This window comes from Methanococcus maripaludis (assembly GCF_013760955.1).
GTDB lineage: Archaea > AGJL01 > Methanococci > Methanococcales > Methanococcaceae > Methanococcus > Methanococcus maripaludis_A.
In genome coordinates this window covers 179303-235770 of record NZ_JACDUL010000003.1, presented here as the reverse complement: position 1 = coordinate 235770, position 56468 = coordinate 179303, and the positions used below count along the sequence as shown (strand labels likewise).

General features: G+C 33.2%; 66 protein-coding genes (1 of these 66 cut by a window edge). 31 read left to right on the top strand and 35 right to left on the bottom strand.

Annotated features, from left to right (window positions below; all coding sequences use genetic code 11):
* The 3 genes in view from glyS to HNP90_RS06560 are tightly spaced (at most 11 nt apart) and all read right to left on the bottom strand, a layout consistent with a single transcriptional unit that may run on beyond the window.
* Positions 1 to 485: the start of a glycine--tRNA ligase gene (glyS, locus tag HNP90_RS06570; RefSeq protein ID WP_011977587.1), read on the bottom strand. It extends 1240 nt beyond the left edge of the window; the window shows 485 of its 1725 coding nt (coding positions 1-485); its start codon is at positions 483 to 485; its stop codon lies beyond the left edge, outside the window.
* Positions 486 to 496: 11 nt separating this feature from the next.
* Positions 497 to 1378, bottom strand: coding sequence for a triphosphoribosyl-dephospho-CoA synthase (locus tag HNP90_RS06565; RefSeq protein WP_011977588.1), 882 nt, complete (start codon positions 1376 to 1378; stop codon positions 497 to 499).
* A gap of 8 nt (positions 1379 to 1386) precedes the next feature.
* On the bottom strand, positions 1387 to 1941 hold the full coding sequence (locus HNP90_RS06560) for an XTP/dITP diphosphatase (RefSeq protein WP_011977589.1): 555 nt from the start codon (positions 1939 to 1941) through the stop codon (positions 1387 to 1389).
* Between the two features lie 112 nt (positions 1942 to 2053).
* On the opposite strand from HNP90_RS06560, the gene HNP90_RS06555 reads away from it, so the two are divergent.
* The 8 genes from HNP90_RS06555 (at position 2054) to hemL (ending at position 9819) form a co-directional block, all read left to right on the top strand.
* Positions 2054 to 2464 carry a winged helix-turn-helix domain-containing protein gene (locus HNP90_RS06555; protein WP_011977590.1) on the top strand — a complete coding sequence of 137 codons (411 nt, stop codon included), beginning with the start codon at positions 2054 to 2056 and terminating at the stop codon, positions 2462 to 2464.
* A gap of 138 nt (positions 2465 to 2602) precedes the next feature.
* On the top strand, positions 2603 to 3340 hold the full coding sequence (locus HNP90_RS06550) for a hypothetical protein (protein ID WP_011977591.1): 738 nt from the start codon (positions 2603 to 2605) through the stop codon (positions 3338 to 3340).
* Positions 3341 to 3708: 368 nt separating this feature from the next.
* Positions 3709 to 4632: a manganese-dependent inorganic pyrophosphatase gene (locus HNP90_RS06545; protein WP_048060448.1), complete on the top strand. Its 924-nt coding sequence runs from the start codon at positions 3709 to 3711 to the stop codon at positions 4630 to 4632.
* A gap of 158 nt (positions 4633 to 4790) precedes the next feature.
* On the top strand, positions 4791 to 6260 hold the full coding sequence (locus tag HNP90_RS06540; RefSeq protein ID WP_011977593.1) for a sodium:solute symporter family protein: 1470 nt from the start codon (positions 4791 to 4793) through the stop codon (positions 6258 to 6260).
* Positions 6261 to 6455: 195 nt separating this feature from the next.
* Positions 6456 to 7934, top strand: a complete 1479-nt coding sequence (gene putP / locus HNP90_RS06535; RefSeq protein ID WP_011977594.1) for a sodium/proline symporter PutP — start codon at positions 6456 to 6458, stop codon at positions 7932 to 7934.
* Between the two features lie 67 nt (positions 7935 to 8001).
* Positions 8002 to 8241, top strand: a complete 240-nt coding sequence (locus HNP90_RS06530; protein ID WP_011977595.1) for a hypothetical protein — start codon at positions 8002 to 8004, stop codon at positions 8239 to 8241.
* Positions 8242 to 8250: 9 nt separating this feature from the next.
* Positions 8251 to 8526 carry an EMC6-like membrane protein gene (locus tag HNP90_RS06525; protein WP_011977596.1) on the top strand — a complete coding sequence of 92 codons (276 nt, stop codon included), beginning with the start codon at positions 8251 to 8253 and terminating at the stop codon, positions 8524 to 8526.
* 9 nt (positions 8527 to 8535) lie between these two features.
* Positions 8536 to 9819, top strand: coding sequence for a glutamate-1-semialdehyde 2,1-aminomutase (gene hemL, locus HNP90_RS06520; protein WP_011977597.1), 1284 nt, complete (start codon positions 8536 to 8538; stop codon positions 9817 to 9819).
* Between the two features lie 47 nt (positions 9820 to 9866).
* On the opposite strand, the gene HNP90_RS06515 is transcribed toward hemL, so the two are convergent.
* From HNP90_RS06515 to nrdD, 3 genes are all read right to left on the bottom strand, one after another.
* The gene (locus HNP90_RS06515; protein ID WP_011977598.1) at positions 9867 to 10871 is read right to left on the bottom strand and encodes an iron-containing alcohol dehydrogenase; all 1005 of its coding nucleotides are present in this window, start codon (positions 10869 to 10871) and stop codon (positions 9867 to 9869) included.
* A gap of 7 nt (positions 10872 to 10878) precedes the next feature.
* The gene (gene queC, locus HNP90_RS06510; protein ID WP_011977599.1) at positions 10879 to 11580 is read right to left on the bottom strand and encodes a 7-cyano-7-deazaguanine synthase QueC; all 702 of its coding nucleotides are present in this window, start codon (positions 11578 to 11580) and stop codon (positions 10879 to 10881) included.
* Between the two features lie 125 nt (positions 11581 to 11705).
* Positions 11706 to 14018 (bottom strand): anaerobic ribonucleoside-triphosphate reductase, encoded by a 2313-nt coding sequence (gene nrdD / locus HNP90_RS06505; protein ID WP_048060449.1) that lies wholly within the window; start codon positions 14016 to 14018, stop codon positions 11706 to 11708.
* A gap of 233 nt (positions 14019 to 14251) precedes the next feature.
* Here nrdD and HNP90_RS06500 point away from each other — a divergent pair, with 233 nt between their 5' ends.
* Complete coding sequence (locus HNP90_RS06500) at positions 14252 to 15373, top strand: tRNA (guanine(10)-N(2))-dimethyltransferase (protein ID WP_011977601.1); 1122 nt, start codon at positions 14252 to 14254, stop codon at positions 15371 to 15373.
* 16 nt (positions 15374 to 15389) lie between these two features.
* On the opposite strand, the gene HNP90_RS06495 is transcribed toward HNP90_RS06500, so the two are convergent.
* The 4 genes from HNP90_RS06495 to HNP90_RS06480 form a co-directional block, all read right to left on the bottom strand.
* A complete protein-coding gene (locus tag HNP90_RS06495; protein ID WP_011977602.1) occupies positions 15390 to 16121 on the bottom strand; it encodes an amino acid ABC transporter ATP-binding protein in 732 nt (243 codons plus the stop codon).
* Entirely contained in the window at positions 16105 to 16785 is a 681-nt protein-coding gene (locus HNP90_RS06490; RefSeq protein WP_011977603.1) for an amino acid ABC transporter permease, read from the bottom strand. Before HNP90_RS06490 ends, HNP90_RS06495 begins: the two co-directional genes overlap by 17 nt.
* Positions 16786 to 16871: 86 nt before the next feature.
* A complete protein-coding gene (locus HNP90_RS06485; RefSeq protein ID WP_011977604.1) occupies positions 16872 to 17654 on the bottom strand; it encodes a basic amino acid ABC transporter substrate-binding protein in 783 nt (260 codons plus the stop codon).
* 115 nt (positions 17655 to 17769) lie between these two features.
* Complete coding sequence (locus tag HNP90_RS06480) at positions 17770 to 18456, bottom strand: HDIG domain-containing metalloprotein (protein WP_011977605.1); 687 nt, start codon at positions 18454 to 18456, stop codon at positions 17770 to 17772.
* 81 nt (positions 18457 to 18537) lie between these two features.
* Between HNP90_RS06480 and HNP90_RS06475 the strand changes: the two genes are divergently transcribed.
* The 11 genes from HNP90_RS06475 (at position 18538) to HNP90_RS06425 (ending at position 27158) form a co-directional block, all read left to right on the top strand.
* Positions 18538 to 18906: a cysteine-rich small domain-containing protein gene (locus HNP90_RS06475; protein WP_011977606.1), complete on the top strand. Its 369-nt coding sequence runs from the start codon at positions 18538 to 18540 to the stop codon at positions 18904 to 18906.
* Positions 18907 to 18920: 14 nt separating this feature from the next.
* Entirely contained in the window at positions 18921 to 19961 is a 1041-nt protein-coding gene (locus tag HNP90_RS06470; protein WP_011977607.1) for an A24 family peptidase C-terminal domain-containing protein, read from the top strand.
* A gap of 1 nt (position 19962) precedes the next feature.
* A complete protein-coding gene (locus HNP90_RS06465; protein WP_011977608.1) occupies positions 19963 to 20358 on the top strand; it encodes a class III signal peptide-containing protein in 396 nt (131 codons plus the stop codon).
* A gap of 131 nt (positions 20359 to 20489) precedes the next feature.
* Complete coding sequence (locus tag HNP90_RS06460; RefSeq protein ID WP_011977609.1) at positions 20490 to 21638, top strand: DUF515 domain-containing protein; 1149 nt, start codon at positions 20490 to 20492, stop codon at positions 21636 to 21638.
* Positions 21638 to 22519, top strand: a complete 882-nt coding sequence (locus tag HNP90_RS06455; RefSeq protein ID WP_012067769.1) for a hypothetical protein — start codon at positions 21638 to 21640, stop codon at positions 22517 to 22519. The genes HNP90_RS06460 and HNP90_RS06455 overlap by 1 nt, the downstream gene beginning before the upstream one ends.
* 32 nt (positions 22520 to 22551) lie before the next feature.
* Positions 22552 to 22950 carry a class III signal peptide-containing protein gene (locus HNP90_RS06450; protein ID WP_012067770.1) on the top strand — a complete coding sequence of 133 codons (399 nt, stop codon included), beginning with the start codon at positions 22552 to 22554 and terminating at the stop codon, positions 22948 to 22950.
* On the top strand, positions 22928 to 23380 hold the full coding sequence (locus HNP90_RS06445) for a hypothetical protein (RefSeq protein WP_012067771.1): 453 nt from the start codon (positions 22928 to 22930) through the stop codon (positions 23378 to 23380). The genes HNP90_RS06450 and HNP90_RS06445 overlap by 23 nt, the downstream gene beginning before the upstream one ends.
* 90 nt (positions 23381 to 23470) lie before the next feature.
* On the top strand, positions 23471 to 23977 hold the full coding sequence (locus tag HNP90_RS06440) for a hypothetical protein (RefSeq protein WP_012067772.1): 507 nt from the start codon (positions 23471 to 23473) through the stop codon (positions 23975 to 23977).
* Positions 23978 to 23981: 4 nt separating this feature from the next.
* Positions 23982 to 24830: a hypothetical protein gene (locus HNP90_RS06435; RefSeq protein WP_012067773.1), complete on the top strand. Its 849-nt coding sequence runs from the start codon at positions 23982 to 23984 to the stop codon at positions 24828 to 24830.
* 10 nt (positions 24831 to 24840) lie between these two features.
* Positions 24841 to 25374, top strand: coding sequence for a hypothetical protein (locus HNP90_RS06430; RefSeq protein WP_012067774.1), 534 nt, complete (start codon positions 24841 to 24843; stop codon positions 25372 to 25374).
* Positions 25375 to 25376: 2 nt separating this feature from the next.
* On the top strand, positions 25377 to 27158 hold the full coding sequence (locus HNP90_RS06425) for a DUF2341 domain-containing protein (protein ID WP_012067775.1): 1782 nt from the start codon (positions 25377 to 25379) through the stop codon (positions 27156 to 27158).
* Here the strand turns inward: HNP90_RS06425 and HNP90_RS06420 are convergent, their stop codons facing one another.
* The 10 genes from HNP90_RS06420 to psmA form a co-directional block, all read right to left on the bottom strand.
* On the bottom strand, positions 27159 to 27428 hold the full coding sequence (locus HNP90_RS06420) for a hypothetical protein (protein WP_012067776.1): 270 nt from the start codon (positions 27426 to 27428) through the stop codon (positions 27159 to 27161).
* Positions 27429 to 27439: 11 nt separating this feature from the next.
* Complete coding sequence (locus HNP90_RS06415) at positions 27440 to 27814, bottom strand: dihydroneopterin aldolase family protein (RefSeq protein ID WP_012067777.1); 375 nt, start codon at positions 27812 to 27814, stop codon at positions 27440 to 27442.
* Between the two features lies 1 nt (position 27815).
* Complete coding sequence (locus HNP90_RS06410; RefSeq protein ID WP_012067778.1) at positions 27816 to 28823, bottom strand: DHH family phosphoesterase; 1008 nt, start codon at positions 28821 to 28823, stop codon at positions 27816 to 27818.
* A gap of 39 nt (positions 28824 to 28862) precedes the next feature.
* Positions 28863 to 29204, bottom strand: a complete 342-nt coding sequence (locus HNP90_RS06405) for a prefoldin subunit beta (protein ID WP_012067779.1) — start codon at positions 29202 to 29204, stop codon at positions 28863 to 28865.
* 58 nt (positions 29205 to 29262) lie between these two features.
* A complete protein-coding gene (locus tag HNP90_RS06400; protein WP_012067780.1) occupies positions 29263 to 29514 on the bottom strand; it encodes a KEOPS complex subunit Pcc1 in 252 nt (83 codons plus the stop codon).
* Between the two features lie 7 nt (positions 29515 to 29521).
* Complete coding sequence (locus HNP90_RS06395) at positions 29522 to 30016, bottom strand: rRNA maturation protein (protein ID WP_012067781.1); 495 nt, start codon at positions 30014 to 30016, stop codon at positions 29522 to 29524.
* A complete protein-coding gene (locus HNP90_RS06390) occupies positions 30016 to 30156 on the bottom strand; it encodes a DNA-directed RNA polymerase subunit P (RefSeq protein ID WP_011869173.1) in 141 nt (46 codons plus the stop codon). The genes HNP90_RS06395 and HNP90_RS06390 overlap by 1 nt, the downstream gene beginning before the upstream one ends.
* 54 nt (positions 30157 to 30210) lie before the next feature.
* Entirely contained in the window at positions 30211 to 30501 is a 291-nt protein-coding gene (rpl37A, locus tag HNP90_RS06385; protein WP_012067782.1) for a 50S ribosomal protein L37Ae, read from the bottom strand.
* Between the two features lie 29 nt (positions 30502 to 30530).
* Complete coding sequence (locus HNP90_RS06380; protein WP_012067783.1) at positions 30531 to 31235, bottom strand: ribosome assembly factor SBDS; 705 nt, start codon at positions 31233 to 31235, stop codon at positions 30531 to 30533.
* A 98-nt stretch (positions 31236 to 31333) separates the two neighbouring features.
* Entirely contained in the window at positions 31334 to 32113 is a 780-nt protein-coding gene (gene psmA, locus HNP90_RS06375; protein ID WP_012067784.1) for an archaeal proteasome endopeptidase complex subunit alpha, read from the bottom strand.
* A gap of 172 nt (positions 32114 to 32285) precedes the next feature.
* Between psmA and HNP90_RS09480 the strand changes: the two genes are divergently transcribed.
* Complete coding sequence (locus HNP90_RS09480) at positions 32286 to 32582, top strand: iron-sulfur cluster biosynthesis family protein (RefSeq protein WP_309500993.1); 297 nt, start codon at positions 32286 to 32288, stop codon at positions 32580 to 32582.
* A 45-nt stretch (positions 32583 to 32627) separates the two neighbouring features.
* Here the strand turns inward: HNP90_RS09480 and HNP90_RS06370 are convergent, their stop codons facing one another.
* A complete protein-coding gene (locus HNP90_RS06370) occupies positions 32628 to 34739 on the bottom strand; it encodes an acetate--CoA ligase family protein (protein ID WP_012067786.1) in 2112 nt (703 codons plus the stop codon).
* Between the two features lie 142 nt (positions 34740 to 34881).
* On the opposite strand from HNP90_RS06370, the gene HNP90_RS06365 reads away from it, so the two are divergent.
* A complete protein-coding gene (locus tag HNP90_RS06365) occupies positions 34882 to 36396 on the top strand; it encodes a bifunctional ADP-dependent NAD(P)H-hydrate dehydratase/NAD(P)H-hydrate epimerase (protein ID WP_012067787.1) in 1515 nt (504 codons plus the stop codon).
* A 24-nt stretch (positions 36397 to 36420) separates the two neighbouring features.
* On the top strand, positions 36421 to 37320 hold the full coding sequence (locus HNP90_RS06360; RefSeq protein WP_012067788.1) for a PHP-associated domain-containing protein: 900 nt from the start codon (positions 36421 to 36423) through the stop codon (positions 37318 to 37320).
* A gap of 28 nt (positions 37321 to 37348) precedes the next feature.
* Here HNP90_RS06360 and hisH read toward each other — a convergent pair whose 3' ends face one another.
* From hisH to HNP90_RS06325, 7 genes are all read right to left on the bottom strand, one after another.
* Positions 37349 to 37960, bottom strand: a complete 612-nt coding sequence (gene hisH, locus HNP90_RS06355; protein WP_012067789.1) for an imidazole glycerol phosphate synthase subunit HisH — start codon at positions 37958 to 37960, stop codon at positions 37349 to 37351.
* A gap of 11 nt (positions 37961 to 37971) precedes the next feature.
* Positions 37972 to 38517 carry a TATA-box-binding protein gene (locus HNP90_RS06350; protein WP_012067790.1) on the bottom strand — a complete coding sequence of 182 codons (546 nt, stop codon included), beginning with the start codon at positions 38515 to 38517 and terminating at the stop codon, positions 37972 to 37974.
* A 132-nt stretch (positions 38518 to 38649) separates the two neighbouring features.
* Positions 38650 to 38949, bottom strand: a complete 300-nt coding sequence (rpl12p, locus tag HNP90_RS06345; protein ID WP_012067791.1) for a 50S ribosomal protein P1 — start codon at positions 38947 to 38949, stop codon at positions 38650 to 38652.
* 84 nt (positions 38950 to 39033) lie between these two features.
* On the bottom strand, positions 39034 to 40041 hold the full coding sequence (locus HNP90_RS06340) for a 50S ribosomal protein L10 (protein ID WP_012067792.1): 1008 nt from the start codon (positions 40039 to 40041) through the stop codon (positions 39034 to 39036).
* Between the two features lie 13 nt (positions 40042 to 40054).
* On the bottom strand, positions 40055 to 40696 hold the full coding sequence (locus HNP90_RS06335; RefSeq protein WP_012067793.1) for a 50S ribosomal protein L1: 642 nt from the start codon (positions 40694 to 40696) through the stop codon (positions 40055 to 40057).
* 175 nt (positions 40697 to 40871) lie between these two features.
* Positions 40872 to 41162 (bottom strand): DNA-directed RNA polymerase subunit L, encoded by a 291-nt coding sequence (locus HNP90_RS06330; RefSeq protein WP_012067794.1) that lies wholly within the window; start codon positions 41160 to 41162, stop codon positions 40872 to 40874.
* Positions 41159 to 41776: a DUF2067 family protein gene (locus HNP90_RS06325; protein WP_012067795.1), complete on the bottom strand. Its 618-nt coding sequence runs from the start codon at positions 41774 to 41776 to the stop codon at positions 41159 to 41161. The genes HNP90_RS06330 and HNP90_RS06325 overlap by 4 nt, the downstream gene beginning before the upstream one ends.
* Before the next feature lie 617 nt (positions 41777 to 42393).
* On the opposite strand from HNP90_RS06325, the gene HNP90_RS06320 reads away from it, so the two are divergent.
* From HNP90_RS06320 to HNP90_RS06300, 5 genes are all read left to right on the top strand, one after another.
* Positions 42394 to 42591 (top strand): hypothetical protein, encoded by a 198-nt coding sequence (locus HNP90_RS06320; protein WP_048060450.1) that lies wholly within the window; start codon positions 42394 to 42396, stop codon positions 42589 to 42591.
* A gap of 198 nt (positions 42592 to 42789) precedes the next feature.
* Positions 42790 to 43719, top strand: coding sequence for a tyrosine--tRNA ligase (locus tag HNP90_RS06315; protein ID WP_012067796.1), 930 nt, complete (start codon positions 42790 to 42792; stop codon positions 43717 to 43719).
* A gap of 17 nt (positions 43720 to 43736) precedes the next feature.
* The gene (locus HNP90_RS06310; RefSeq protein ID WP_012067797.1) at positions 43737 to 44792 is read left to right on the top strand and encodes a mechanosensitive ion channel family protein; all 1056 of its coding nucleotides are present in this window, start codon (positions 43737 to 43739) and stop codon (positions 44790 to 44792) included.
* A 33-nt stretch (positions 44793 to 44825) separates the two neighbouring features.
* Positions 44826 to 45269: a DMT family transporter gene (locus HNP90_RS06305; protein WP_012067798.1), complete on the top strand. Its 444-nt coding sequence runs from the start codon at positions 44826 to 44828 to the stop codon at positions 45267 to 45269.
* A gap of 261 nt (positions 45270 to 45530) precedes the next feature.
* A complete protein-coding gene (locus HNP90_RS06300) occupies positions 45531 to 46157 on the top strand; it encodes a HoxN/HupN/NixA family nickel/cobalt transporter (RefSeq protein WP_012067799.1) in 627 nt (208 codons plus the stop codon).
* A 73-nt stretch (positions 46158 to 46230) separates the two neighbouring features.
* On the opposite strand, the gene HNP90_RS06295 is transcribed toward HNP90_RS06300, so the two are convergent.
* From HNP90_RS06295 to HNP90_RS06285, 3 genes are read right to left on the bottom strand one after another with little or no spacing between them, the layout of a single operon-like run.
* Positions 46231 to 46872: a MarC family protein gene (locus HNP90_RS06295; RefSeq protein ID WP_012067800.1), complete on the bottom strand. Its 642-nt coding sequence runs from the start codon at positions 46870 to 46872 to the stop codon at positions 46231 to 46233.
* Positions 46873 to 46902: 30 nt separating this feature from the next.
* Positions 46903 to 47619: a hypothetical protein gene (locus HNP90_RS06290; RefSeq protein ID WP_012067801.1), complete on the bottom strand. Its 717-nt coding sequence runs from the start codon at positions 47617 to 47619 to the stop codon at positions 46903 to 46905.
* 12 nt (positions 47620 to 47631) lie between these two features.
* Positions 47632 to 48420, bottom strand: a complete 789-nt coding sequence (locus HNP90_RS06285; protein ID WP_012067802.1) for a pseudouridine synthase family protein — start codon at positions 48418 to 48420, stop codon at positions 47632 to 47634.
* 249 nt (positions 48421 to 48669) lie between these two features.
* On the opposite strand from HNP90_RS06285, the gene larC reads away from it, so the two are divergent.
* Positions 48670 to 49887, top strand: coding sequence for a nickel pincer cofactor biosynthesis protein LarC (larC, locus tag HNP90_RS06280; RefSeq protein WP_012067803.1), 1218 nt, complete (start codon positions 48670 to 48672; stop codon positions 49885 to 49887).
* A gap of 12 nt (positions 49888 to 49899) precedes the next feature.
* Here the strand turns inward: larC and HNP90_RS06275 are convergent, their stop codons facing one another.
* From HNP90_RS06275 to comA, 4 genes are read right to left on the bottom strand one after another with little or no spacing between them, the layout of a single operon-like run.
* Positions 49900 to 50559: a (Fe-S)-binding protein gene (locus tag HNP90_RS06275; protein ID WP_012067804.1), complete on the bottom strand. Its 660-nt coding sequence runs from the start codon at positions 50557 to 50559 to the stop codon at positions 49900 to 49902.
* 1 nt (position 50560) lies between these two features.
* On the bottom strand, positions 50561 to 51259 hold the full coding sequence (locus tag HNP90_RS06270; RefSeq protein ID WP_012067805.1) for a GTP-binding protein: 699 nt from the start codon (positions 51257 to 51259) through the stop codon (positions 50561 to 50563).
* 25 nt (positions 51260 to 51284) lie between these two features.
* Positions 51285 to 52076, bottom strand: a complete 792-nt coding sequence (locus tag HNP90_RS06265) for an ATP-binding cassette domain-containing protein (protein ID WP_012067806.1) — start codon at positions 52074 to 52076, stop codon at positions 51285 to 51287.
* 18 nt (positions 52077 to 52094) lie between these two features.
* The gene (comA, locus tag HNP90_RS06260) at positions 52095 to 52850 is read right to left on the bottom strand and encodes a phosphosulfolactate synthase (RefSeq protein WP_012067807.1); all 756 of its coding nucleotides are present in this window, start codon (positions 52848 to 52850) and stop codon (positions 52095 to 52097) included.
* A 211-nt stretch (positions 52851 to 53061) separates the two neighbouring features.
* Between comA and hypE the strand changes: the two genes are divergently transcribed.
* Both hypE and HNP90_RS06250 read left to right on the top strand, forming a co-directional pair.
* Positions 53062 to 54066: a hydrogenase expression/formation protein HypE gene (gene hypE, locus HNP90_RS06255; protein WP_012067808.1), complete on the top strand. Its 1005-nt coding sequence runs from the start codon at positions 53062 to 53064 to the stop codon at positions 54064 to 54066.
* Between the two features lie 240 nt (positions 54067 to 54306).
* The coding region (locus HNP90_RS06250; protein WP_181486644.1) for a NosD domain-containing protein at positions 54307 to 56468 on the top strand (2162 nt) is incomplete at its 3' end.

Genomic DNA, 56468 nt, shown 5'->3' with positions numbered 1-56468 from the left:
TCAGGTCTCATGAATGCAGCTCTTTTTCCACCGGGGCCAATTGAAGTTGCAAACATCAAGTTAAATGTGCTAACTTCTTTAAATTCTCCACCACATTTTGGACATTTGATGTTATTTTTTTCAATCATTTCCTGAAGTTCTTGTAAGGTTTTTCCTTCAGTATCAACATCAACGTTTTCTTCAATGATGTGGTCAGCTCTAAATGACTCAAGACATTCTTTACATTCAACGAGCGGGTCAGTAAAGTTTTCCACGTGTCCAGATGCTTTTAAAACTTCGTAAGGAGTTACTGTTGGGCTATCAATTTCGTAAAATCCTTCATTTACGATGTAATGTTTTCTCCAAGTGTTTATGACGTTGTTTTTTAAAATTGCACCGAGTGGCCCGTAGTCAAAAAATCCTGCGATACCACCGTATATTTCAAAAGAATTCCACAAGAATCCTCTTCTTTTAGTTAAATCAATTATTTTATCGTATTTATCCATAAAATCACCTTTTAATAAAGTATCGTTTTTTCGTTGCTGATTCTATCGAGTAAAAATATTAACAGTGAAGATGCTATCAAATCTGCCGTAGTTCCGGGATTTAACTTATTGCCATCTTTTGATAAAAATTTATCGAATTCTAAAACAGTTTCCTCATTGAAGTTATTTAAAACTTCTTTGGCTTTTTCTGAAACCATTTTTGCATCATCGATACTTTTTTTCCTTGCAATTAACGTGTCCGGATAGATTGAAAGTAGATTGATAAACGTTTTTGTAACTGCAATATTGATGTTATTGTATTCTTCATAATATTCATTTATTAAATTATAGCCTTTGTAGGATATCTTAAAATTTTCGGTCCATTCGTTTGAGATACTGTCCCAGGTGGAAGAAATTTTAAAAACATCATATAGAGTAAGATTTTTTTGAATAAGCTCATCTTTCGCATCTTTACTTTTTAAATCAGGCCCATTTTCAGGAGCATTAACAAAAGCAAGTGCAATCGCAATTGCTTCGTAAACATCAATTGCATCTTGAACCGTCGTGTTTTTAATGATTTTTTCTGTTTCTTTTTTCAGCGCATTTTCGCTAAATTTATCTAAATTCGATGCAGCAATCGCAATTGGTATGTGGAGCATTATTATTCCAAGATTTGCATTCGTTGGAGACCATTTTTTTGATTCAATTACTCCTTTTTTAATAAAATTTCCAATATTATTTTTTTCAAGGCAGGCTTCGTATATTACATCTCCAAATGCAATTCCGGAACTTACAAAGTGGTGATATTTTATATCGTCGTAGTCTCTATTTTTATGAACGTTTCCAGGTTTAAAGCTTCCAACCTCAAAGCAACAGGCGATCTGGGAAGCTTTCATAATGTCAAATGCTTTCATTTTTTTCACTATTGCCGATTTTCTAAATAATTTTTAAGTTCGTAAAATGCTCTTTTTCTGTGTGATATTTTGCTTTTTTCTTCGGTTGTCATTTCTCCGAAAGTTTTAGTTTTTCCTTCTGGAATAAAAATACTATCGTATGCAAAACCAAATCCCCCGTCTTTTATCTCTGTTGAAACAACTCCTTTTACAATTCCGGTAAAGAGTTTGATGTTGTCACCATCATAGTAGCCGATAACTGTTTTAAAATATGCATTTCTATTACTTTCATTTTCTAAAAGTTTCAATATCCCTTCGTTTCCAAGAGTTTCCTGAACGAACTTTGAATAAGTTCCTGGAAAATCGTTTAATTTTTCAATGAAAAATCCACTGTCTTCAACGATAACAGGCCTATTGAATTTTTCAAAAACTTCTAAAACCCCAAATGCAGAAACTTCTTCAAGTTTTCCCTGAACTTCAGCATAAGGAATTTCAATCTGTTCTATTTCACAATCAACTTCTTTTAATATAATTTTTGCTTCATCAACCTTGTTCTGATTCCCTGTTGCAAAATAAATTTTCATAAAATCACCAGAATGCAAACTGCCTAATTTTAATACTATCTTTAAATCGGGCTTGCACATATTTATAGCCTTACAAAAAATAATTTTATTGTAAACTATCCGAGGGGATATGATGGTTAAACCTGAAACTGGGGAATTAAATAGATTTCAGTTGAACCTTCTTTCAGCATTTGAGGGGAATGTGCTGTCATTAGATGAAATTGAAAAGTTGTACATTGAACACAAATTAAAACATTATGGGGAAGATAGGGAATCAGTAAAAGAATTAATATTCGATCTGGAAAAAGGATTTTTTAAATTAAATGACGAAGTTATCAAAGAATACGTTGAAACTTTATATAATGTATATAATAGCCCATGCAAAGAATCAATAGATAGATATGAAATGATTTTAGAAGACATCGGCTTTAAAAAGGTCGAAAAATACCTGAAAGACTTGGAAAACTCAGCATATATTTCTAAACTTGGGGATGGTTATAATATAACTGAAAAAGGTTCGGAAATGCTAAAACATAAAAAATAGTATTTTTTTATTTTAATAACTTCTAATGAAGTTATTCTTTTTTGAAATGTTAAAAATCGTGTTGATATTATTTTTTATATTCGTATATTGAAAATTAACAACTAGTATATAATATAAAACTCAATTCAAGCGATAATTATGAAAACAAAACAGCACAAAATTTTCTGGATTTCTGCATTGGTTGCATCGATATTAATGTATATCGTCCAGTATGCAGTATTTAATGATTATTTGGGAATAATAAATTCGTTTTTTGGAAAATTGGCGTTTGTACCAATCCAGGTATTCTTAATAACAGTCGTAATTTCTGGAATTTTAAGCGATATGGAAAAATCTGCGAGACTTGAAAAGTTAAATATTCTTATTGGTACATTTTTTAGTGAAACCGGAACCAAAACTCTAAATTATTTTTCGAAAATTGATCCAGATATCAATGCTATTGGGGGCAAATTGAAAGTAACCGATACTTGGTCAGATGAAGACTTTAAAAATGCGCTGACTTACGCTAAAAATAGGGATTATACTTTAAATGCTTCAAAAGAAGATATTTTGAAAATTTATGAATTTTTATCAAAAAACAAAGAGTTTTTAATGAGACTTTTAGAAAATCCAAACTTGATGGAGCACGAACACTTCACGGAACTTTTAAGGGCGGTATTTCACCTTTTAGAAGAGCTCGAAAGTCGTGAAAATTTGCACGAAAGTTCAGAAAATGACATAGAACATTTAAACGGAGATATGATTCGATCATACCGATTAATAACAATAGAATGGGTAAATTACATGAAATATTTAAAAAACAATTATCCTTATCTGTTTTCTCTTGCAATGAGGAGAAATCCATTTGATAAAACTGCTAAAACATCGTTAAAATAGTATTCCGTAATTTTTATTTCTATTTTCTTTTTTTTAATTTTTGAAAAAGTGTCCCTCGACATTAACACTAACTTTCATCCTTGGAAAATACCATGTCGGTCAGATAACCCTATGTCGAGAGTAAATGTACGAATTTTTGCTGTATTGTGATCACAGTAAGGATCCTACCAACTCTTACAACTCGCCCAAAAATTCGATTAAAGTCTTGTTACTCCAATTTCGAACCCGCTATCACAGCGAGAGTATTCACAAGCTCCATGTAGGTCGGTTAATTGGAGATGTTTTTAATAAGTATCATTATGTATTTATAGTCTTTCCCGGCTTAGATAATATAAAAATCATTAAATTTTCAATTTTTGGTGATATAGATGATGTACGTTGTAGGCCACAAAAATCCTGATTCAGATAGCATCTGTTCTGCAATAGCACTTGCATATTTCTTAGATGCGTTTCCTGCAAGACTTGGTGAATTAAATCCTGAATCGCAGTTTATTTTAAAGAGATTTGGATTAATGGAACCAGAATTAATTAAAACAGCAGAAGGAAAAGAATTGTTTTTGGTAGACCACGCAGAAAAATCACAAAACCTCGATGATTTCGATAAAGGAAAATTAATTGGAATTATCGACCACCACAAAATTGGTATTTCAACATCTGAACCTATTATCTACCTCTCAAAACCTGTAGGATCAACTGCAACGGTTATTTCTGAGCTTTACTTTAGAGGAATACTCGATATTATCGGTGGAAAAAATAAGGAATTAAAAGCAGACATTGCAGGGGTATTGCTCTCAGCAATCCTTTCAGATACTTTACTCTTTAAATCACCTACTGCAACAACCCTAGATAAGGAACTTGCTGAAAAATTGGCAGAAATTGCAAAAATTTCGGATATTAAATCGTACGGAATGGAAATGCTGACCGCAAAATCAACAGTCGGTAAAATGACTCCAAAAGAAATTTTAAACATCGATTACAAGGAATTTAACATGAACGGTAAAAAGGTCGGTATCGGACAGGCTGAGGTAATCGATATATCTGAAGTTGCATCAAAAAAAGAAGCAATTCAAAATTTAATCGATGAGATGGCTGAAAAAGAAGGATACGACATGGTATTATTCCTTGTAACTGACATAATGAGAGAAGGAAGCGAAGTTTTAGTTGCAGGAAACAAATCAGCTTTTGAAAGAATATTTGAACTTAAATTGGATGAAAACAGTGTATTTATTGATGGAATGATGTCAAGAAAGAAACAGGTAGTTCCCCCTCTTGAAAAATACTATTCAAATTAATTATTTTAAATATCTTAAAAATTTAACTATTTTTAATCTTTTTTCTAAATTTTTTAAAAATTAGATAAATATAAATTATAAATGCCTGAGATTATTATGTATATTGTTGAATTTTAAGGATTTAATTTCGATCGTTATCAAAGTTTTTGAGGTTAATTATGTGGCATTATTTGTTTTTGACGGTTTATGTTGCTATGATTATAGGAATAGCCACTGTAACGAAAAAAAAGATAAAAGGGGTTTCTGACTTTTTACTTGGGGGAAGAAACGTAAATCCTTGGATGTCTGCGTTTTCATACGGTACGGCTTACTTTTCAGCAGTTATTTTTATTGGATTTGCAGGAAAAATGGGATGGAGCTTTGGAATTCCGACAATGTGGATAGTTGTTGGAAATACAATTGTTGGAAGTTTTTTAGCGTGGCAGGTTCTCGGTAAAAAAACAAGAGAAATGACACAGAGACTCGGTGCTTCAACAATGCCAAGTTTTTTGGAAAAAAGGTATAAAAGCAAGAATTTGGAGTCATTAACTGCATTTATCATCTTTTTCTTCTTAGTTCCGTATTCTGCATCGATATATAAAGGTTTAAACTTCCTCTTCGAAGGATTTGGAATATCTCCAATGAATGCTTATATCTTAATGGCGGCACTAACTGCAATATATCTCTATTTCGGAGGATTTATCGCGGCAACACTCGCAGACTTTGTTCAGGGTTGTATTATGGTAATAGGGGTACTTTTGATGGTATTCTTTTTAAGTAGCAACCCTGAAGTTGGAGGGTTTTCCGGAATGCTATCAACGTTAAGTTCAATAGATCCAATGCTGGTAACTCCAATAAATGAAGCAAGTTTTATTCCAATAATGGGTCTTGCGCTGCTCACAAGTATTGGTAGTTGGGGTCTTCCGCAGATGATACACAAGTTTTACACGATAAAAAGTGAAAAAGCAGCAGTTTCTGCAAAATGGGTTTCAACAGCATTTGCATTTATCATCACATTTGGTGCGGCATATATTGGAACCGTAAGTAGGGTATTTTACCCAGATAGCGCTTCAAAAGTTGCGGCTGGATTAACAAGCCCAGATATGATAGTTCCAAAAATAATGGAGATTGCACTTCCCGACTGGGTTGCGGCATTAATTCTCGTACTCGTAATTTCAGCTTCAATGTCTACTTTAGCATCACTCGTGCTTGCTTCAAGTTCTGTAGTTTCAATAGACTTTGTAAAAGGTAGATTAAAGCCAAATATGTCTGATAAAAACACAATGATATTGATGAGGATTTTGTGTGTTGTATTTGTTGCATTATCATTCATACTTGCAATAGTTCCAAACAGCTATGTTCTCTCATTAATGGCCCTTTCGTGGGGTTTGGTATCAGGATGTCTTTTAGCTCCGTACTTTTTGGGATTGTACTGGAAAAGAACTACAAAACAAGGAGTTTGGGCAGGAATCACTTCTGCACTGGCGATCATGCTTGGTGGGGCATACTACTTTGGAATAAACAGCGTTTATATGCCTGCAGTTGGTTCTTTAGCAATGATTGCACCGATATTTGTTGTAATGGCAGTAAGTCTTCTTACAAAGCCGTTTGAAAGTGAACATATCGATTATATATTCAATAAAAAATAATTTTTTTACCTATTTTTAATAATTTTTGCAAATTTTAGAGATTTTTGAATGATTTTTCTTAAGTTTTTAATCAGTTTTAGTCGCCAACTAAAAAAACGTTTCAAAATTTGTATATATCATAATCGAGATATTTGGGTAAGTATTACCAAATAGGATTTTCACATTGCGGTGTGTTTTTCCAATGGAGTTGAGGTTATGATATCAGATAATTTGAGTATCGTTTTGATATTCATGCTCTATTTGCTCGTGGTAATGGGCGTAGGTATGTATTTCTACAGGCGAAACGAAACGATAAGCGATTATGTGCTTGGTGGCAGAAAATTAAATAGCTGGGTTGCAGCGTTAAGTGCACAAGCCTCAGACATGAGCGGTTGGCTTTTAATGGGTCTTCCAGGAGTTGCATATCTTTCTGGAATGAGTGAAATATGGATTGGCGTAGGTCTTGCAATAGGAACTTACCTAAACTGGAAGTTCGTTGCAGAACGGCTTAGAAGATACACAGAAATTGCAAAAGATTCTATTACAATACCTGTTTACTTGGAAAACAGATTTAGAGATCAGTCTAAATTATTAAGAATTGTTTCAGCGTTTTTTATTATGCTATTTTTCTTACTGTACACGTCTTCAGGATTAGTCGCAGGCGGAAAGTTGTTCAACTTAGTTTTTGGAGTAGATTATACTCTTGCAGTTACTATCGGGGCGTTAGTAATTATTGGTTATACATTCCTTGGTGGTTTCCTTGCAGTTAGCTGGACAGACTTTATACAAGGCTCTCTTATGTTTATTGCAATATTCTTAATTCCTATCATGGGAATTGTTCACATGGGCGGAATTGATGCTACAATGAATGCATGGAATGTAATAAGTCCAGATTACATAAATCCATTTACCGACCTTGATGGAGAAGCTCTCGGTGTAATGGGGCTTGCATCAGCTCTTGCATGGGGTTTAGGGTACTTTGGAATGCCTCACATCCTTGTAAGATTCATGGCAATTAAATCAGCTGATAAAATTCCAAAAGCAAGAAAAATTGCAACTACTTGGGTTGTAATCAGCCTTTTCATGGCAGTTCTTGTTGGAATGGTTGGTGCAGTGGCTCTTGGAGCTCCACTGGACGATCCAGAGCACGTATTCATGGCAATGGCAAAAGGATTATTCCCAAGTCTTATTGCAGGTGTATTTTTAGCTGGGGTTCTAGCAGCTATCATGAGTACTGCAGATTCACAGCTTTTAGTTACTGCTTCAGCAATTACTGAAGATATTTATGCATTATTAAACAAAAATGCAAGTCAAAAAGAGCTTTTATGGATAAGCAGGTTTGCAGTAATTGCTGTGGCGGCAATAGCGTACTACTTTGCAATAGTTCCTGGAAGTAGCGTTATGGGACTTGTTTCATATGCGTGGGCAGGATTTGGTGGTGCATTTGGGCCTGTAATCTTACTTTCATTATACTGGAAGAGAATGACAAGAAATGGTGCTCTTGCAGGTCTGCTTTCTGGTGGATTCATGGTAATTCTCTGGAAAAACTTGAGCGGTGGAATATTTGATTTATACGAAATCGTTCCAGCATTTTTGCTCGCATCAATAATGATTACAGTTGTAAGTTTACTTGACAAAGAACCTTCATTAGAAATTCAGGAAGAGTTCGACAGAGCAATCTCTGAAATGAAGTAGAAAAACTAAGAAATAAATATGATAAGTACCAATCATATTTAAAATAATTTTTTATTTTTGGGGTACTATGCATTATTCGAAGATTAAACCTGTTTTCAAAGAAGAAGAGTTGTTAATTGACAAAGGATCGCTAAAAACAAAGCGAAAATTTGCGTTTTTACTTGAGATTAATGACCGAGTACTTACTAACCGCAATTTTTATGTAAATGATGAAGTAGATGTAATTTTAGACTATACATATACAGATAGTAAAAGACCAAAAGAAACGATTAAATCTTACGTTTTACTCGATATATCAAAAGAATAGGTGTAATTTATGCAATTAGACGCAAAAGTTTCAATTTTTCACGCAATATTTGGTGCAGCATTCGGATACCTTACAAACTACGTATACACATATGGTTTAGGGGCATTTAGTGGCATTGCGTCATTTGGATTCATGTTACTAACATTAATCATTACTGGAAATTTAGCTTCAATGATATTTGGAAGAGAAAGTATGAACCAGAAAGAATGGATGGGAAGTGGAGTAGTTCCATTTTTCTTTATATGGTTAGTATTTTGGGTAATGACTTATAATGGAGTATTTTAAGGTGGTTTTGTGGAATTGAACATCAAAATGGATAGATCAAGAGAACTATTTGAAGAATCAAGAAAATACCTTGTTGGGGGAGTAAATAGCCCGGTAAGGTCATTTAAGCCATTTCCATTTTTTGTAAAATCTGCAAAAGACTGTTTCTTGTACGACGAAGACGGAAACGAATTTATTGACTACTGTTTAGCATACGGGCCAATGGTTTTGGGCCATGCAAACGAAAACATATTAAATGCCGTAAAATCTCAAATGGATTTAGGAACTGCTTATGGAGTTCCAAGTGAAAAGGAAATTATTCTCGCAAAAGAAGTAATAAACAGGATCCCTTGTGCAGAGATGGTTAGATTTGTAAATTCCGGAACAGAAGCTACCATGGGCGCAATAAGGCTTGCAAGAGGCGTTACTAAAAGAAACAAAATTATCAAATTTGAAGGTGCATTTCACGGCGCTCACGATTATGTGCTCGTAAAAACAGGTAGTGGTGCTTTAACACACGGAGCTCCAAATTCCCCCGGAATTCCCGAAGACACTACGAAAAACACACTTTTAATTCCATTTAACGATGAAGATGCAGTAAAAAAAGTAATTTCTGAGAATAAAGACGAAATTGCATGTATCATTCTCGAACCTGTAATGGGAAATGTTGGATGTATATTGCCAAAAGACGGATACTTACAATTCTTAAGGGAAATTACCGAAGAAAACGGAATAATCTTAATATTTGATGAAGTTATTACGGGTTTCAGGCTTTCAAAAGGTGGAGCTCAAGAATACTACGGAATAAAATCAGATCTTGCAACAGTGGGTAAAATTCTCGGTGGGGGATTTCCAATTGGTGCAATAACTGGTAAAAAAGAATATATGGAACAGTTTTCACCAAACGGCCAGATTTATCAGGCAGGTACATTTAACGGAAACCCAGTTTCAGTTACTGCAGGAATTGAAACGCTTAAAAATCTTGATGATAAATTTTACAAGGAAACAACTAAAAAGGCAGACATTTTGTCCAGTTTTTTGAGAGAAACTGCTGAAAAATACAATGTTCCTGCAAAAGTTTACAATGTAGCTTCAATATTCCAGATATACTTTAACGATAAAGAAATCGTAACGTATGAAGATGCAAAATCAAGTGATACAGAAAAATTCATGAGATATTTCTACACACTTCTCGAAAATGGTGTATTTATAGCTCCATCTCAATTTGAATGCTGTTTTACATCTATAAAACACAACGATGAAGTTTTAGAAAAAACAATGAATGCAATAGATATTGCAATGAAAAAATTGTAAAATTTTATTCTTTTTTAATTTTAAAAATATCAAATAATTAAAATAAATTAAATGATTTCAGATTTTTCAAGAATTTCTCTTGCTTTTTCTTTTGAAAGTCCATTTCTTAAAATTGTATGCCTGTTTCTAAGGGAATGAGCTGAAGAAAGCGCTTCACTTAAAATTTCTTCATCAAAACCAAGCTGTTTTGCAGTAACTGGTGCATCAACTGCTTTCAATGAATTTTTAATCATTTCAACCGTTTCAACTTCGATTTTTCCTTCTTCAAGGTAGATTTGGGCAATTGCAAGAGTTCCAACTCCGCACTGTTCCCCATGTAGTGAATTCGTATCTATGCCATATTTTTCTTTCATATTGTCAAGAGCATGCGAAAACAGATGTTCGCTTCCTGATGCAGGTCTTGATGAGTGGGCAATTGCAATAGAAATTCCACTTCCAATAAGTGCCTTTACAAGTTTTTTTGGATATTCTTCCAGATCTGAATTTAAAACATAATCCATAAGTTCAATAGCAATTGTTTTGGAAAAAATTCCTGAACTATCGCTGTATTTTTCCAATTTTTCAATTTTTCCAAGTTCCCAATCTAAAACTGCGGTAATATTTGATACAATGTCACCCATACCTGCGGAAAGGAGTTTTTTTGGAGATTTTTTAATTATTTCCGTATCCGCAATTATTGCAATTGGTGCTTCCGTCATGTAAGAAGGTTGGGTTAATGAAACGATAGGGGATGCAATCCCGTCATTTGATGCAGTTGTTGGAACGCTCAAGAAAGGTTTTTTTGATTTGTGTGCAATCAATTTTCCAATATCTATTGGCCGTCCACCACCAATTCCTATGACGGAATCATAATCTTTCGTATAATTTTTTAGATTTTCCAAATCTGAAGTTTCAATCTCGTCGTAGTAAATAAAATCGAAATCTTTATTGTATTTTTGAGTATTTTTACCCGTAATTACGAGGGGATTTTTTAAATTAAGGTTATCAAGGATTTCAGGTATTCTAATCGAAGCTTTTTCTTTAATTATTGTGTATCTTGGAATTACGATCATTTTTTCACTATTCAACGAGATATTTTGTTGGATCAACTATTCCTGCTTCTTTAAATGCTCTTTTTCTTCTCATACAGCTTTCACAAGTTCCACAGTGTAAATAATCTTCCCCATTATCCCTGTAACATGAATAACTGTACTTTAAAACTTCTAAATCAAGTTTTACTTCAAGTTCTTTTCCTAATTTTGCAATTTCGGGTTTATTTAATTCATATAATGGTGCAACCATCTTAACTTTATTTAATGTACCATATTCAAGGCTTTTATTAAATCTTTCAATGAATTCCGGGGTGTTGTCTGGAAAAGTTACTCCTTCTTCTTTATTTAACCCTGAAAATATCTTTTCTGCACCAATTCCTTCTGCAAATCCCGATGCAATGGAAAACATGATCATGTTTCTTGCAGGAACCCAGACAGCTTTCATGGTTTTTTCAGATTTTTCAAAATCGTCAAGGTCTTCTTTTTCAGGTTCAGGGATCTCTCCAGTATTTAATCCACTTTTACTGAACTCTTTTACAAAATTAATATCTATTACATGATGATCAGCGTTTAAAATCTCAGATATTTTTTTAGCAGATTTTATTTCCTGATTTAATGCCATCTGCCCGTAATTAAATGTAACGGTAGTAATATCGTAGTTTTCGAATTTTGCAGCTAGTGAAGTTACCGCAGAATCAAGTCCTCCACTGAGTACACAGATAGCTCTCATTAAAACACCTTTATTATCTTAAATTAGTCTGGAATATATCTTCAAAAGTATTTAAAATTTTATAAAAACCACAAACGAAATCTAAAAAATAGAAAATTTGAAAAATAAAAATATTTAAAAAAAAGTTAAACTCTTCTTCCAGGAAGTGTGCTTTTTCTATCGATTAATTCTCTTTGTTTTGATTTGTTCCAGTTTGAAACGTTTTGCAGGTATCCAGTAATTCTTGAGAATTTTTCTACGTTTTCACTTCCGCAGTTAGTACAGTTGTCTTTTAAACCACTCATTGCAAGGCTACATTTTTCACAGATACTTAAATTTTTCGTGTATGTCCAGAATCCGATATCTGTTTTTGTCATTTTTCTGGTTATATCCATTAAAACTTCAGGGTTTGCGTAAGCTTCAGCATTCCAGAAGTGTCCGATGTGTCCACCGTTACAGAGTTCGTGGAATTTTTCTTCAATGCTTACTTTTTCACCCAAAGTGACTTCCGCATTTACCCTTACGTGTGAAGAATTGGTGTAGTAGATACTGTTTACATCGCTTAAATCGCCATTTACTACGGATTTTGTTTCTTCAGGGTAGTATCTGTGGTCGAATTTTGCAAATCTTCCAGCAGTACTTTCAGCAGGAGTTTGGGTTACGGTCCATCTAAGTCCTGTTTCTTTTTTCAGGTCATCTGCATATTTCCTGATATGTGAAATTACTTTTATACCAAAGGCGAGTGCTTCTGGTGACTCGTGAAGTTCACTTCCAACATGGTACTTTAACAGTTCGTTTAAACCAACGAATCCAAAAGTTTTCGTTGTGCTATCGTATCGGTAATACTGTTCTCCATCGAACTTCTGTGTTAAGAATGGTAAAACGTTATCGTGGTAGAGTCTTCTTTTTGAAATATCATGTTTTATCTCTAAAGCATGTTTTGCGAGACTTAATTTTTCGTCAAGTATCTCAAATAATCTTCCGTCATCACCATCAGCTTCATAAGCAATTCTTGGGAGGTTTAATGTATACCACTGCATATTTCCAGTTCTAAGTGAACTTTCTTCAATCGAATTGCCCCATTCACCGCTCAATCTAGTTCTGCATCCCATTGCATTGGTATTTCCATATTGATAGTCTGCAAGCATGTTTATAAAGTAGGGTAATCCCCATTTAGCACTTAATTCATGTATTTTCACGAGTAAATCTTTATTTTCATCTTTAAATGCATTTTCTCTTAATTTAAAAATGACGTTAGGAAATAAAAATGGTTTTCCGTATGCATCACCATCCATTAAAACATCTACAAGTGCCTCTGCAATCAATTTAACTTCGTAATCGTATTCTTCGTAAGCTCCAACAACAGCGCCTGCTTTTATTGCATCTTCGCCTTTTAAAAATTCCGGAACTTCTAATTCGAGGTTAATTGAACTGAATACGACCTGACCACCTCTTGCAGCATATATCTGGTTCATTTCGTAAATGAATAACTGCATGAGTTGCCTTACTTCTTCATAGTCGAGTCCTCTCATGTATGGTGCAAGCCAGATGTTAAATTCATCTATAGACTGTCCCCCAGACATTTCACATTGAGCAGCACTCAAAACCTTTGCAGCATGTTGTAATGCAACGTCAGGGTGTTTTGCAGGTTTTGAAACACTTGTATGTCTTCCAGTACCATCTACTTTTAATCCGTGTTTGAAGAAGTTTCTAAGGTCGTGCTGGCAGCAAACAGTTCTAACTGCAGCATATTCTAAATCGTGGAGGTGGATATCTCCTTTCATGTGAGAATCTGCAATATATTTTGGAAATACGTTCAAAAGTGCAAACTGCTTCATCGTTTCGTCAGCAACCCATTTGTGAATACTTTCCGGGTTGTGCATGAGGTTTGCGTTGTCTTTAGATCCTCTTTCGATTAATTTAACGATATCGTAAACCGGAATACCAAGTCTCGTGTGTTTGTGTCTGAATTCTTCCAGGCCATGTTCAATAAGCTTCGTATTTACAATTTCACGAATCATTGGAGCAGTTAAATAATTTACAGTTAAATTTTTAACTTCTGCTTCTACTTCTACCGCTATTCTTTCAGCAGTTTTTAAATCAGCGCCAGCTTCTTGAATCAGCGCTTTTACAATCTTTTCTTTATTAAATGGTTCAAATTCTTTTTCTGAAGTTCTGATTTTTAAACAGTTTTCAGACATGTATTTTTTAGAGTAACTTTTACCCGTTTTTTTGTCATATTCCTTCAAAGTTTTGTAAAGAATTGATTTTAAGTCGTCTGTAGACATTCCATTGTAAACTTTACCGTAGATTTCTGATAATATCGCATCTATATTTTCATAATCTACTCCTGAATTTAAAAGGGATTTTACAAGTTTGTTGACGTTGAATGTTTCTTCGTTGCCACTCCTTTTGACAACATTTATTTTGAAATCAGCATATTTCGAATTAGCTATCATTGAACCACCTAAAAAGAGAGTAAGCCAAATAATTAATAAAATGGTTAATATTGCGATACCCAAATACCGCCCAAATCACAATATTAACAGGGTATTTATAACTAGAATTTATATTATGTCTTTATCATAGGATTAGTACGATTAGTATATATCATTATCGATACGAATTTCGAGCTTTAATTATATAAATAAGCTTAAAAACGGATATTTATTGAGATTTACTGGTGACGTGAATGAAAATAATTAGTGAAGGCGAGACAAAATTAATGGTTCCAGAGGAATCAACTTTATCAAAAAAAGATACTGTATTTTACAATCCGGTGATGGAAACCAACCGTGATATTTCTGTTTCGGTTGTACAATCATTTTTGGATAATTTTAAAAGAGACGAATTTCTAATGTGCGATCCTCTTGGCGGTAGTGGTGCAAGGGGAATTAGATACGCAAATGAATTGAAATTTAACGGAGAATTAAAGGTTTCAATTGGAGATATCAATCCAAGTGCCGTAAAAATGATAAAAGAAAATTTAAAATTAAATGAACTCGAAAATGTTGAAGTATTTCACGAAGATGCAAATGTACTCCTTTCAAAAAACTTTAAGATATTTAATGTAGTTGATCTTGATCCCTTTGGTTCTCCAGTTCCCTATTTGGACAGTGGAATCAGGGCAAGCCTTACAAAAGGCGGGCTTTTATGTATGACTGCAACAGACACTGCTGTTTTGTGCGGGGCATACCGAAAAACGTGCATTCGAAAATATAATGCAATACCTTTAAAAGGGGATAAGGAACTTGCAGTACGTTTAATGATTGGATATGCCGTAAAGATGGCTTCAAAATATGATATCGGGCTAAAACCGATATTTTCACACGTTACGGACCACTATGCAAGAACTTTCATGGTTACAGAACGCGGAGCTGGAAAAGCAGATTCTGCAATTGAAAATTTAGGATACATCAGACAGGATAGTGAGCAGAAATCTTTTAAAACGTTTGAAGAAGGGTATGAAAAAGGATATGCTGGCCCATTCTATTTGGGTGAAATTTCAGATAAAAATATAGTTCAAAATTCGCTTGAAACTGCAAAAAACAGAAATTATTCAAAACGAGCAATAGATATTTTAGAACTGATTTCAAAAGAATCAAAAATTGAACAGGTAGGATGTTTCGACATACACGAACTATGTAGTTTTATAAAAAAACTGGTTCCTCCAGTAAATGATATAATGGAAAACTTAAAAGAAAATGGATTTAAAGTTTCAAGAGTTCACTATAATCCTTATGGTTTGAAAACAGATGCAGAACTTTCAGATCTGGTCGTTTTAATATCAGAATACCATTCAAAAAAATATTAATTTTATTTTTAAGTTTTTAATTATGTGAAAGGATTTTTCCAAAGAAGTTTTTTGTTCTTTCATGTTTTGGATTGCTAAATATCTCTGCAGGATCTCCATCTTCTAAAATCTGACCGTTGTCGATAAAAATAAGCCTGTCACCAACTTCTTTTGCAAAACCCATTTCGTGAGTTACAACAACCATGGTCATTCCTTCATATGCGAGCTGTTTCATCACATCAAGTACTTCTTTTACGAGTTCAGGGTCAAGTGCAGAAGTAGGTTCATCAAACAACATTGCATCAGGCTTCATTGCAAGAGCACGTGCAATTGCAACTCTTTGCTGTTGGCCTCCTGAAAGTTGTATGGGATATTGATTTTCCTTTCCTTCCAAGCCAACTTTTTTCAAGAGCTCTCTTGCAAGGGTTTCAGCTTCAGTTTTTGAAACTTTCAAAACCTTTCTTGGAGCAAATGTGATGTTGTCTAAAACTGTTAAATGTGGAAATAAATTAAATTGCTGGAATACCATTCCGATTTTTTGTCTTATCTTATTGATATTGACTTTTTTATCGGTTATATCTTCTCCTTCAAAGTACATATGGCCGTCAGTAATTTTTTCAAGCCCGTTAATGCACCTAAGTAGTGTGGATTTTCCGCTACCACTTGGACCGACAATTACTAAGACTTCTCCTTTAGCTACTTTTAAATCGACCCCTTTTAAAACATGGGCCTCTTTGAATTTTTTGTGGATATTAACCATTTCTATCAATTTTCCACCTGTTTTCGATATGTTGTACTAATTTGCTTAATGGAAGTGTCATAATTAAGTAGAATAAAGCAACTCCCAAGAGCGGAGTCCAAGCATTGTACGTACTGCTGTATATTTGCTTCCCAACTCTTGTTAATTCCACAATGGCAATTACTGATAAAAGTGACGAATCTTTTAAAAGTAAAATGAATTCGTTTCCAATTGCTGGAAGAACGTTTCTAAATGCCTGCGGTAGTATTATATATCTCATGGCTTGCGCATAATTCATTCCAAGGCTTCTTGCAGCTTCCATCTGCCCAACATGAACGGACAAGATCCCTGCTTTTATAATTTCTCCGACATAAGCGCCACTGTTTAAACCGAGGGCCAAAATACCCGCAGTATATGCGCTTAAATTTATTCCAAAGGACGGAAGCCCGAAATAAATTATCATAATCTGCACTAAAAGAGGAGTTCCCCTTACAAATTCGATATAAAACGAAGAAAAATACCTATAAAGAATATTGTATGAAATTCTACCCATTCCAAGAATCGTTCCCAAAAATAATCCGATAATTATTGAAAAAACAGTTATTTTAATGGTCAATATGGATCCATCGATTAATTGTGGAATTATTTTAATAAATAGCTCTAAATTAAACTGCGACAAAATTGACTGAACCATATATGTTCACCTTAACATTATACAAAATTAAAAACTTTATATCTTATTTAAATTTTATTAACCTGAAATAAAAGAGAAAAAATGGTTTAGTTATCAAACCATTCTGCGTAGATTTCATCGTATGTGCCATCTTCTTTTACTTCTGATAATGCAGCATTAAGTGCATCGATTAATTCTTGGTTATCCAAGTTTGCTGCAAGACCGTAGCTTTCAGCAGTCATTGGTTCTCCAACAACTTTGTAAAAGCCTGGTTTTGTATCGAGGAATCTTTGAGCAACACCATCATCTGTAACTACAGCATCAACTCTTCCATTTTCCATGTCGATAAATGCATCAGCCATTACTTCGTATGATTTTATTTCAAATCCTAATTCTTCAGCGTAGTGCTGTGCTTCATATTCTCCAGTTGTTCCAAGCTGTGCTGCAACAACTTTTCCAGCTAAATCATCTACACTTTGAACACTCTCATCATCAACTAAAACTGCGATAACTTGTGCCGCATCAAAGTATGAATTTGTAAAAGCAACTTCTTTTGCTCTATCATCAGTAATTGTAACTGCGGAGATAATACAGTCGAATTTTTCTGCTTTTAATGCAGGAATAATACCATCAAAAGGCTGTTCAACAAACTGTATTTCTAAGCCCATTTTTTCTCCAAGGGCTTTCATCAAGTCAATGTCAAAACCTACAAGTTCTCCATCAGCGTTTTTTTCTTCAAATGGAGGGAATGTTGGGTCTGTTCCAACAACCAAAATGCCTTCTTTCATAGTCATTGAACTTTCAGCAGAAGCTTGGTCTTCGGTGCAACCTGAAAATGCAACCAAACTTACTACTAATCCGAGTAAAATTAGCTTTTTAACGTCAAACATGCTGTTAACCACCATATCATTATTTTAATGACCCAAACTCATATCTAAAAAATAATATATATTTGTTTTTGTTTGAATCGGACGATCTAAAAAAGTCAGTAATAAAATAAATTAATTATTCATCCTTTATTTCCAATTTTTCCTTTAAAAATTCTTTTACTTTATCTTTTCCCAATTTTTTGCGCATTTCATATAATTTTAATGGATTAACAATTTTATAAATTTGTGAATCATCGATTCCAAACTCTCTTGCTCTTGCTTGACATATTCTAATTCCTATATCATTAATTGCAGCATCTACATTGTCAGCGTGATGAATTAACCAAGCTTCGATTGAATCTGGACTTACCGGTCCGTGATCTCCGTGATGGCTTGCTACGACCTTTATAACTTCGAGTGGAAAGTCTCTTCTGTAAAGCTCCGCAATTCCAAGTGTTAAGTGATCGAGGTGAAAATCAGAAAGGTGGTCGAATTTTCCGTCTTTTAACTGGTAATTTTGGGGTTTCATGAGGTCGTGAAGTATTCCGCCTGAAATTAGTAAATCTCTATTTAATTCAATTCCGTATGTTTCTTCCAAGGCTTCAGCCATTTTTACAGCCATCTTTGTAACTGCAACGGTATGTTCTATTAATCCTCCCGGGTATTTGTGATGTCGTTTGGCACTTGCTGGTGATTTTTCAAGGGTAATTCCCGTACTTTTAATTTCAGGATGTTTTGGGATCGGATCGTTTATAAATTCGATAACCAGTTTTTTTAATTTTTCATCCTTAATTTCCTCTGCAAGAGTGATCAGATCTTTCATTAATTCACCTCGGGCACATATAAAACAATAAATAGATTAAATTACTATATATTTCATTCGATAAGTGAAAATGGTGATTATATGATAGATTTAGCAAAAGACCACTTAAAAAAAGTTCTTTCACTTTGTGGGGCAAATCGGGATTGCGAGTACTATCCTTGTCACTATGAAAATCAGTCATGCCTATGGTGTTACTGCCCATTTTATCCTTGTGAGGATGAAGATTTGGGAGAATTTATAAAAAGAAAAGACGGATCTTTAATCTGGAGTTGTATGAATTGCAAATGGATTCATAAACCAGAAATCGCAGCAGAAGTCTTAAGGGAGATTACAGAAATTACTAAAGACAAAGAAATAAATGATTCAATCGAATTTATCGACAAACAGGACATTTTAATGGGGATTAAAAAAAGAGTCGAAGAAAAACTTGGAAAGGATAATTCAGTTTAAAGGCGGAAAAAATCATGTTTGGGTTTGATAATTTAATTTTAGGAGTTTATTTACTCAATTTTTTACTCATACTAACTGCAACATTTACAGATATTAAAGAGCGAATCATTCCTCATTTTGTAATTATTTTGATGTTAATTGTTAATCTGCCAATCGGGTATTATTTTTTCGGGTTTGATGCGATAATTTCGTTTTTTGCAACATTAATTTTATGTTTAATTCTTGGAGTCGGCATGGGTGGTGGAGACGTTAAAATGTTTACGGCAATATCCCCAATTTTCGCAGCAGAAACTATATATTTCGTTCCGAAAGATATTTTAATATTAATTGGTTTAAGCGCATTATTTGCAGCAATTTTTCCAATGACTAAAATATTAAAAAATTACTGGAAGGATATTATCCCTTCGTCTGCATACCTTGCAATGGTTATTGGAATAATAGTTTCAATTACCGAAATATATTCTATTGGGAATACAAAGATAATACTCTGGATTTATGTGATTTTATCGATAATTATCTCAAGAAAAATCCCAAAATATCGGGTTATATCCAATAAACTCGGATATTTCACGCCAATTTATTTAATTGGATTTTATTTAATTAATCCTTCGTATTTTGTATCTGAGAATGTATTTGTTTTATTTTTCGTATACATTGGACAGCTTTCATTAATTTCGCTGGTAATATATGCCTTAACGGGTGCTGAAATCTCTTCAAAAAAGCAAATCGATGAATTAAAAGAAGGAGATATAATTCGAGATATTGTAACTATAAAAGACAACGGCGAAGTAACTGTTGAGAATGCAAATATTTTGAAACGATTTAAACACATGGTTTATGGCGAAATGGGAAAAACCGAAGGAAAATCGTTAATGACTGATGGGGAAGGTCTTTCAGATGAAAATTTGGAACTATTACATAAATTACAAAGTGAAGGGAAAATTATTGGAGAATTAAATGTTTTAACAACGTACCCGTTTGTTCCATTTGTTCTTGTAGCCTACTGTGTAATTATTGCACTAAACTTGGGATTTATAACTTATTTGGTGGGATAAAATGTTGAAAAGTTCTAAAAGGGGCCAGATATCTTTTGAATTTTCAATAATCGTTCTTTCGATACTTTTGATATCTACAATAACAATTACCTATTTTTTAACGTCCTCATTTGACGAAGGAACAAGAACTCTCGATAAAATAGATCTGGGTGCAAAAACTGCGGTTTCTCTTGTAAATTCAGGATATAATGGAACAGAACTTGATGGAACAATTATATATGCAGGAATGACTTGGGACAAGGCCGGTAATACCTATGCAAATATAACGGTTTACATTACAAATACAACGCCTGTTCCAAGTAGTACTGGGGCGTTTATAAAAAATTATGTTGTGGATTCCCAAAATATCGATACAACAAAGTATGATTTTAATATATCTTGGGCAGGTTTAAATTAGAAACTATTTTTAAATTTTTAACAATAAATCATCTTAGAAACAATAGAAAATATATTTAAAACATCTCGACAATATATTCAATATCCACATTTATTAATTTCATTGTTATGATTTCTGGAAGGAGGGAGTTTATGCCTGCTGAAGAGTATAGTGGTAAATTGAAGAGTTTGAAAAGCAAATCAAAAAAATCTTCTAGGATACCTCCGAAACAACTTAGGATGGCACTTGTTATTGTGGTTTCGGTTATTGTGATTTTTGAGGTTTATAATATTTATTTCACTGCAAAAAACAGGGAAGTCGAGGAATTAGAAAATAATAGGGCGGTTGCAATTGATACAATCGATAAATTATTTTTTGAATATCCAAGCGACCCTCAAAAGATAGCATACGTTATAAAAATACAGCAAAGTCAGGACGAAAAGGATATAGAGCGTATTTTGGATGATGCACAATCTTATCTGGAAATAAAGCAGTATAAGACGTTGGCCATAAGTCAGATTAAGGACATGTATGGGGAATATTACGAAAGTAGCGTAAATGCAAATGAGCTCGAGAGGAAAATAAACAGCGCAAATTCAACTGCTGAAGTCGATGGATTATTTAAGCAAGCAAATGTAGAGGATGAAGTAAAAGCCATTCTCGAAAAGTCACTCGAAAAAACGATAACTTCAGGAGATGCTTATTTCTATGTTGAGATGTCCGGTCAAGAATACTTCATGACCAAAGAGGATGTTTTGGACATCACTGAGTCGATGGGAATAATGCAACTCAAAGAATTTAGTGTAACTCCGATATCAAACCTAAATAAACTTACAGTTGTTGTATCTTCAAGACAGTGTGGTAAAATACCCCTTTCTGGAGATTCAATATTGGTATACGACAAAAACACGCCTGAAGCACCAATTGCTTATGCAGTAATTGATTCTTCTTATGTGGTTCTTCCAGACATAGGATACAGTGAAGAAAGATCAGTATCAAACGTTGTAAATGATGAAGGAAGTGAATCGACAGTTGAAAGTACTTCATCAATATCATACAGTCTTAACAATTTGCCAGGAGTTCTTCACGCAACTGCTGCTGATAAATTAGATATGGCAACAGTTATTGAGAAATTTGGGAGCTATGGTGAAAGACTTAATAAAATTGAAGATAATACTCAAATATTTGATGAAAATGTAAACTACCTTTTAATAGTTGCAGTTCCATCCGAAAAAGTTTCAAACTTGGTTGCAGTAAACAGTGAGAACTTATTCATTGTAAAAGCAGCAGGTGGTAACTGATGAAAATAATCAATATAAAATATCTAACTATTTTTTTACTTTTAATATCAATAATTCCAAATGTCCATTCTGAAACCAATGTTGCTAACATGGACATATATTGGAGTTTAACTGGGGAAATTACAAACATGCGTCCTTATTCTATATTTATAACGATCCCTGAAGAAATTGAGTATATCGATAAAGATTTAAAAACATCAAAAAACTTCATGACTTTAACAAATGGGGAAGACGATGAAGAATCATCTACGGACGAAGTTACTGTGGTGATTACCCCACGGTCTAACTTAAATGGCCAGGAAGGTTTTTGGCTACCGCCCTATACAACTGCAAAAATAAAGATGTATTCTACAAGTACTGATATATTAACGACAACAGAGGATGATGATGAGGACGATGATGGGGTAGTTCGAACAATGGAAATAGTAGGTCCTGCAGCATATCCGAAGACAAAACTTATCGACTTAAGCGAAATAATTCCTGCATCCAAACAACAGGGAATAGAACTCGATAATTTCAAGCTTTATGTAAGGGGTTCTGTAGAAAAAAAAGATATTGGTGTAATGAGTATATTGGTACCTGCACCAATAGTTTTAAAAGATTACAGCAAATGTGATAAAGTTATCAGCAAATATTCCGTAAATACCTGGGTAGATTCATACTCTGAGTGGGTAAATGACCACAACGAATTAAGCAGTTATGGATCGACGTTACTTGATAGTACACTCGTTCCAGCATTTGATTTAAGTCCAGGATTTTACAAAACATTTGATGTTCCCGCTCTCGTATATACCACTTCATCAGATCAGGAGCTGAGTTTTTCTTACAGCATGTACTGGTATGCTGAAGAAGAGGACACACAAGATATCTGGATGCTTTAAATACCTATTTTTAATTTTTGAGGAATGTTAAAATGTCAAAAGGACAGGTTTCAGTAGAATTTATCGTATTATTTTTAGCACTTCTTGTGGCCATTGTTGTATCTACAATGACCCCCGGAATTTTTGGATTGAACAAATCTGTAGAGTTATCTTCGGCAAGTTTGGCCCATGCTGCACTTTCAAAAGTTAAATCAAATATTGAACTACTTTCTGTTTCTGGCAGTGGGTCGTATAAAATGGTTTATGTAAAATCTCCCCCTTCAAACTGGGAATTTGGAAACAGAACTATTCGAATTACGGGAAATGGATTTAATATTTCTACAAATACCTCAATAGACCTAAATACTGGAACTTATACTGTAGAATCATTAAAAATACTGAGTGTTAATTTAACAAGGAATGATAACAATGTTAAGATTACCATCAGCTAAAAAAGGACAGGTTTCTTTTGATTTTATACTTGCAATGCTCTTTCTTTTATTGATTTTTGCATTAATGGGTCAAAATGTATTAAACATGGCAAAATCATTTAAAGATTCAGAAACTGCTGAAAGAGGGCATGCAATACTTGATAGTTTTGAAAATTATGCAATTACTGCATATTCAAAAGACGTTACTGTGAATGCAACATTTGAACCGATTGGTAACCTAAATTATACAATAGTACTTTCAAATAAATCTATACATGTAAATAGCACCACTTATATTACATTCAAGCCCGAATCAGATTCGAACGGCGATTTTGTAAATATTACTTGTAACGGAATGGATAATTCGGTAAATACTATTCCTTCAAATATCGTGAATATGTCTTTTGGGAATTTTTACGTTTCAAAAGAATTAATTGTCACTATTAAATAACCTTTTTAATTTTTAAATTCAAATGACTAGCTTTATGATTTAATTTATCAATATAAATTATATATGCGAAAAACATTTTTCGGGTAAAAAATGTTTCAAAAAAAATTTATATTAAAGAAAGTTTTAGTGTTATTTATATTGATGCTCATGTTTTCTTCGGTAAATGCTACAAATGTTGGGGATTTAACCGTAAGCTCAACTAAAAATACCGTAACAAAATCATTTGATATCGATAAACTAGAAAACTACAGTTATATTCTAAGATATACCCATTATGGTAATATTGGCAGTAATCCAGTATACAAGATTACATTCTATTTAAACAATGAGCAAATTGAAACGTATTCAAAAGAAAATGGTATATGGTTTGGCCTAAAAAATAAGCCTGTTGCAAGTTATGATATTACTTCAAAACTTCAAAATGGAAAAAATATAATCGAAATTCGTTCTAATTTAAATGAAACAAGATATTACTCATTTAAAGATATTTGTATATCTGAAACACCGTCTAAATCGTTACTGAGTCTTCCAGTTACTTTAGAAATGAATTTTTTATCAATATTTGCGATTTTAGTAATTTTAAAAAAGTTCAAGTGATAATATGACCTTAAAATCAAAATTATGCTCCAAAAAAGGATATATTTTTACATATGAAGCTGTTGCAGTTGTAATTTTGTTTGTAGCCGTATTTTACATGGGATATTTTACGTATACGCATGTAAATTTGACTAACCAGGAGCAAAAACGAGATTTAGAAAGATTTGAAAAAGCAAATTTAATTTCAGACATGATTTTTAAAGATTATCTTTTTCCTTCTGAATACTACACGCATGATTACCATGAATTTTTAGAAGACGTCGCAGTTCGCCATTATGGTTTTAAAAAGATACCTGGAAGTTACGATCCTTTAATTGTTTATACTAAAACAGAAACTTTAAGTTATTATATTGATGTTGAAGAATATAATAGTTCTGGAATTGGACTAGGCGATGTTACTGACGACATTCCAAATCCGGATCCAGAATATTCCCTTCGAAATATTTATGTGAAGGAAAAAAATCTTTATGTTCCAACACTTTTGGGCTATTTTGAAGCAGATCAAACATCCCAAAACGTTTCAGAAGGAGAAATATTGTATTTTGCAATAAACGGTTCTTCAAAAATTGATTCAATAAATGTGTCTTCAAGTTTGGATACAAATGTAACCTTTTTGGTAAATGGCGTGCCCTATAAATCAAGTGTAACTTCAACAGAAAAAAATTCAGAATTTGAAAAAGTTTTGAACACATATAATGAATCTTCATATAAGTCAAATGAAATAAAAGTTCTGGATATTCAAGAAAATTTAGGAAATGTGACTATAAATATTTACTGCAACGATACATCCACATTTTATATTTTAAAATTAAAACCATACAATGTAACGTTAAAAGTCGATATGGCACAATAATGGTGGTTTGATGATATTTGACAGCGACATGGCAATTGCAATAGTGATTCTCACTGTGGGAATGGCATTTTACACATCCTCTCTCGCAGAACACGGGGGAGTTTATAGTGATACCATCAAAACCAATATTTTTCACGACAAGGTTTCTTCCCAGTTAAAGGAACTGGTAACCGACGGAACTATTGAAACAGCGCTACTTCTTAAAAATAATAATGAACCCGTTGCAGCAGAGAACCTAATTAAAAATAAGGTAATTTTGGATAATTATGAACTCCATATTGGAAATTGGACCATAGATGAGTCTAACCCCACGGATGAATTTGTTTTAGTTTCAACTATTGTGATTATTAATCGAAGCGAAGGCTGGTATGGTTTTTACTGGAACGAAACAATAAGTCAAAATATAACACCTACTGGACCATATATCGATGAAAATATTGCATACATTGCACTTGGAACGTACGATTCAGAATATAACAAAACAATTTATTATTACAACAACAGTGAATCAATAGACGTTTCTCTAAAAGTATATGGTGAATAATTATGTATCTTTCACACACCACTGTAACGCTGGTTCTTTTGATGATGTTAACCGCAACTATGATCTATACAACAATAGATCTTCAAAAAGACCAGATTATAACAGAAACCATTGCAACATCAGTCGACTTGAAATCTTCTTCTTTAGAACATGTTGTGGAAACATCGATTCCAATTGCATTTAACAAGGTTTTAAATGACATGGAATTGGAAGTAATTCAGTCGGGTGATTTTTATAAAAACGAATCATGTGTTTTAGGAAATTTAACATATTTACTCGAATCTGAAATAAATGGAAATCTTGAAAGCATCAAAAACGAGTCCTCGGAATATGGTATGGATTACGATTTTGAAGTTACGAATATAACCATGATTGATGGATTTACGTTTAAAGTAGACTATGATTTGGAATATTACCTTGCAAAAGAAAATGTATATGATTCCAAAAATGTTTCAGAATCTCAGAAAATTACGGTAAAAACTATCGTTAGTGCATACCACTACGTAAAAACGACTAAAAATTTAATTGAAATAAATTCTTCTTCGGATTTAACTGATTACCAGTTCAAAGTAGTTTTAACCGATAATAACTTTGATTTTTCAGAAAATAACAATGGTAGTGGAATTAAATTTATTGATGAAGATGGTGATTCCATTCCTTACTGGGTAGAATACTGGAGTTATACTGATGATGATTTGAGGGATCAAAAAGCAATAATCTGGTTAAAAGGAAATTTAACAACGGGGATTAATTATATTAACATAACTCCAACAGGAACCGGAGTTTCCAATGGCGATGATGTGTTTGAACTATTTGAAGGTTTTGAAGATTTAGAAAGTGATTTTGATTCGGAAACGATATTTCACACAACAAATGTTTCAGGAACTTGGGAAAATGATAGTTTGGATAGTGTATTAAATTCAGCATATAATGAAAAAATGGTAAAATGTGAAAATGCACCCATATTTGCTAAAGTAATATCCGACAATGATATGACTCATTATGGTCTATCGGAATACATTGTGGAAGTCAATGCAAAAGGTAATAATTCTGATGGGGAAAGTTCTCCAAATGTCATGACTGGATTTTTTGTAGATCCTAATGCTGAACCTACATATGCATACCACCCCGAAAGTTTTTACACCGCAGATCTTGGGGGAATTTATGATGATAATAAAAACGTTTATGTATATTCAAAGTCGGGTTTTGAATCTGATATTGACGGCTTTTCATCAAACTTCTGGATTTCGCAAGAATATGCATCCAGTAGTACAGACGTTGATCGTCTTGAATTGGTAGATTCATCATTACCCGTTCAGGAAAATACTTGGTACTATTTAAAATTGAAAATAAACGAAACACCTGCTGCAACCGTTAGTGTAAGTTTTATAAATTTAGATTATTATTTAGATGGCGTAGAATTTACAAACGAAATAAGATATACACTAAAAAAGATTTTCTCTGATAACTATTTACTATTGGGTACTTCTGTAGGATCTTATGAATACGCAACATTCGACTATACTCAAAACATATACTTCGATAACTTCCGGGTCAGAAAATACGTTCAAGATGAACCTGAACAGATAATAAGATATTCTGGACTTTATTACATATCCCCTCCGAGGGAGTATGGAACAGCTTATGGAACTGGAGACTCTGAAAATTTATACTTTGTAGAAAATAACACGGAACCTTCAATAATTGACATGCTCGCAGGTAAGGGCACTAGTGAAGGGCCGTACTGGGCTGACGGATACGGAATAAAATTAGTAGAAAATTAATTATTCTATTTTTTCTAAATTTCCTTCGATAAATTCTAAAATGCAAACGTCAACATCGTTCTTTTCACAGAAATAACTTTCCATTTTTCCGTTAAATTTTTCGTTTTTATTTAAAATAATTGCACTTGGTTTTTCTTTTAGCATTTCTTCAAGAGTTAAAAGAGTTTTTGTATCAACAACTTCTTTTTCTTCGATTTTAAATATTAAAAAATATTTTGCAGATTCAACTTCTGAAATGGTATCCATGTCCATTGGAACTACAACTTTCATAATATTCACCTTTAAATTTTTTCAACGTACATTAGTGGATAATCGAGTTCTTTAATGTATTGTAATCTTAAAATAGCGTTATTTTCTTTTGTTTTTACACTTAATAATACATCGAGCATTTCACCAGTCAATGAAACATATTTTCCATCTTCAATTTCGCCAACAATTGATACAGAAACATCTTCAATAAATGGCTGGTTTTTCAAAGATTCAGACATTGCAAGTTCTAAACTTTTTTTAGTTTTTTCACTAACTGGCGTTCCAACAAACTGGTGGAAAAGCGCTCCAAGAGAAATTCCACCTTCAAAAACAGCTCTTTCTCTATCACTTAAATTTTTAAAGTATGAATCAAAAATTTCACTTTTTTCAAGGCTTTTTTCAGACATTTTATACACCTATTAATTCTTCTTCAAGAGATTTGATACAGACAGAAAGAACAGAATCAATTGCTTCTTCTTTTGTTTTTTCTTTATCCCATGGAGCATTTAGGCCAGCAGCTTCAGCATGTCCACCACCCTGCCCATCTAAAATTTTTGCAACTCTTTCCATTAGGGCGCCCATGTGGACTTTTTTTGAAATGGATTTTCTTGATCTTACACTTATTCTAATTTCCCTATCCCGTTTTCTTGCAGCAACAACGAATGCAATATCTGCCCCAATACTAACAATTGTTTTTGCACAAGAGGCTTCATGAGAACTCGCATTTGATATTGCAATAGTGTACCCATCAAGTTCCATCAATTCCATTCTACTGCACGCTTTCAAATGTGCAATTCTTTTGCTCGGGTCACTTTCCTGGCTTAAAAGATAAAGAACTTTTTGAAAAGAAACGTCTTTCATTAACCATGAGATTATATTGAATGTCGATTCTTTTGCAATTTTCAAATGTTTAGTATCATATAAAATACCGCAAAGAAGTCCTACTCGAATATTTTTTGGAGGGTAGATTTTCATTTCCCTAAACAAATTTGCAACGATTTCGCAAGTTGAAGTTGAATTTTCATCAACAATGTAGAATTTGCAAAAATCTATGAGGTCAGTTTTTTTGTGATGGTCTATTAAAATAACATCTGAATTGGATAATTCTTCAGAGTTTACCGTCACCTGATTTATCGAAGAAGTATCAACTAAAAAAACAGTTTTTGGCAGTTTTGGATACTCAACGATTTCAACATTTTCATTTAATTCATTTAAAATCGATCTTGAAAGTTTGCTCACTGAATCTGCAGATATTTTTAAATTTTTTTCTTTTGATTTTTTCTTAGAAAAGCTATTTGCAAGCTGTTTTAAACCGATAGCAGCACCAACTGCATCAGGATCCGCGTTATGGTGACATAGAAATAAAATATCATCATTTTTCAGATAATCTTTTAATATTTCAATTTTTTTTTTCATAAGCAGACCTAAAAAAAAGTTATAAAAAAGTTGATTAATTTATTGGCCTTGACCCATTGCTTTTTGGAGGTTTTCTTGTAATTCAGTGTATCTTTTCTGCATTTTTTCTTCTTGTTTTTCAAAGGTAGTTACTCTTAACTGGAGTGTTTCTACTCTTTCGCTTAATTCTTCCTTTACTTCGGCCTTGTTTCTTTTAATGAGGATTCCTCCAGCCATTTTGAACACTTCGTCGGATCCGGATTTTTCCATTTCTTCGATAGCTTTTTCCATTTCTTTTAATTGTGTTTCAAACTGCTGTTTTTGGTACATTATCATCTGTAACTGTTGCTGGAGTTGTTGGAATTGCATTAACTGATTTTGAACATTTGCTGGTAATTCCATGATTTCAATCCTCTTTTAGTTTTAATTTATTTTTTAAACTCATTTTATATATCAATTATTATTCATCTTCTGTTAGTTTATATATACTTTCTGCAACTTTTATCCAACGAAGATACGAGTAAATCGATGCTTTTAGGATACTCAATTCGTCAGAAACACAAGATATAACAATTGAATTTTCAAAAAGATCCATTTCACATTTTGATCGAACTTGTGATGCGACATGTTCTGGAAAAACAGATTCGTAAATAATTCTGGCTTTTTTTGGAGTTTCAAAAGTTAGTTTTAGGGTAAATTTAGGAAATGCCATATTAACACTATTCAATATCGAGTATCTTTACGGTCTTTATCTTTAAACTTGGACCTAAATTTTCTGAGTCTTTGTGAACTTCAATGTAGAATGTGGACTCATCAACCGTTTTAAAAGTAAGCACTACATCAGAACTCTCTTCTTCATAATTACTCAATTTTTTGAATAAATATTCGAAAAACAGTTCTTTTAAATTTTCAGTATTTCTATCAAACTTCGAACTCAACTTTCCAGAGTTTTTAAAAACTTTTCCTGAAACTTCTCTTTGAAGTTTTAAGGATAGGTTCATTGAAAGAATTTTATTATTTTCAAAATTAAATATTTTGAGTCTTCCAGGGTTGCCTTTTAGTTCTTCTACAATTATCATATCGGCCTTATTTTCGATTAGCTCAGAAAGAGGGATTTTTCCCCGGTTTAATATTTCAAAATTAAAAACCCTTGCTAAATCGTTTACAAGGCTTCTGGTTCTTTGAGAAGGTTTTCTGGAAGTAGTAATTATCATTATCTTGCCTGAACTTTTTTAACTATTTTAGGCCTTAATTTTATCAAAACTCTGTTACTGCAGTGAGGACATTTAGCTTTTAATCCTATTTCATCAAGAGTTACAATTTTTCCACAGTTGGAACATCTGTACTCTGCCATAATATCACCTAAAAAAGCTTAAAATGAAAAATAAATGGTTTAAAAATAATTAAATTAGATTTCTCTACTTTTACTTTCGATAACTCTTCTGATAGCTTTTGTAACAACTTTACCAGCACCAGTTTCTGGGGTGTATGCTCCACCAGCAATTTTTGCACCGCATTTGTCACATACCCAGATTGAGGTTCCTACTCTTTTTAATTTAGGGAATGCACAAACAGGACATTTGTATTCTTTTTTCTGTTTAATTTCAACGTCTCTTAATCTTACTCTGATTTTTCTACCGTATCTTGATCCAAATCTTCCTGCTGAACCAATTTTTTTAGTGTGGCTAAATTCTACCATTATTTCACCTGTTTCTATCCGTAAAATGATTAGTCATATCTTTTAAGTACTTTAGTTTGAACAGTTCCTTTTGTAAGTTTGTTCAAATGCATGTAAAATTCGCTTTCAATACCACTTGGAATTTCGATTACAAGAACAAGCGAGCCATCGCCCATCCACTCTTCCTGCTTGGTTGCGCCGTATTCATGAAGTGTATGGTATGCATTTGCAGCAAATTCTCCGGGAATTTTAACTGCAACATCTCTTTTTTCAAACTTAATGGGTAAAAGTTTCCTCAATTCCTTAATAATTTTAGGAATTTGTTCTTCAGCGCTTTTATAAATATCAACACTGATTCTAGCTTCTTCCATAGCGTTTTCAATCCTTTTCGGCGGGTGGGGAGTGTCAGTTTGAGGATTTATCGTGTTTTTCGAAATTAAAGACACGATTTGCTTTCGCTTTTGTTCCTGTATTTCTTTTCGCTGGTTAGCCGTTAACTGAACAGTTCCTTTTTTTAGAATCTGTTCTGCGATTTCCAAAGGATTCAAGGTTTCAAAAATCTTCAAAAGTAAATCTTCTGGAACTTTTTCTCCTTTTCCAGAATCTTTATAAACCGCTTCAGCGGCCAAGACTTCTGAGATGCCTATTGGCTGTCCTTCTTTAAATTTAGCTGCCAAGTATGGATCCACGAGTATTTCGAATTTTTCCCCATGTGATTGAAGCCTTGCTATAACAGCATCGTCCAATGACACCATATCTATCCCTTCTTTTATTTATATACCTTTCCCCGCAATAAATAAAACAATAATGAGGGGTTTTTTTAGGTATTATTTCGAATTTATCTTAATTTACGTTATTCAATATCTTCTTCGCCTTTATTTTTTTCAGCTTCTGCTTCTTCAGCTTCAACTTTTTTGTAAACGGCTTTTACAATTTTTTCAATTTCATCAACACTTATTTTTTCAACTAATTTTCCAGAATCTTTTACAATTGCCATGTCAATGTTTTCAGGCTTTAATTCTTCAGTAGTTTTGCTTAATGCGTAAAGTGCCAATTCCATTCCTTCGTTAACAGTCATATTTTCGTCGTACTTTGATTCGAGAACTTCCATTGCAATAGGTCTTCCTGAACCGATTGCTGTTGCTTTGTATTCTATTAAAGCACCACTTGGGTCAGTTTCAAACAATCTTGCACTGTGTCTGTCGATTCCAGTAATTAAAAGTGCTAAACCAAATGGTCTTGCGCCACCGTGTTGGGTGTATGCCTGTTTGATGTCACAGATTTTTTTAGCAAGTGCTTCAACTGTGATTGCTTCACCGTATGAAATCCTGTTCATCTGTGCTTCAAGTCTTGCTCTATCGATCAAAACTCTTGCATCAGCAACTAAACCTGATGTAGCGGCTACAATATGGTCGTCAATCTGGAATATTTTTTCAATTGAAGAAACGTCGATTAATTTGCTTGTAATTCTCCTATCAACTGCGAGAACTACTCCGTCTTTACACTTAATGCCAACTGCAGTGGTTCCTCGTCTCACTGCTTCTCTAGCATATTCAACCTGGTAAAGTCTTCCTTCTGGGCTGAATATGGTTATTGCCCTATCGTATCCTGATGCCGGAACCATTTGTTGCATATAATTGCCTCCAAAATTTAAATTAATAAGTATGAATTGAAAATTAACGGTTATAATAACTACTTTTCACTGAATTTTTATATATAGCTATCTTTTCGTACCTGAAACACACTTCCGCTATATGTTAATATATTAGAAAATCTAATATATTCGTGTACAGATAGGTGAGAGAATGATCCCTGTAACAATTTCTGAAGAAGCAATGGAGTTTATAAACGAAAAAATAAACGAAACTGGTTCAAAAGACTTGATCGTGTTTTTCGAAGGTTTTGGTTGAGGTGGTCCTAAGTTCGGGATCGACATCGCAAGCAAAATCGTCGAAACGGATGAAAAAATTTACGATGAAGATTTCAGAATCTTTATCGACAAAATGGCTAGACAGGTATTAAACGAAGTATATATCATCGTGAAAAAATCCGTTTTCAGCGGAAAATACCTGGCAGTAAAAGGAGCAGGTGGCTGCTGTTAATTTAAGAACCCTGGAAGGGATTAAAAACAGCATATCCTATTTTTTCTATTTTTTTGTTATAATCAATGCATCTCCAACGAATCCGCCTTGGCCTTCTTCTTTTATAAATGCAGGGTTGATATCAATTTCACTTATTTCATCGTAGGTTTCCATTAAAACGCCAACTCTAACGATCAATTCTTTTAAAAATTCGATATCGCTTCTTTTTTCGCCCCTAACTCCTTCAAGGATTTTGTACGACTTCAAGGATTCGAGTATTTCTCCAGCGTATTCTTTTGTTATCGGGGTAATTCCAAAAGAAACATCTTTTAAAACTTCTACGAATATTCCACCAAGTCCAGTCATAACAACAGGTCCAAATACTGGGTCTCTTTTAGCACCAATAATGATCTCTTTTCCGGTGACAAACTGTTCGATCAAAACACCATCGATTATTCCATCGATTTTTCTATCCAACAAGTATTTTTCCCCATTTTTCATAATGGTTTCAAATGCTTCTGATGCATCGCTTGGATCGATTATTACGCAACCTGCATCTGATTTGTGCAAAATGTCTGCTGAAACAACTTTCATTACTACTTTTCCTAATGATTCAGCGTATTTTTTAGCGTCATCTTTAGTCGTTGCAACGAATTTTTCAGGTATTGCAAATCCATTCAATTTTAAAAATTCTTTTGAGTTGCTTTCATTTGGATTTGCGAGTAGTTCATCAATTTTTTCTTGGTTGTTAGTTTTAGCATCCGAGATTTCAGCTCTGATTTCATTTAAGTATTCCGGACTGTCGTATTTGTCCATGAGGTGGCTTTGCCTGTATAAACAAGCTAGTGCTTTAACTGCAAGTTCTGGGCAGATAAATGATGGAATTCCTTTTTCTTGTAAGTAGCTTCTTGCTTCTAACACGGAAGTTCCTCCAACGAATGACGCAACAATTGGAATTTTATCTTTTTTACATATCATGTAGTTTTTAAGTTTCACAAGTTCTCTTGCAACGCCGAGTGCATCAGTCATTCCTTGAGGCGTTAATATTGCAAGTAAACCATCTACGTTTGGATCATTTTCAACTAATTCAAATGCGTGTTTGTATCTCTCAACATCGGCATCCCCGATTAAATCCAGTGGATTTGAAATACCTGATGTATCTGGTAAATATTTTTTCAATTCTGAAACTGTAGTTCCTGAAAATTCTGCAAGTTCCAATCCGAAATTTTCAACAGAATCTGCTGCTAACACACCAAATCCTCCTGCATTTGTAATAACTGCAAGCTTTTTGGATTTCATTGGGGGTTGTACTGAGAATATCTTTAATAAATTTACGAGGTCTTCAAAGCTTTCCACATTAAATACACGGCTTTTTTTGAAAGCTGCATCGTATACTGCACTGTTTCCTGCAAGGCTTCCGGTGTGTGAAGAAGCAGCTTTTGCACCCTCTTCGGATTTTCCACTTTTTAAAACGATTACAGGTTTTTTCCTTGAAATTTTTTTAGCAGCACTTATGAATTTTTCATCTTTCAAACCTTCAATATAAAGCGCCACAACTTTTGTGTGGGGGTCATTTTCAAGGTAATTCAATAGTTCGTATTCCTGAACATCGATTTTGTTACCCATACTCACGATTTTTGAAAATCCAAGGTTATAATAATTTGCAATATCAAGCAGTGCAGTCATAATTGCTCCACTTTGTGATATAAATGCGATATTGCCCATGTTTGAAAATTCTTTACTGAATGATGCGTTTAAATGGTTGTGAAGATTTATCACACCGAGGCAGTTCGGGCCGATTGTTCTAATTCCGTACTGTTCAATAATTGATTTTAACCTGTCTTCTAGCACGTGGTTGTTGGTTTCTGCAAATCCTGCGGTAATAATTATTGCCGATTTTACTCCTTTTCTTCCACATTCTTCCATAGCATCTACTGCATATTCAGCAGGTATTGATATAATTACAAGGTCTGGAGTTTCAGGAATGTCTAAAACAGAACCGTAGCATTTAATCCCGTATACTTCATTGTATTTTTTGTTAATAGGGTATACTTTTCCACCGTGTTGTTTGAAATTTAACAGGTTTTTCATTACTGACTGTCCGACTTTTCCTTCAATTTCTGATGCACCAATTACTGCAACTGATTTCGGGTTGAATATTCCATCAATAGTATTCATATAAATCCCTCGGTTTGTTATATTTTGATAAATATAATTATAATTAATAATAATTAACAATACCTAATTACAGTTTAATTTAATATATGAATTTTTCGGATTTAAGTCAAATAATAAATTCAGTTTTCAGGTGTTGAAAGGCATGAAAGACATCAAATGCGTTCAGAAAAGAGGAAATATTCTAAAATTCGAACAGCTAAGAGAAAAACTCAAGATTAATGATAAAAACGACGTATCTTCTTCTGAAATCAAGGTAATTGACGAAAATTCTGAACAGTACGGAATCTCAAAAGAAAAGTTAATGGAAAACGCTGGAACGGCAGTTTATGAAGAAATTGTTAATTTAAACTTTGATTTTTCAAAAGCGTATGTATTGTGCGGTACTGGAAATAATGGTGGAGATGGTTTTGTTATTGCAAGACACTTAGCGAATAATTTTGCTACATTTGTCGTATTAATTGGAAATGAACAAAAAATAAGAACTTCTGAAACTCAAATTAACTTTAACATCATAAAATATATGGAATTTTTTGGTGCTCTGGATTACCTAAATATTTTAGAAAATGAAAATGTAATGGAGTTAATAAAACAGATTGAAAAGGAATTAAAAAATGAAAATGTACTGATAATTGATTCGATGCTTGGAACAGGAGTTATTGGAACTTTAAAAAATCCTTATTCAATAATAGTTGATTATTTAAATGTTTTAAAGTCCAAATACTATGAAAATTTGAAAATACTCAGTGTAGATATTCAAACAGGAAATTTAAAGTCCGATCTGGAAGTTATACTTCACAAACGAAAATTTGAAAATAAAAATAAAAATTTTGTTGTGAAAAGTATTGGAATTCCAAGATATATTGAAAATATGATTGGAAAAGGGGATTTTCACTTGTTGAACGAAAGAAAACCCGATTCTCATAAGGGGCAGAATGGAAAAGTGCTGATCATTGGGGGCTCAAAAGAATATCACGGTGCTCCTGTTTTTTCAGCCCTTGCAGCTTCTAAATTTGCAGATATTGTTACAGTTGCTTCAGTTTCAAAAGTTATGAATACAGTTAAAAATTATCCTGAATTAATGCCATACGAATTAAATGGGGATTATATCGGCTATAAAAATGTAGAAGAACTTTTAAATCTGTCTAAAAATTACGATTGCACGGTTTTAGGAAGCGGGATTTCTTTAAATTCTGATACAAAAGAGTTTGTAAATTCCTACATTAACAAAATAAATGGAAAAGTAGTTATTGATGCGGATGCAATAAAGTTGATAGATTATGAAAATTTTGAATTTAGAAATAATTTTATATTTACCCCGCACAAAAAAGAATTTGAATACATCGAAAATTATATCGAAAGTTCAGAATTTAAGTCAACCGTAGTTTTAAAAGGCAGTACTGATATCGTGTTTAATTCTGATAGCATCAAAATGAACATTACTGGAAACCAAGGAATGACTGTTGGGGGAACTGGAGATATATTATGCGGAATTATCGGTGCAATTTATTCTTGCAATGATGCATTTCCTTCAGCATGCTGTGGAACGTACATAAACGGATACTGTGGAGATATGCTGGAAAAAGAGTTTGGATACTATTATAATTCAACAGATATCATCAAAATATTGCCAAAAGCACTTAAAGATCTACTAATTTAATGCAATAATTTATTGAGGGACCTCATGGAAAATGACGTATTTAAGGCAGACATGCACATTCACACCAAATATTCTGGAATGATGAAATACATGGGATTAAAATTTCCAGATTCTGTCGAAGAACCTTTAAAGGTATTGAAATGTGCAAAAGCAAATAATATGGACATAATTGCAGTAACTGACCACAATACTATTAAAGGAGCTCTTGAAACGAAAAAGTATGAAAAAGAGTTCGGAATCGAAGTTGTAGTTGGAAGCGAGATAATGTCAAAAGACGGTGAAATCTTGGGGTTATACCTAAATGAAGATATCCCAAAAAGATTGAGCGCTGAAGAAACCATCGAAAGAATCCATGAACAGGGTGGACTTGCAGTATGTCCCCACCCATACAGCCCGATTTGTGAGGCAATCGGAGATAAGATGTTTGAACTTGATTTTGATGGTGTTGAAGTTTACAATGCATACCATAGAGATGGAATTGTAAACAACATTGCACTCGATAAGGTTTTGAAAAACTACCACAAGTCCCCTTTTGCATTTTTAGGAAATAGTGATGCGCATTTAGCAAGAATGATTGGAAATGGAAACACTAAATTTGAAGGAAACTGTGCAGATGATTTATTTAATGCTATAAAGCACAGAAAAACAACTTACGAAGGAACTCCAACCCCACTTTCAGATATAATTCTGTGGAGTTACAATGTTATCTATGCTTCAGAAAAAGCGCTTTTAAAATCAATGGTTAAAAAAGAAGATAATATTGTAAACTACAACTGTTCGAAATTTAAAAAAGGTCTCGCAGCATTTGGCGGGTTGATGTATATTGGAACGCCACTCCCACTTGTTGCAGGGTTTTTAGGAAATATATATCTTAAGAAAAAAGCAAAACAGAAATTAAAAGAAGTAATTCAAGAAGTTATTTAGTTTTTAAGTTTTTTTATTTTTTAAATGATTAAATTAATTCAACAAAGTTTTTAATCATTTTTAAACCGTTTTTACCACTTTTTTCAGGATGGAACTGGGTAGCATAAACGTTTTTTTTATTTAAAACACAGGGGAATTCGTAGCCGTAATTAGTAGTTCCTGAAATCACGTCCTTTTCTGAAGGGTTCACGTGATATGAATGTACAAAGTAAAAATATTCATTATTTGCTATTCCTTCAAAAAGGGGGATATCTTGAACCTGGTTTACTGTATTCCAGCCCATATGGGGGATTTTTTCAGAATGTCTAAATTTTATAACGTCTCCTTTTATTACTCCAAGACCGGGAATTTCGGGACATTCTTCACTTTTTTCAAGTAACAACTGCATTCCAAGACAAATTCCTAAAAAAGGAACCTTTTGAACGCATTTGTTAATTATTTCATTTAAAGAACAGTCTCCAGTTTTTTGAGAAATATTTTTCATGGAGTCTCCAAAATTTCCAACACCTGGGAGAACTAGTTTGTCAGCACTTAGGAGTATTTCGGGGTCACTTGTAACAACAATATCTTTTGTGTACAGTTCAAGTGCCTTTTCGATACTCCGCAAGTTGCCTGCATTATAATCAATTATTGCAATCACGATTATCCCGTTTAGTATAATTCTTCTTCAAGTTCTTTTAATGTGGTCAAAATCTTATTAAATGCAACGTATGCATCATCTATTCTTTTTAATCCGGTAATTACAACTTTTCCACTACCGAATATTAACACAACAACCTTTGGATCGCTCAATCTGTAAACTAATCCTGGGAACTGTTCGGGTTCATATTCGGTGCATTCTAAGGTGGATATATCGTCTAAGTTAGGTTCCATTCCAAGTTCGGTTGTAGCAACCATGTTTTGTACGTTTACTTCAGGATTGTCGATGATGTCCATTCCCGCTTCCTGTAATTCTTTAATTATTTTGTTTATTGCAATTACTGCATCGTCTTTGCTCTTTGCACCGGTACAATTTAATTTACCGCTTCTAAATATCAAAAGTGCAACCTTTGGATCGCTCAATCTACAAACAAGTCCGGGGAACTGTTCAGGTTCATATTCTGCGTTATCTAATATATCTGCGGCATATTCCAAGTCAATATCTGTTCCAATCTGCGTTGATACAACTACGTTTACGATTTTGATTTCAGGTTCCATCATTTTCACCAGTTTAAATATCTGGTATAAATTTCTATTTATATAGTATATAAACGTTTATATCTTTAATTATATATTTAAATATATAAATTAATTTGCCAAAAATAAAAAGAGAATATTCGGAAAATGTAATTATCCGAATAAAGCACCGAGACCTGCAGCAGCAGCTGCGGTTGTGTCTTCTTTTTTCTCTTCTTTTTTCTCTTCAACTGGTGCAGCTGCAGCAGCTGCAGGAGCAGCAGCAGCTACTGGTGCGATTGCAGCTTTTTCGATAGCTTCTGCAATATCAACGCCTTCTAAAGCAGCAACCAAAGCTTTAACTCTAGCTTCGTTTGCTTCAACGCCGCCAGCTACTAAGATAGCTTTAACAGCGTCTTCTGTGATTTCTTTACCTGCGGAATTTAATAATAATGCTGCGTATATGTATTCCATAAAGTACACCTCCAAGATGCATGAACTTTTTTTTGAAATTATCCGTTTGTATATATATTTTTTTGTATTGTATTATAAATTATTTTAGAAGAGCATTCCAAGACCTGCAGCTGGTGCAGCTTCTTCTTTTTTCTCTTCTTTCTTTTCCTCAACAGGAGCTTCTTCAACTGGTGCAGCTGCGCCTGATGACATTTTTTCTATTAATTCTTCGTCTAAAGCGTCATCGCCAGCAAGACCTGCAACAGCAATCATTTGAGCGTAAGCTTTTCCAAGGATTGCATCAGCGGTTTTATCTGTTACGAATGCACTTTCAACTGATACAGCTTTTGCATCATTGAATGCTTTTTGAACGATTGTTTCAATTGTCGCGCTTGTTGGGATAACAGCGTTAACTGACAAGTTGAATGCGCTTGTGTAAGCTTTTTGAATTTTTCCGATGAATTCTTCTTCATCGATTTTTAAATCGCTTTCAGTGTATATAACACCATCTTCGTAAACTCCGAGTACGTTTAAACCAACTGTAACTGGTTTAATACCTAATGCAGAGAGTACAACAGCAAGCTTTTGTGAGACAACTTCGCCTTCTTTAACGACGACTTTGTCTTCTTTGATTCCGATTTTACCCTTATCAATAGCAGCAGGGATTCCAACTGCTTTCAATTCACTTAAGAATGGTCCTGGTGGCATTCCTGTTGAACCAGCTTTAACTTCAATATCGCATGGTGCAGTAGCGCCTCCTTTAACAGGTGCAGGGCTTTTGCTTTCGTCAAGTGTTTTGAATAATTTGAATGGGTTCATTTCGGTAGCAATGATTGCAGCACCTTTGTCCAAGTAATCTGCTAATTTAGCAAATTCAGGATTTCCGGTTTCTTCAGCAACTTCCTCAATTGCCCTTTTCATGAGTGTGTTTCTTGACATTTTTAATGTCATTTGGTCTCTGATTTTGTCCCTGATTTCTTGGAGTTGTACCGCAGGAACTTCCATCATGTCAATTAATGCAATAATGCTTGTACTTTTAAGTAATTCTTTTAATGCATTAACTTCTTCAATTTTCCAAGGGGCAATCTTATGTTCTGATTTAGCGTCGATCATATTTTCAACCCCTCTATTTCTCAATAGGAGCAGCTGCGCCCATTGTAAGTTTTGTAAATGCACTTTTAACGTGGTAGAGTCCTTTTTCGTATTTTTTGGACACTACGTTTAAAATTGCTTCAGCATTTGCAGCAAGCTCTTCATCGCTCATTGATTCATGTCCAATGTACACTTGGAATAATGATTTATCCCTTGTGTTGATTGCAACAGTTTTTTGGAATCTAGCAACTAAAGGCGCTAAATTTGCATTTGCAGGCACAGGTTGTGGCATTTTACCTCTAGGACCTAAAACAGGACCTAATGATTTACCCACCAATGGCATCATATCAGCTTGAGCGATAAAGAAGCCGTGTGCGTTAGCAATTTTTTTAGCTGTTTTTTTGTTTTTACCTAATTCTTCTAATTCTTCCTGTCTTATTACAGTGAGGCCCATGTCTTCTGCTTGAGCAGCCAAGTCACCTTTCGCAATAACCGCAATCGCAACGTCTTTACCTCTTCCACTTGGTAAAACGATCTGTTCTTTTAACCTGTTTTCAGGTCTTGTAAGATCCAACTCTTTCAAGTTGACGATGAGATCAACGGATTGCGTGAAGTTCCGCGGCTTAGCAAGAGTTCGAGCCTCCTTCACTGCATTCAGTATTTTGTCACTGTCCATGTTGATGCCTCCTGTAATTATTTAACCGCACCAATGCGATCTAAACATGGGGCAGACATACTATCGCTTACTATTATATATAAGTTTCTGAGGTAAAAGAAGTCAATTTTTTAAAAGTCGGGTTAAAAATGCCAGTATTTAGTTAAAAAAGAATTTATATCTATTAAATTATTAATTATAATTCTTTAAGTGTTTTGTTGCAGAGATCGACGATGTCTTTTAAAGCTTCTTTTAAAACTTTTTCTGCATCTGTTTTTTCATCGGTTTTTAGCATGATTGTCGGGTTTGAGATGTATCTTCCAGTATCTGGATCTAAAACCGGATGTTCCACACCGTATGATGCGAGAATTACACCTTTTTTGGATAACAATACTTCTTTTATTAAGTTGCTCAAAGAATGGTCGTCATTTACCAATTCTAATTCGATAAAGTTTTTGCTTTTTTCAAGAATGTTAACGTAGTTCATTTTTTCACACTCAAAAGTTCTTTTCTTGTTAAATCTATATCCTTATTAAGAACAATTTTCTCGTCTTCTTCCCTAAATAGTTCTTTTTCAAGTCCTTCTTCGATTAATTCATCGATATCTCGCCCTGTTATGTATGCCGCAAGAGTTATTACGTTTTTAACAGGTTTTGATCCAATATTATAAAAGCTGAGTTCAGAGTAAATATCAAGAATGTCTTTTAAGATACCATTAATCTCTTCTATTTTATGTTCACACTTGATTACGTTTTCATCTTTTAAATATTTAAAATTAATTTTTAATGCAGTGAGTGCATCCAAGACGAGGTCTTTGTTTACTGGGTATTTTAAATCGTTTAATTTGTATTCAAATAGTCCTTTAGCATCTTTATTGTATTTATTATGAACTGTATCGATGATAGTCAGGATATTTTTATGATCTTCTGCAAGTTTATACTTTTCATCGCCAAATATCTTTATTCGTGCACTGTTATATGCCCGATTCTCTGAATAATTTGCTTTCGCATCAAATGAATAATCAATGCCTAATTTAGATATTCTTTCGCAGATTTCGATAATTTCTTCTTCAGTTCCTTTAATTGATATTATTCTTTTCATAATACTCACCAGATAGGTCCGAAATAGTCTCTTCAAAAATAGATACAAAACTTCAAAAGAGTTAATCCGTGTCGTATATAAAACTATGTAGTTATACTTTACGTCTCAAAAATATAAAACTGTTGGCAAAATAAGAATAGTTTTTTTAAAACTGGAAATATACAACGTCGTGTCAAAATGTTATATATATTATTGCCCATATGGGTAAATTGTCCTGCAGAACTTCTATCTGATTATTTTGGTTTGATAAAAACCTCAAATATTTGCAGGATACCTCTATCTTCAAATTCTATTCTGCTAATCTTGAAAAAAGAAAGTAATCCGATTTTAAAAAAGTTTATTTTTTGTGTCGTTGGTGTATTTTTTCTGCATTTATTGTTTTTATTATTTGGTATATACACCGCCCCTTTTATTACAATCCCCATTTTAAATTTTATCAGATTAATTAAGTCCTTTTTTTAATTAAACGTATAATTATAAATTATAATCAATAATATTTATATTTAAAGCGTTAATTATTCAGGATAATATCAATTCATGTTTTTATTTCCATTAAAACTCTAAAAATTTATTTAACGGGTTTTGAAGAAAATTATAATTAAGAACGGAGGGATAGTATGATACATGTTTCATATTCAAGTGTAAATGAAATGCTTGATCACTGGAAATTTAGGAAAAGTATGCGAAACAGGATCAAAAAAAGCTTTAATTTAGAAAGACTTTTTAAATCACACGAAAAATACCGTGATTTAGAAAGTACAGTTTATAACAAAATAAAAAAAAGAGAAGAAAAGGAAAAGAAATCCAAAAAATGAATTATTACTTTTTTTTATTCTATTCTATTTTAAATCTGTTTTTTTACGCAAGCCACTAAAAAAATCAGAAAAGTATAAATCGGTAAGCTTAGACATTAGTATAGATACAACGATTACTTTTGTAGAAGAATCAAAATAGTACTTGATATCACAAATAAACGTTTTTATTCTTGATATTTGTAAAAATTAGGCGAAAACATGTTAGAATCTATATTAAAAAACACTTCAGAAATTATATCAATCGAAGAACTAGCTGAACTTTTAAAGAACGAAGAAAAAATTGCATACATTGGTTTTGAACCAAGTGGAAGAATTCACATGGGCCATTACTTGCAGATAAGAAAAATGATCGATCTTCAAAAGGCAGGATTTAAAATAATAATATTATTGGCAGATTTACACGCATACTTAAACCAAAAAGGAACAATGGAAGAAGTAAGGGCTCTCGGCGAAGAAAACAGGAAAGTATTCGAAGCAATGGGTCTTGTTGCAGATTACGTTTATGGAAGCGAGTTCCAGCTAAAAGACGAATATACACTAGATGTTTACAAACTCGCACTTTCAACCACGTTAAATCGGGCAAGAAGGAGCATGGAAGTAATTGCCAGAGAAGACGAAAACCCGAAAGTTGCGAGTGTGGTATATCCATTAATGCAGGTAAACGATATAAAACACTTAAATGCTGACGTTGCAGTTGGTGGAATGGAGCAAAGAAAAATTCACATGCTTTCAAGGGAAATTTTGCCAAGTATGGGCTACAAAGCGCCAGTATGTATCCACAACCCGGTTTTAACTGGACTTGATGGCGAAGGTAAGATGTCTTCCTCAAAAGGAAACTTCATTGCAGTAGATGATGATGAGGATACAATTAAGAAAAAAATGAAAAACGCATTCTGTCCTATGAAAGAAGTTTCAGGAAACCCGGTTTTAGAAATTGCTAAATACTATTTAGAATACCCTGCAACTGTGAAAAGGCCAGAAAAATTCGGTGGAGATTTAGTTTTAGAAAATTACGAAGCTTTAGAAAATGCATTCGTTGAAGGACTTCACCCAATGGATGTTAAAAATCTTGTTTCAGATCAATTAATTGAAATTTTAAGACCTATCCGTGAAAAAATGAATGAATAATGATAAATAGTGAAATTATGGCGTTAGATCAATTATATTTTGGAAATACCCTGTATTCGTACATGATATTTTTAATATTCATATTTTTTGGAGTATTTTTTGGAAAAGTAATGTACATATTTTTAAATAAGTATGTACGAGTTCTTGCTGGAAAAACAAAGACTAAATTAGACGATGTAGTGCTCGATGCAGTAGAAATCCCGTTAATAATTGTGGTTTTTGTTCTATTTTTCAAGTATGGCCTAAACAATTTAGTTTTAAATGAACATTTATCTTTGTGGCTTAATGAATCCTTAACAGTTGCAATGACCTTTGCAGGGGTTTTATTTCTACTTAAAATTGTAGATGACATAATTGTAAATTATGTTGTTCCAATCGTAGAAAAGTCAGAAAATAAACTCGACGACCAGCTTGTCCCGTTAATGAGAAAACTGGTAAAATTTTTGATTTTAATTGCAGGTTTGCTACTTATTTTATCAAATGTCGGATATAACATTTCAGCACTTCTTGCAGGGCTTGGTATCGGTGGTTTGGCAGTTGCACTTGCTGCAAAAGATACTATCGAAAATTTAATTGCAGGATTTATTATAATCATCGACAGGCCGTTTAAACTGGGCGACTGGATAAAATGGGGCGGAAAAGAAGGTATTGTGGAAGAAGTTGGAATCCGGAGTACTCGGGTTCGTTCATTCGGAGACACCATAATTACTGTTCCAAATGCAAACATCGTTCAAACTGAAATCGAAAATTTCACAGAACGTAGAAAAAGACAGGTAAAAGCAACAATCGGTTTAACTTACGATACACCTGTTGACAAAGTAAAACGTGCAAAAGAAATAATAGAAAACGTTTTAACTGAGCATCACGGAGTTGTAGATCCTATAAGGGTTTCATTTGTTGAATTTGGAAGTTTTTCACTTGATTTAAGGGTAGAATACTTTGTAAGGGATTTTGGATTTGACTTCTTTTTGAATACGAAAGATGAAGTAAATATTAAAATTAAAGAAGAATTTGAGAAAGAGAATATCGAATTTGCATTCCCTACGCAGACAGTATACTACAAAAAAGAATAATTATCTATTTTTATTATTTTTAAGGGGAAATTTATGGATAAGACTTGGGCGTTGATTTTTGCAATTATTGTTGGATTTGTAGCATCATTTCAACCGATAGTAAATTCAAAATTGGGGACACATATTGGTTCTAAAAATGCAGTATTTGTAAATTTCTTAATTGGGCTCTTTTTAATCGCTCTTATAATATTAATCAGTGACCCATCTTCAATTAAACAGCTTTCAAAGGTACCGGCCATAAATCCGGTTTATCTTCTTGGGGGAATTATGGGTGTAATTATTGTTCTGCTTTCATTAATTGTAGTGCCGGAACTTGGAGCGCTTTCTGCATTTTCGATTTTTGTTGGGGTTCAATTGATAAGTGGTGCCTTAATTGATCATTTTGGAATATTTGGGATCCAAAAATCGCCCATAACTCTTTTTAAATTATTTGGAATTTTTTTATTATTGATTGGAATGAGAATACTGATTAAATAATTTATAAAACAACATAATTAATATTAAAAAACTTTTTTAAAATATTATTTAGTGATATTTCAATATCTAACTAATTATTTAGTACTATTTATGAAAACTTTATAGTAATCACTTATTTATATTGATAAAAAATAAAGTAATACTAAATATTAAATTAATACAAAAATTTGTAAAATAGTAATATTACTTATTGCTATAATTTTGTTATTTGAAATATGGTATTACTTAAAATTTGACGGAAAAATTATCGAAGTGATTGTTATGGAGTTTATTATAGGTTTTTCAGCTTTTATGCTTGGAATTATGCATGCACTCGAACCGGGTCATGGAAAATCCATAATGGCAGCATATGTGGTAGGAACAGATGCAAATCTTAAAGAATCACTTACTCTCGGTTTTACGGTTTTGTTTTCCCATGTATTCGTTATATTTTTACTCGGGCTTTTTTCAATATATCTTGTAGGGTACTTTAATATCGAATATGTAAGTACAGTAATGGAAGTTCTTGGTGGATTTATTTTATTATTGGTTGGTGCATGGATTCTTAAAAGCTATTATATTCCCCATCAACATAGTATTAATACAAATAAAGGCGCACTGGCTATCGGATTATCAGCAGGTTTAGTTCCGTGTCCTGCTGCACTTGCAGTATTGTTATTTAGCATCTCAAACAATGCGATTTTTGATGGGTTGTATTATGTAATTGTATTTAGTATCGGGCTTGCAATCAGTATTGCATTATTTTCAATACTATTTGTAAAAAGCAAAAATTTTTTAGAAAAATACGTCAAAAACGAACAAATAAACAAAATGCCGCTGATTAGTGGAATAATAATTATATTATTTGGACTTTGGAATATTTCTGGCCCATTACTCGGAATTCATTAAAATAGCTTTTTTTATTTTTTAGAATATTGTATTTTACGTAAAAAAGTAGGGAATAAAATAATAATTTTTAAATTTATCCAAAGACCATTAATACTCCATCAAGGGCCATCTGGATAGATATTGCTGTAAGTACAAGACCCATCATCTTTGTAAGTACTTTAAATCCGATTTTACCGAGCATTTTTTCCAAATCTTTTGAAAATTTGAGCACGAAGTAAGATATTATTATACAAAGTGATATTGCAATTATTACCGAGAGTTTTCCATCAAAATCACTAGTTTGTGCCATCATGGCAATAACTGCGCTGATTGAACCTGGTCCCGTAAGTAAAGGAACAGTTAAAGGAACTATTGCTATCTCATTCATATCTTCAAGTTCTTCAGCGTGGCTTTTTAAATGGGATTCAAGCTTAGGGCTTTTTTCTACCTTTGACGTGTTCCCCTGAATCATATCAAGTGCAATCAAGAAGAGTAAAACTCCACCTGTAATTTTGATTGCAGGAATTGAAATTCCAAAAAACCCGATAATCTGATTTCCAAGCAATGCAAACATCATAAGGATTGTAAACGCTGCAAGCATGGATTTTCGTATTATTTTGATTTTTTCAACTTTGGAGTACTGGCTAGTAAGGACTAAGTACGTTGGAATTACTCCAAATGGGTTTAATATGGAGAATAATGATGTAAATGCCAGTATTATAAACTGTACGTCCATATTTTCAACTTTTTTTCATTTATTGTTCTGTTACAACAGGTTATTCTTTCGTTTTATTCCTTCATATAGATCGATAGCATTTCCGTTTAAGAAGGCAGTCATTGTGTATATTACGCCAGGTGGCATGATGTTTGTTGGAGATCCCCGTTTAACAAAGTAAACGTTTTCAAATCCCAAAAGGCCGCCATAAATCATGCCTGCAATTTTTTTCAAATCTCTTACATTTTCAAGGGTAATTACCACAACAGGGTCATCAGTAGAAACTCCAGAATATCCAATTCCAGGAATTTTTTTAGGGGAGTCTGAAACACTCGAAGACGAATCGTGTCCGAATTTTTTTCCGATTTCTTCAACAAAAGTAGCGGCTTCATTTACAAAATCCTCACCGCAGTATGTATCAAACCCGATAATTAACGAATCCCCATATTCCGAAGCTGTTTTGGAAAGTGCATATGAAACACCTTCACCTGCAGTTTCAGGATCTTCTGAAACTCCATTTAAATCTTCAAAACCTTCAGCATGCTTGTGAAGTAATTTAAACACAATGTTATTAACTTCTTCAATTTTGTCTTCAGAAACAAACGATGAAATTACAATGTCGTCTCCCGTAACGTTTGTAATTTTGGATTTTACTCCAAGTTTTGACATTTCTAACTGGAGTTCTCGCTCTAGCTTTTCATTAACAACTTCGTTTGTTTCGACATCATTTGATGATATGTCGACACTTATTGAGGAGATGTACTTCACAATATCACTCTTTTAAGTTTTCGATAAAACGGTTTTACAGAGTCCAAGTCTCATCAAACTGTTATTCAGGGATTTTTCCCAGCTATTTTTCAACATTCTAAGGACATAACTATCAATATCAACGTCAATATTAGTTTTGACATCGACCAGTATTAAACCTTCGGCAGGGGATGGTGGGTAACCCTTGTTGTAATCTTTTGACAGGATTAATTCGATAAATTTTTCAGGATCTTCAAATTTGTGTTTTCCAACATCGGAAAGGAGTCTTATGATTCTTCGAACCATGTTCCAAAGAAAACTCTCCCCAAAAATATCAATAGTAATGAAATAGTCATTTGATGATATTTTAATGTCGTGAAGTGTCCTGACTGGATCCTTTACCTTTGTTTTATCCCTTTTTGATAAATTCTGGAAATAGTGTGTTCCGATAAGTTTTTCAGATGCCTTTTTCATTAGTTCGACATCGTGATTTTTATTCGGTAAGTTGTACTGATAGTGCCTGTATTCTATTTCTGGAAAAGTATCGATCTCTTTACATCCCAAAACCCATATTCCGTCTTTTTTAAGATTAGACTGAACTCTTGGGAGCACCGGTTTTTTGTCCATTTCGTAAACAATGTAATTTCCAAGTGCAGATACTCCTCGATCAGTTCTTCCCCCGTGATAGAGCGGAACCCTATCCTTGTCATCTAAATATCCACAGTCTAAAAGTGCATTTGAAATTTTGTCACAGACGGTTTCTCCGTGAGGCTGTGTTTGAAAACTTAATCTTCCATCGTATGCAATCTTAAATATGTACATTTTATCACAATTATAATTCAGGATTTCTCGGAATGTCCTTTTCGATATATTTTACAAATATATTAATTTATCGAAAATCGAAATTTCAAAATAATTATCAGTACTACATTAATCAAAGATACTTTTTTAATTATTGTATTCAAATTTTACAAAAAAAGGTATTTACATTTTTTAAAAAGTCCAATGTTTTAAAAATATTTAAATTTTAAGAAATATAATTATATTTTTAACAGTTTATCTCGTGATAATATGACAAAAGTTTTAGTAATTGACCCAAAAATTGCAGGAATGTCTGGAGACATGTTTGTTTCATCGTTACTCGCACTTACAAATTCCTACGATTTAATGGATGAAGTAATTTTGGAATTAGAAAAATTAAAAAGTTGTAACTTCTTTAAAGTATCCGTAATGGATGAAAAAGTAAACGGAATTTCTGCAAAACAGTTAAAAATTGAAATAGACGAAGAAAAAATAAAAAATCCAGACGAATTAAAAGAAATCATCATAAATACTTCTAAAAATTTAAAACTGTCTGAAAAAGGAGTTAGAATCTGTGAAAATATTATAAATGATTTAATTGAAGCAGAAGCAAAACTTCACGGGGAGCATTTTCATTTGCACGAGATATCTTCACTAGACACAGTTTTTGACATAGTTTTACCGATATTAATTTTAGAAAGAAGTGGCTTCTTAACTGGAAAAATTTATTCAACACCGCCTGCGCTTGGAAATGGAAGAATATCTATGGATCACGGGATTATTTCAAGTCCGGCGCCAGCAACACTTGAAATATTATGTAAACATGAAATTAAATGTTCAAAAGTATATTCTGACTTTGAATTATTGACTCCAACTGGAGCTGCAATTCTTTCAAACGTTACAGATGAATTTACGGACTCTTATCCAGAAATAGTTCTTTTAAAAACTGGATATGGTGCCGGTACCAAAAGAATGGAACACATTCCAAATGTATTGCGATTGGTCGAAGGAAAAACAAATGAAAAAATAATTGAAAAAACAGTAATTTTAGAAACGAATATTGACGATGTTTCTTCAGAAGTTTTGGCATACGCAGTTGAACGGCTTTTAAACGAAGGAGCACCCGATGTATTCATAACCCCAGTTTTTGGCAAAAAAAATCGGCCATCAAGTATGATTTCTGTGATATGTCCGTATCATTCCCACGAACAATTTGCAAGAATTTTAATCGAAGAAACCGGAACTCTCGGAGTTAGAATTAACCACTACGATAAAATTAGGGCTAAACGAAGAATGGAAAGATTAAAAATTACAATAAATAAAGCTGATTTTGAAATTGATGTGAAAATATCTGATTTAAATGGTGAAATTGTAAATATAAAACCAGAATTTGAAGATTTGAAAAAAATTGCGAGAATTTTGGATATTCCGTTAAGAGATGTTTTAAGACATGCAAATTCTAAAATAAAAGAAATTTATGATTTTTAAATTATGTTTTGATTACCATACTTTTAAATCAATTCCTTCAATTAAAACCCTGTTACCTTCAACTTCAACGACAACGCCGCTGTGTACTTTTTGCATCATGCAGTGAGTCGGAATAAATTTAACAGTTTTCCCAACTTCCGGAGTTTTACCCCTATACACTCCTTCAAATGCAGCAACGAGTGCAATTCCAACTTCTATGTATTCTATTTTTTCTGAATTAAACCTGTTACATGGGCCTTCAAGATGTACGACATACATACCATGGCTATCATCAATTATTTCAGCGAAATGCGGGATTGGACATCCAAGAGGCCGGTATTTGATATGATCTCCCTTTTTTATTGGATTTTTTGAAAGGATTATCAATGTTTCCCTGCAGGAATGTTCTTCTGGAAGCGGGTCGAGTAAAAAGTCAGCTTCGTAACCATCCAAAAGCCCGATAAGTCCTGTTTTGGATTCACATGTCTTTTTAATTTCAATAGGTTCTGAAGTTGATACAATTTCTTTTATTTTTTCAATATTTCCCTTAAATTCTTCTTTAAACAACAATGGGCAGTTTTCAGGGTTTTCTCCTTCAAGAATTTTTTCTGCGAAGAGATCACATCTTTTGTATCCACAAGCTTTGCAATTATATCCTGGAAGCAATTTGGTAATTTCTTTTATATTTTCCATGTTATTCACCAACATATTTGGTAAACCCGTCGATTCTTCTTAAAACTCCCCTGTGGTGTTTTTTAGCAACTTTTGTTTCTCCAACACACAAAGTACAAACACAAAGTGGGGCGTTGTGTCGTAATTCTTCATTTTCAAGATCCATTATATCTTTTGCTTCCATTATTTCTTCAGAAATTTCTGCACAACCTTGTCCGCTAAGTCCATTTACATCATATATCGTACATTTTGGGTTCATTTCAAGTACTCGTTCCCTGAATACTTCCCTTTCAGCCTGTGAAATAATGTCTCCTTTGGTTATTGCAACAACATCAGCGCTTGTTAAAAAAGGTCCGACTTTTCTAGGGGTATTTGGACCAGATGTTGCATCAATTACACAGATTCCAAGGCTGTTTTCGGTGTATGGCGCACACCTGTGGCATAGCCCTGCAGTTTCAATAATTAATGTATCAACACCTTCTTTTTCTGCCCATTCTGCCATTTCTTCTAAATTGTAAATTGCAAAATGATCAGGGCACATATCCTTACTTAATCCAACAAGTGTCGGAATTCCAAGTTTTCCGTATCTAGTATCGTCATCAGTATATAAACAGTCAATTTTAACGACTGCTGGTTTATTTCCTTTGCTTACAAGTTGTTTTATTGTATGGGTCATTACAGAAGTCTTCCCTGCACCCGGAGTTCCAGCAACAATTATCATTTTCAATATTTCACATCCAATTTAGTTAATTACCCGAAACTACCGGAGTTTCAATGTCTTTTAAATTTAATTTTTCGCCATGCCTTACTTTTTCTCTCATTGAAAGCATCCAGCTGTCAATTTCACTTAATCGCTGTGATACTTCTTTTTCTTCCTCGGTGGTTTCAATGATTTCAGTCATTCCACCATTTCTCATAACAACGCGTCTTGTAGTCATCAAAGCAAGAACCGGGTCGTGTGTAATTACCATAACGATTTTTCCGCATCCTGCAAGGAGTTCGAGTGCTTCATGTTTTTTAATTCCTGCATTTTCAATCTCATCAATTAAAACAATCGGTGAATCACTGATAACTGCAACATCTGCAACCATCAAGCTTCTTGACTGTCCTCCACTGAGTATTGTTAAGTTGTAATCTTTTTTAATCGGTTCTCCAGTAAGCTGGTTTGCCAAATCGACCACTTTATCGACAATTCCTTCAGAATTCATGCCCCTGCTTTTTGCATGCATGATTAAAAATTCTTCAACAGACATATCTGCTAAAAAGTTCATGTTCTGTGAAAGTTGGGCAATTCTTCTTTTTCTTGGATCCCTTCTCATTTCAACATCTGGAACATTTCCATTTACAAGTATTTTTCTTGAAGATGGGGTATCTCCTTGAGCAAGCTGTTCAATATCGCTTATTAAGTTAGATTTTCCACTTCCAGTTGGCCCAACTACTCCGAAAATCTCTCCTCGTTTTACAACTAATTCATTTACTTTTTCAGATTCTCCACACTTGTTGAATCCGCCGATAATTTTAATTTCTTCGATATTCATGAGTCACACCTTTTTAACTTAAATTTTTCCGAAAGTGTCCCCTCTTAATCCTCTTCTTAGAGTTTCCAGTGAAATTACTTCTTCAAATGAAATATTTCCAAGATTTACGTCATTCCCAAAACGTAATATAAATTCAACCTGCTGATTTTTTTGAGGTGCTTCAAGCATTATTTTAGACATATCAACATTTTCAGCAAGTATTTCAAGTTCTTCCTTTTTTACGTTCCCTTTTTCATCAAAAAGGCCGATTGATTTTCCGCTTTCTCTGCCTTCGATTATTACAAAGTCTGCACCGGATTCAAGGTCTTTTTTTACAAGTTCTATTCTTTCATGGATTTCAAGTTCGCCATCCAAAACGATACTTTTTTTTCCAACTTCTGAAAGAACAATGAAACCTGCTTTTTTTGCCTGCTTTATTGCGTAATCTTTATCTTCTGGTTTTAATTCCATTGAACCGTCTGATATTTCAACACATTCAAATCCGAGGTCTTTACATTCTTTTAAGAATTCATCAAAGACATCTTTTGAAAAACATACTTCAAAGAGCGTTCCTCCAGGATATGTTTTAATGCCGTATTTTTTGTAATTTTCAATTTTTTCCTTAACGACATCTCTGGGCTGAACAGCGCTTGTACCCCATCCAAATTTTGCAAAAGTGATATATTTTCCACATACTTTTAAATAATCGTTGATAAAGTCGGGGGATAGCCCTTTATCAATTACCATGGTATTTTCAGTACCTTTTTCCAAGTTTAAAAAAGAAAATGCGTTCATAATTACACAACCATATCTTATAAGAAATAGAATTGGTGAAATTTTTATTATAATATCATTTTAATGTATTATGTGAATTATCAATTATATAATTTTTTATTTGTAACAGGAATTTCATTTACAATAAGAAATATTGGGCATTAAAACCATATCGCAACCAATAAAAAATAACATGACCTATTATGTGTAGTTTAAATTTGGAGTTGATCGTATGAATATTACACGGATGCACGGTGCTGGCGGAACCGTAATGCAAAAGTTAATCAAGGAAACAATACTTGGTAACTTAGAAAATACAAAGATCGAAGGCGGAATCGGTCTTGAGTCATTAGATGACGCATCAACAATACCTCTCGGGGATAAAGAAATAGTTTTTACTGTTGATGGGCACACGGTGCAGCCAATATTTTTCCCAGGCGGAGATATTGGTAGAATTTCAGTATGTGGGACTGTAAATGACCTTTCAGTAATGGGTGCAAAACCTGTTGCACTTTCTCTTTCAATAGTTCTTCCAGAAGGCTTCGATATTGAAAAACTCGATAAAATAATGAAATCAATAAATGAAGCTTGTAAGGAAGCAGGAGTTGCCATAATTACGGGTGACACAAAAGTTTCAAATGTTGACGATATAATCATTTCATCTGCAGGTATTGGCCTTGTTGATTCGGGAAAAGCTGTAAGGGACTGTGGAATGAAAGAAGGGGATGTAATAATCGTTACAGGAAATATTGGGGAGCATGGTCTTACAATTCTCCTTACAAGAGAAGGATTCGAGTTTGAATCAGATTTAAAGTCAGATGTTGCACCAGTAAATGGAATTGTTCAGAGTGTTTTAAGTGCAGGATATGAGATCAATGCAATGAAAGACCCGACAAGAGGCGGTCTTGCAGACTCATTAAATGAAATGGCTGAAAAAAGCGATTTAGGAATATTGATTTACGAAGATCAAATCCCAATAAGTGACGAAGTTCAGGCTATTGGTGAAGCTCTTGGAATCGACCCATTAACGGTTGCAAACGAAGGAAAAGTTGTAATGTCAGTAAAGGCAGAAGATTCAGAAAAAATACTTGAAATTTTAAGGGCGCATCCTCTTGGAAAAAACGCAAAAATAATTGGAAACGTAACATCTGAACACAAAGGAGTTTTAATGGAAACAATTGTTGGAAAAAGAATTGTTGACACCCCAATGGGTGACCCGATACCTAGAGTTTGTTAAATTTTTTGAAACAATTACTTTATTTTTTATATTTTAAAATTCGGCTTTTTTCAAACATCTAAACGATTATTCTTTTACTTCCCAATTAATTCTATATTTTTGGTTTAATCTATTTTATGGGGTAAATTAATTCTTTATTTTAACAATAAGTTATAATAACAGCCTTTTAGAAAAGTATAATTGTAAGAGTTGTATTGAATTTAGGGGTTATTCAATATACGATTTGAAGAGGGGGTTAGAATGAAAATTTTCAGGCTGATTCTTTTAATGGTAATTTTGGGCGCCATTTCTGGAATTTATGCAGAAGATACCACAATATATGTAAATAATACTCATTACTGGTATCAAAGCGGTTTATTTGTGGAATCAAATAATTCTATTCAGGATGCAATAGAGCATGTGCAGGAAAATGGAATAATTGAACTAGACGATGATTTAAATGCACCTAATGGTATAGAAGTTACTAGAAACAATATTACAATTGATTTGAAAGGAAATGTTGTTTCTGGAAATTATGGGGGAATGGGAATTACGATTTCTGGAAACAATGTAGTTTTAAAAAATGGGGTAATTTCAAATTTTGATTATGGAATAGTTCTTAAAAATACCGAAAACTGTAAAATTTTAAATAACGAAGTATACGGGAATAATTACAATGGAATTTACATATTAAATTCGAAAAATAACGATATTTCTGAAAATTTAGTATATGAAAACGGGGTTATTGGGATAGTGACTTCGGGAATATATCTTGATGGATCGGAATTCAACAATATAACTAGAAATACTGTGAATAACAACATTTATAACGGAATTGAGCTATTAAATTCAAAAAATAACCTTATTTCGGGAAATAAGTTTTTTGAAAATGAGGATAATGGAATTTTCATATGGGATTCACAAAGTAATTCAATATCATTCAATGAAGTATATCAAAATGAAAATAACGGTATTTTAACAAGGGATTCTGAATTTAACACTATCGAAAGCAATAATATCTTTGAAAACGGAGATTCTGGAATATATTTCTGGAAAGCTTTTGAAAATACCTTATCAAAAAATAGAATTTCTGAAAATTCAAATGGAGTTATATTTTGGAATTCAGATTTGAATGTACTTTTCAAAAATAAATTCTTAACTAATGGAAAATCTGGAATTTCGATTGAATTTGGTACAGAATATAACACTATTTATGATAATTTGTTTAATAATTCAATAAATGTTCATTTCAAAGATTCTGGTGAAAATTATTGGAATGCCCCAGTTATAAATGAAACAAACGTACTTAATGGGGACTTTACTGCAGGAAATGTTTGGTATACTCCAGAAAATACTGGATTCAGTCAGGAATCAATAAATCAGGATTCTAACGGGGATATTATCAGTGAAACGTGCTATGAACTTAATTTTGAAAATATTGATTATTCTCCTTTAGCACCAGACACAACGCCCCCTGTTGTAAGCTTTATTTTTCCAAAAGAAAATACATTCTTCGATAAAAACGAAACAGTTTTAATCAACGTTTCAGCAACGGATAATTCTGGAATTCACTCTCTAATGCTTGAAATAGATGATAATTATAAAGAAATACCAATTCAAAATGGAACAACATATATCAAACTTTTGAATAATTTAGATTACGGAAAACACACGATAAGAATATATGCTGAAGATAACGTGGGAAACACGAATTCTTTAGTATCGAGAATATTTTCAATATCAACACCCGACACAACACCTCCAGAGATTAAAATTATTTCTCCAACTGCAAAATCCTATGCAGAAGATTCTGAAGTATCAATAAAAGTCCAAATTACTGATGAATCTGAAATATATTCCGTTTCTGCAAGACTTGATGACTACACACTGGATTTAATTGAAAACAACGGTTATTATATAAATATTTTGGATAATTTGGACTGGGGGGCCCACACATTATGGATAATTGCAACAGATATTGCAGGAAACTCAAACTATAATGAAAAAGTTACCTTTGAAATAAATGAAGGGGATATAACGCCTCCAGAGGTTGAAATAATAGAGCCTGAAAACGGAGATTCTTTCAAAGAAGATTCGAGCATATTTATAAAAGTTCAGGTTACAGATGATGATTCTGAAATTGATTCTGTAAGGGCAATGCTTGATGGAACAATTAGTTTTACTTTAACTAAAAATTCAGGATATTATACTGGAACAATAGATGATATTAGCTATGGAACACACACGATAAGAATATATGCAGAAGATGTCGAAGAAAATATTAATTCCTATGAAGTTTTAGAATTCGAAATAGAATATCCGGATTATACTTACACAAAACATGTAACAACAGATACTACTCAAAATACCTCAACCTCTAAAAATAATACTTCGACAGGTACGGGAACTGAAGACACTACAGA

Bases quoted from the DNA above. Each gene is read 5' to 3' on its own strand.
- HNP90_RS06490 (WP_011977603.1), bottom strand. From the start codon at position 16,785: ATGGTTCAGTCAATTTTGTCGCAGTTTAATTTAGAGCTATTTATTAAA.
- HNP90_RS06420 (WP_012067776.1), bottom strand. From the start codon at position 27,428: ATGAAAGTTGTAGTTCCAATGGACATGGATACCATTTCAGAAGTTGAA.
- HNP90_RS06540 (WP_011977593.1), top strand. From the start codon at position 4,791: ATGTGGCATTATTTGTTTTTGACGGTTTATGTTGCTATGATTATAGGA.
- HNP90_RS06475 (WP_011977606.1), top strand. From the start codon at position 18,538: ATGATAGATTTAGCAAAAGACCACTTAAAAAAAGTTCTTTCACTTTGT.
- HNP90_RS06320 (WP_048060450.1), top strand. From the start codon at position 42,394: ATGATACATGTTTCATATTCAAGTGTAAATGAAATGCTTGATCACTGG.
- HNP90_RS06430 (WP_012067774.1), top strand. From the start codon at position 24,841: ATGATATTTGACAGCGACATGGCAATTGCAATAGTGATTCTCACTGTG.
- HNP90_RS06565 (WP_011977588.1), bottom strand. From the start codon at position 1,378: ATGAAAGCATTTGACATTATGAAAGCTTCCCAGATCGCCTGTTGCTTT.
- rpl37A (WP_012067782.1), bottom strand. From the start codon at position 30,501: ATGGTAGAATTTAGCCACACTAAAAAAATTGGTTCAGCAGGAAGATTT.
- HNP90_RS06545 (WP_048060448.1), top strand. From the start codon at position 3,709: ATGATGTACGTTGTAGGCCACAAAAATCCTGATTCAGATAGCATCTGT.
- HNP90_RS06415 (WP_012067777.1), bottom strand. From the start codon at position 27,814: ATGTCTGAAAAAAGCCTTGAAAAAAGTGAAATTTTTGATTCATACTTT.
- HNP90_RS06380 (WP_012067783.1), bottom strand. From the start codon at position 31,235: ATGGTGTCATTGGACGATGCTGTTATAGCAAGGCTTCAATCACATGGG.
- HNP90_RS06440 (WP_012067772.1), top strand. From the start codon at position 23,471: ATGTTTCAAAAAAAATTTATATTAAAGAAAGTTTTAGTGTTATTTATA.
- HNP90_RS06330 (WP_012067794.1), bottom strand. From the start codon at position 41,162: ATGAACTACGTTAACATTCTTGAAAAAAGCAAAAACTTTATCGAATTA.
- HNP90_RS06555 (WP_011977590.1), top strand. From the start codon at position 2,054: ATGGTTAAACCTGAAACTGGGGAATTAAATAGATTTCAGTTGAACCTT.
- HNP90_RS06325 (WP_012067795.1), bottom strand. From the start codon at position 41,776: ATGAAAAGAATAATATCAATTAAAGGAACTGAAGAAGAAATTATCGAA.
- HNP90_RS06460 (WP_011977609.1), top strand. From the start codon at position 20,490: ATGCCTGCTGAAGAGTATAGTGGTAAATTGAAGAGTTTGAAAAGCAAA.
- HNP90_RS06275 (WP_012067804.1), bottom strand. From the start codon at position 50,559: ATGGAAAATATAAAAGAAATTACCAAATTGCTTCCAGGATATAATTGC.
- HNP90_RS06485 (WP_011977604.1), bottom strand. From the start codon at position 17,654: ATGTTTGACGTTAAAAAGCTAATTTTACTCGGATTAGTAGTAAGTTTG.
- HNP90_RS06400 (WP_012067780.1), bottom strand. From the start codon at position 29,514: ATGGCATTTCCTAAATTTACCCTAAAACTAACTTTTGAAACTCCAAAA.
- HNP90_RS06515 (WP_011977598.1), bottom strand. From the start codon at position 10,871: ATGATCGTAATTCCAAGATACACAATAATTAAAGAAAAAGCTTCGATT.
- larC (WP_012067803.1), top strand. From the start codon at position 48,670: ATGACAAAAGTTTTAGTAATTGACCCAAAAATTGCAGGAATGTCTGGA.
- HNP90_RS06480 (WP_011977605.1), bottom strand. From the start codon at position 18,456: ATGAAAGATCTGATCACTCTTGCAGAGGAAATTAAGGATGAAAAATTA.
- HNP90_RS06390 (WP_011869173.1), bottom strand. From the start codon at position 30,156: ATGGCAGAGTACAGATGTTCCAACTGTGGAAAAATTGTAACTCTTGAT.
- HNP90_RS06530 (WP_011977595.1), top strand. From the start codon at position 8,002: ATGCATTATTCGAAGATTAAACCTGTTTTCAAAGAAGAAGAGTTGTTA.
- HNP90_RS06405 (WP_012067779.1), bottom strand. From the start codon at position 29,204: ATGGAATTACCAGCAAATGTTCAAAATCAGTTAATGCAATTCCAACAA.
- HNP90_RS06445 (WP_012067771.1), top strand. From the start codon at position 22,928: ATGTTAAGATTACCATCAGCTAAAAAAGGACAGGTTTCTTTTGATTTT.
- HNP90_RS06335 (WP_012067793.1), bottom strand. From the start codon at position 40,696: ATGGACAGTGACAAAATACTGAATGCAGTGAAGGAGGCTCGAACTCTT.
- psmA (WP_012067784.1), bottom strand. From the start codon at position 32,113: ATGCAACAAATGGTTCCGGCATCAGGATACGATAGGGCAATAACCATA.
- HNP90_RS06285 (WP_012067802.1), bottom strand. From the start codon at position 48,420: ATGTACATATTTAAGATTGCATACGATGGAAGATTAAGTTTTCAAACA.
- HNP90_RS06350 (WP_012067790.1), bottom strand. From the start codon at position 38,517: ATGGAACCTGAAATCAAAATCGTAAACGTAGTTGTATCAACGCAGATT.
- putP (WP_011977594.1), top strand. From the start codon at position 6,456: ATGATATCAGATAATTTGAGTATCGTTTTGATATTCATGCTCTATTTG.
- HNP90_RS06450 (WP_012067770.1), top strand. From the start codon at position 22,552: ATGTCAAAAGGACAGGTTTCAGTAGAATTTATCGTATTATTTTTAGCA.
- HNP90_RS06300 (WP_012067799.1), top strand. From the start codon at position 45,531: ATGGAGTTTATTATAGGTTTTTCAGCTTTTATGCTTGGAATTATGCAT.
- nrdD (WP_048060449.1), bottom strand. From the start codon at position 14,018: ATGATAGCTAATTCGAAATATGCTGATTTCAAAATAAATGTTGTCAAA.
- queC (WP_011977599.1), bottom strand. From the start codon at position 11,580: ATGAGAGCTATCTGTGTACTCAGTGGAGGACTTGATTCTGCGGTAACT.
- HNP90_RS06305 (WP_012067798.1), top strand. From the start codon at position 44,826: ATGGATAAGACTTGGGCGTTGATTTTTGCAATTATTGTTGGATTTGTA.
- HNP90_RS06370 (WP_012067786.1), bottom strand. From the start codon at position 34,739: ATGAATACTATTGATGGAATATTCAACCCGAAATCAGTTGCAGTAATT.
- HNP90_RS06340 (WP_012067792.1), bottom strand. From the start codon at position 40,041: ATGATCGACGCTAAATCAGAACATAAGATTGCCCCTTGGAAAATTGAA.
- HNP90_RS06295 (WP_012067800.1), bottom strand. From the start codon at position 46,872: ATGGACGTACAGTTTATAATACTGGCATTTACATCATTATTCTCCATA.
- comA (WP_012067807.1), bottom strand. From the start codon at position 52,850: ATGAACGCATTTTCTTTTTTAAACTTGGAAAAAGGTACTGAAAATACC.
- HNP90_RS06410 (WP_012067778.1), bottom strand. From the start codon at position 28,823: ATGAAAAAAAAAATTGAAATATTAAAAGATTATCTGAAAAATGATGAT.
- HNP90_RS06550 (WP_011977591.1), top strand. From the start codon at position 2,603: ATGAAAACAAAACAGCACAAAATTTTCTGGATTTCTGCATTGGTTGCA.
- HNP90_RS06365 (WP_012067787.1), top strand. From the start codon at position 34,882: ATGAAAGACATCAAATGCGTTCAGAAAAGAGGAAATATTCTAAAATTC.
- HNP90_RS06265 (WP_012067806.1), bottom strand. From the start codon at position 52,076: ATGAATATCGAAGAAATTAAAATTATCGGCGGATTCAACAAGTGTGGA.
- HNP90_RS06500 (WP_011977601.1), top strand. From the start codon at position 14,252: ATGAAAATAATTAGTGAAGGCGAGACAAAATTAATGGTTCCAGAGGAA.
- HNP90_RS06465 (WP_011977608.1), top strand. From the start codon at position 19,963: ATGTTGAAAAGTTCTAAAAGGGGCCAGATATCTTTTGAATTTTCAATA.
- HNP90_RS06360 (WP_012067788.1), top strand. From the start codon at position 36,421: ATGGAAAATGACGTATTTAAGGCAGACATGCACATTCACACCAAATAT.
- rpl12p (WP_012067791.1), bottom strand. From the start codon at position 38,949: ATGGAATACATATACGCAGCATTATTATTAAATTCCGCAGGTAAAGAA.
- HNP90_RS06395 (WP_012067781.1), bottom strand. From the start codon at position 30,016: ATGATAATTACTACTTCCAGAAAACCTTCTCAAAGAACCAGAAGCCTT.
- HNP90_RS06455 (WP_012067769.1), top strand. From the start codon at position 21,638: ATGAAAATAATCAATATAAAATATCTAACTATTTTTTTACTTTTAATA.
- HNP90_RS06270 (WP_012067805.1), bottom strand. From the start codon at position 51,259: ATGATAATTGTTGCTGGAACTCCGGGTGCAGGGAAGACTTCTGTAATG.
- HNP90_RS06560 (WP_011977589.1), bottom strand. From the start codon at position 1,941: ATGAAAATTTATTTTGCAACAGGGAATCAGAACAAGGTTGATGAAGCA.
- HNP90_RS06470 (WP_011977607.1), top strand. From the start codon at position 18,921: ATGTTTGGGTTTGATAATTTAATTTTAGGAGTTTATTTACTCAATTTT.
- HNP90_RS06435 (WP_012067773.1), top strand. From the start codon at position 23,982: ATGACCTTAAAATCAAAATTATGCTCCAAAAAAGGATATATTTTTACA.
- hypE (WP_012067808.1), top strand. From the start codon at position 53,062: ATGAATATTACACGGATGCACGGTGCTGGCGGAACCGTAATGCAAAAG.
- HNP90_RS06525 (WP_011977596.1), top strand. From the start codon at position 8,251: ATGCAATTAGACGCAAAAGTTTCAATTTTTCACGCAATATTTGGTGCA.
- HNP90_RS06315 (WP_012067796.1), top strand. From the start codon at position 42,790: ATGTTAGAATCTATATTAAAAAACACTTCAGAAATTATATCAATCGAA.
- HNP90_RS06425 (WP_012067775.1), top strand. From the start codon at position 25,377: ATGTATCTTTCACACACCACTGTAACGCTGGTTCTTTTGATGATGTTA.
- HNP90_RS06310 (WP_012067797.1), top strand. From the start codon at position 43,737: ATGGCGTTAGATCAATTATATTTTGGAAATACCCTGTATTCGTACATG.